Annotated in this window: 55 protein-coding genes and 3 pseudogenes (2 of these 58 cut by a window edge); 42 read left to right on the forward strand and 16 right to left on the reverse strand. The window is 41.8% G+C overall.

Features of this window, described 5'->3' with window-relative positions; translation table 11 throughout:
* Together AC4ME5_RS06245 and AC4ME5_RS06250 are read right to left on the reverse strand one after the other, a co-directional pair.
* Positions 1 to 46 carry the 5' portion of a metal ABC transporter permease gene (locus tag AC4ME5_RS06245; RefSeq protein WP_084937391.1) on the reverse strand. It extends 803 nt beyond the left edge of the window, so the window shows 46 of its 849 coding nt (coding positions 1–46); it begins with the start codon at positions 44 to 46; the stop codon falls past the left edge of the window.
* On the reverse strand, positions 43 to 765 hold the full coding sequence (locus AC4ME5_RS06250) for a metal ABC transporter ATP-binding protein (protein WP_491800361.1): 723 nt from the start codon (positions 763 to 765) through the stop codon (positions 43 to 45). Before AC4ME5_RS06250 ends, AC4ME5_RS06245 begins: the two co-directional genes overlap by 4 nt.
* 179 nt (positions 766 to 944) lie before the next feature.
* Between AC4ME5_RS06250 and AC4ME5_RS06255 the strand changes: the two genes are divergently transcribed.
* A complete protein-coding gene (locus tag AC4ME5_RS06255; protein ID WP_491800362.1) occupies positions 945 to 2,837 on the forward strand; it encodes a M13 family metallopeptidase in 1,893 nt (630 codons plus the stop codon).
* Positions 2,838 to 2,875: 38 nt separating this feature from the next.
* Here AC4ME5_RS06255 and AC4ME5_RS06260 read toward each other — a convergent pair whose 3' ends face one another.
* Entirely contained in the window at positions 2,876 to 3,505 is a 630-nt protein-coding gene (locus AC4ME5_RS06260; protein WP_000690839.1) for an MBL fold metallo-hydrolase, read from the reverse strand.
* 63 nt (positions 3,506 to 3,568) lie between these two features.
* Complete coding sequence (locus AC4ME5_RS06265) at positions 3,569 to 4,663, reverse strand: DUF2974 domain-containing protein (protein WP_491800363.1); 1,095 nt, start codon at positions 4,661 to 4,663, stop codon at positions 3,569 to 3,571.
* Positions 4,664 to 4,819: 156 nt separating this feature from the next.
* Here AC4ME5_RS06265 and AC4ME5_RS06270 point away from each other — a divergent pair, with 156 nt between their 5' ends.
* The 4 genes and pseudogenes from AC4ME5_RS06270 (at position 4,820) to AC4ME5_RS06285 (ending at position 8,010) form a co-directional block, all read left to right on the forward strand.
* Positions 4,820 to 5,497, forward strand: a complete 678-nt coding sequence (locus AC4ME5_RS06270) for a response regulator transcription factor (RefSeq protein WP_057488649.1) — start codon at positions 4,820 to 4,822, stop codon at positions 5,495 to 5,497.
* The gene (locus tag AC4ME5_RS06275) at positions 5,490 to 6,464 is read left to right on the forward strand and encodes a sensor histidine kinase (RefSeq protein ID WP_491800364.1); all 975 of its coding nucleotides are present in this window, start codon (positions 5,490 to 5,492) and stop codon (positions 6,462 to 6,464) included. Before AC4ME5_RS06270 ends, AC4ME5_RS06275 begins: the two co-directional genes overlap by 8 nt.
* A gap of 75 nt (positions 6,465 to 6,539) precedes the next feature.
* A pseudogene (locus AC4ME5_RS06280) lies at positions 6,540 to 6,818 on the forward strand (ABC transporter permease); the annotation flags it as partial.
* 142 nt (positions 6,819 to 6,960) lie between these two features.
* The gene (locus AC4ME5_RS06285) at positions 6,961 to 8,010 is read left to right on the forward strand and encodes a DUF389 domain-containing protein (protein ID WP_084872640.1); all 1,050 of its coding nucleotides are present in this window, start codon (positions 6,961 to 6,963) and stop codon (positions 8,008 to 8,010) included.
* Between the two features lie 153 nt (positions 8,011 to 8,163).
* Here the strand turns inward: AC4ME5_RS06285 and thrS are convergent, their stop codons facing one another.
* Complete coding sequence (gene thrS / locus AC4ME5_RS06290; protein WP_491800365.1) at positions 8,164 to 10,107, reverse strand: threonine--tRNA ligase; 1,944 nt, start codon at positions 10,105 to 10,107, stop codon at positions 8,164 to 8,166.
* Positions 10,108 to 10,439: 332 nt separating this feature from the next.
* A complete protein-coding gene (locus AC4ME5_RS06295) occupies positions 10,440 to 10,814 on the reverse strand; it encodes a hypothetical protein (protein WP_001233900.1) in 375 nt (124 codons plus the stop codon).
* 197 nt (positions 10,815 to 11,011) lie between these two features.
* Here AC4ME5_RS06295 and AC4ME5_RS06300 point away from each other — a divergent pair, with 197 nt between their 5' ends.
* From AC4ME5_RS06300 to AC4ME5_RS06310, 3 genes are all read left to right on the forward strand, one after another.
* Complete coding sequence (locus AC4ME5_RS06300) at positions 11,012 to 11,854, forward strand: metallophosphoesterase family protein (protein ID WP_491800366.1); 843 nt, start codon at positions 11,012 to 11,014, stop codon at positions 11,852 to 11,854.
* Between the two features lie 72 nt (positions 11,855 to 11,926).
* Positions 11,927 to 12,364, forward strand: coding sequence for an Rrf2 family transcriptional regulator (locus tag AC4ME5_RS06305; RefSeq protein WP_007517712.1), 438 nt, complete (start codon positions 11,927 to 11,929; stop codon positions 12,362 to 12,364).
* A gap of 67 nt (positions 12,365 to 12,431) precedes the next feature.
* Positions 12,432 to 13,454: a YdcF family protein gene (locus AC4ME5_RS06310; RefSeq protein ID WP_491800367.1), complete on the forward strand. Its 1,023-nt coding sequence runs from the start codon at positions 12,432 to 12,434 to the stop codon at positions 13,452 to 13,454.
* Between the two features lie 286 nt (positions 13,455 to 13,740).
* Here AC4ME5_RS06310 and AC4ME5_RS06315 read toward each other — a convergent pair.
* The 5 genes and pseudogenes from AC4ME5_RS06315 to AC4ME5_RS06335 form a co-directional block, all read right to left on the reverse strand.
* A pseudogene (locus AC4ME5_RS06315) lies at positions 13,741 to 14,513 on the reverse strand (DUF4037 domain-containing protein).
* Between the two features lie 130 nt (positions 14,514 to 14,643).
* Positions 14,644 to 15,303 (reverse strand): amino acid ABC transporter permease, encoded by a 660-nt coding sequence (locus AC4ME5_RS06320; protein ID WP_042902757.1) that lies wholly within the window; start codon positions 15,301 to 15,303, stop codon positions 14,644 to 14,646.
* Between the two features lie 9 nt (positions 15,304 to 15,312).
* On the reverse strand, positions 15,313 to 15,990 hold the full coding sequence (locus AC4ME5_RS06325; RefSeq protein WP_084939222.1) for an amino acid ABC transporter permease: 678 nt from the start codon (positions 15,988 to 15,990) through the stop codon (positions 15,313 to 15,315).
* A gap of 12 nt (positions 15,991 to 16,002) precedes the next feature.
* Entirely contained in the window at positions 16,003 to 16,797 is a 795-nt protein-coding gene (locus AC4ME5_RS06330; RefSeq protein WP_084939221.1) for a transporter substrate-binding domain-containing protein, read from the reverse strand.
* A 10-nt stretch (positions 16,798 to 16,807) separates the two neighbouring features.
* A complete protein-coding gene (locus AC4ME5_RS06335; RefSeq protein WP_045617531.1) occupies positions 16,808 to 17,566 on the reverse strand; it encodes an amino acid ABC transporter ATP-binding protein in 759 nt (252 codons plus the stop codon).
* Positions 17,567 to 17,743: 177 nt separating this feature from the next.
* Between AC4ME5_RS06335 and recJ the strand changes: the two genes are divergently transcribed.
* The 15 genes and pseudogenes from recJ to brnQ all read left to right on the forward strand — a co-directional run bounded on the left by recJ (position 17,744) and on the right by brnQ (position 34,622).
* Positions 17,744 to 19,966 carry a single-stranded-DNA-specific exonuclease RecJ gene (gene recJ / locus AC4ME5_RS06340; protein ID WP_491800433.1) on the forward strand — a complete coding sequence of 741 codons (2,223 nt, stop codon included), beginning with the start codon at positions 17,744 to 17,746 and terminating at the stop codon, positions 19,964 to 19,966.
* A gap of 173 nt (positions 19,967 to 20,139) precedes the next feature.
* Entirely contained in the window at positions 20,140 to 21,801 is a 1,662-nt protein-coding gene (locus tag AC4ME5_RS06345; protein ID WP_270747697.1) for a ribonuclease J, read from the forward strand.
* Between the two features lie 68 nt (positions 21,802 to 21,869).
* Positions 21,870 to 22,649 carry an alpha/beta hydrolase gene (locus AC4ME5_RS06350; protein WP_491800368.1) on the forward strand — a complete coding sequence of 260 codons (780 nt, stop codon included), beginning with the start codon at positions 21,870 to 21,872 and terminating at the stop codon, positions 22,647 to 22,649.
* Positions 22,650 to 22,753: 104 nt separating this feature from the next.
* Positions 22,754 to 23,467, forward strand: coding sequence for a M57 family metalloprotease (locus AC4ME5_RS06355; protein ID WP_491800369.1), 714 nt, complete (start codon positions 22,754 to 22,756; stop codon positions 23,465 to 23,467).
* Positions 23,468 to 23,692: 225 nt separating this feature from the next.
* Positions 23,693 to 24,907 (forward strand): aminoacyltransferase, encoded by a 1,215-nt coding sequence (locus AC4ME5_RS06360; protein WP_007520467.1) that lies wholly within the window; start codon positions 23,693 to 23,695, stop codon positions 24,905 to 24,907.
* A gap of 4 nt (positions 24,908 to 24,911) precedes the next feature.
* The gene (locus AC4ME5_RS06365) at positions 24,912 to 26,144 is read left to right on the forward strand and encodes an aminoacyltransferase (RefSeq protein WP_061588360.1); all 1,233 of its coding nucleotides are present in this window, start codon (positions 24,912 to 24,914) and stop codon (positions 26,142 to 26,144) included.
* A 184-nt stretch (positions 26,145 to 26,328) separates the two neighbouring features.
* Positions 26,329 to 26,430, forward strand: a pseudogene (locus tag AC4ME5_RS06370) (M57 family metalloprotease); the annotation flags it as partial.
* A gap of 101 nt (positions 26,431 to 26,531) precedes the next feature.
* Positions 26,532 to 28,379 (forward strand): excinuclease ABC subunit UvrC, encoded by a 1,848-nt coding sequence (gene uvrC / locus AC4ME5_RS06375; RefSeq protein WP_007520465.1) that lies wholly within the window; start codon positions 26,532 to 26,534, stop codon positions 28,377 to 28,379.
* Entirely contained in the window at positions 28,369 to 29,214 is an 846-nt protein-coding gene (locus tag AC4ME5_RS06380) for a metallophosphoesterase family protein (RefSeq protein WP_007520464.1), read from the forward strand. The genes uvrC and AC4ME5_RS06380 overlap by 11 nt, the downstream gene beginning before the upstream one ends.
* A gap of 152 nt (positions 29,215 to 29,366) precedes the next feature.
* A complete protein-coding gene (locus tag AC4ME5_RS06385) occupies positions 29,367 to 29,888 on the forward strand; it encodes a hypothetical protein (RefSeq protein ID WP_007520463.1) in 522 nt (173 codons plus the stop codon).
* Positions 29,889 to 30,072: 184 nt separating this feature from the next.
* Positions 30,073 to 30,678 (forward strand): nitroreductase family protein, encoded by a 606-nt coding sequence (locus tag AC4ME5_RS06390; RefSeq protein WP_491800370.1) that lies wholly within the window; start codon positions 30,073 to 30,075, stop codon positions 30,676 to 30,678.
* A gap of 12 nt (positions 30,679 to 30,690) precedes the next feature.
* Positions 30,691 to 32,091, forward strand: a complete 1,401-nt coding sequence (gene pepV, locus AC4ME5_RS06395; protein WP_414387637.1) for a dipeptidase PepV — start codon at positions 30,691 to 30,693, stop codon at positions 32,089 to 32,091.
* 53 nt (positions 32,092 to 32,144) lie between these two features.
* Positions 32,145 to 32,723, forward strand: coding sequence for a uracil-DNA glycosylase family protein (locus AC4ME5_RS06400; RefSeq protein ID WP_007520460.1), 579 nt, complete (start codon positions 32,145 to 32,147; stop codon positions 32,721 to 32,723).
* Between the two features lie 174 nt (positions 32,724 to 32,897).
* Positions 32,898 to 33,125 (forward strand): rhodanese-like domain-containing protein, encoded by a 228-nt coding sequence (locus tag AC4ME5_RS06405; protein WP_231870005.1) that lies wholly within the window; start codon positions 32,898 to 32,900, stop codon positions 33,123 to 33,125.
* Between the two features lie 171 nt (positions 33,126 to 33,296).
* The gene (brnQ, locus tag AC4ME5_RS06410; protein ID WP_491800371.1) at positions 33,297 to 34,622 is read left to right on the forward strand and encodes a branched-chain amino acid transport system II carrier protein; all 1,326 of its coding nucleotides are present in this window, start codon (positions 33,297 to 33,299) and stop codon (positions 34,620 to 34,622) included.
* Between the two features lie 48 nt (positions 34,623 to 34,670).
* Here the strand turns inward: brnQ and AC4ME5_RS06415 are convergent, their stop codons facing one another.
* Entirely contained in the window at positions 34,671 to 35,222 is a 552-nt protein-coding gene (locus AC4ME5_RS06415; protein WP_033605963.1) for a DUF1307 domain-containing protein, read from the reverse strand.
* Between the two features lie 139 nt (positions 35,223 to 35,361).
* Here AC4ME5_RS06415 and AC4ME5_RS06420 point away from each other — a divergent pair, with 139 nt between their 5' ends.
* The 18 genes from AC4ME5_RS06420 to AC4ME5_RS06505 all read left to right on the forward strand — a co-directional run bounded on the left by AC4ME5_RS06420 (position 35,362) and on the right by AC4ME5_RS06505 (position 51,260).
* Positions 35,362 to 36,399, forward strand: a complete 1,038-nt coding sequence (locus AC4ME5_RS06420; protein ID WP_096421848.1) for a M42 family metallopeptidase — start codon at positions 35,362 to 35,364, stop codon at positions 36,397 to 36,399.
* 1 nt (position 36,400) lies between these two features.
* Positions 36,401 to 36,862, forward strand: a complete 462-nt coding sequence (locus tag AC4ME5_RS06425) for an HIT family protein (RefSeq protein WP_096421850.1) — start codon at positions 36,401 to 36,403, stop codon at positions 36,860 to 36,862.
* Between the two features lie 15 nt (positions 36,863 to 36,877).
* On the forward strand, positions 36,878 to 37,594 hold the full coding sequence (gene ldcB, locus AC4ME5_RS06430; protein WP_096421852.1) for an LD-carboxypeptidase LdcB/DacB: 717 nt from the start codon (positions 36,878 to 36,880) through the stop codon (positions 37,592 to 37,594).
* Positions 37,595 to 37,716: 122 nt separating this feature from the next.
* Positions 37,717 to 38,142, forward strand: coding sequence for a 50S ribosomal protein L11 (gene rplK / locus AC4ME5_RS06435; RefSeq protein ID WP_173257650.1), 426 nt, complete (start codon positions 37,717 to 37,719; stop codon positions 38,140 to 38,142).
* Positions 38,143 to 38,349: 207 nt separating this feature from the next.
* Positions 38,350 to 39,039 (forward strand): 50S ribosomal protein L1, encoded by a 690-nt coding sequence (gene rplA / locus AC4ME5_RS06440; RefSeq protein ID WP_001085676.1) that lies wholly within the window; start codon positions 38,350 to 38,352, stop codon positions 39,037 to 39,039.
* A 174-nt stretch (positions 39,040 to 39,213) separates the two neighbouring features.
* A complete protein-coding gene (locus AC4ME5_RS06445) occupies positions 39,214 to 39,726 on the forward strand; it encodes an adenine phosphoribosyltransferase (protein WP_001049315.1) in 513 nt (170 codons plus the stop codon).
* A 186-nt stretch (positions 39,727 to 39,912) separates the two neighbouring features.
* Positions 39,913 to 40,857 carry a homoserine O-acetyltransferase MetA gene (gene metA / locus AC4ME5_RS06450; protein ID WP_084853721.1) on the forward strand — a complete coding sequence of 315 codons (945 nt, stop codon included), beginning with the start codon at positions 39,913 to 39,915 and terminating at the stop codon, positions 40,855 to 40,857.
* An 8-nt stretch (positions 40,858 to 40,865) separates the two neighbouring features.
* A complete protein-coding gene (locus tag AC4ME5_RS06455; protein WP_084853724.1) occupies positions 40,866 to 41,543 on the forward strand; it encodes a DnaD domain-containing protein in 678 nt (225 codons plus the stop codon).
* A gap of 96 nt (positions 41,544 to 41,639) precedes the next feature.
* Positions 41,640 to 42,398, forward strand: a complete 759-nt coding sequence (tpiA, locus tag AC4ME5_RS06460; protein ID WP_000087900.1) for a triose-phosphate isomerase — start codon at positions 41,640 to 41,642, stop codon at positions 42,396 to 42,398.
* Between the two features lie 179 nt (positions 42,399 to 42,577).
* Complete coding sequence (locus tag AC4ME5_RS06465) at positions 42,578 to 44,314, forward strand: ABC transporter ATP-binding protein (protein WP_491800372.1); 1,737 nt, start codon at positions 42,578 to 42,580, stop codon at positions 44,312 to 44,314.
* Between the two features lie 8 nt (positions 44,315 to 44,322).
* On the forward strand, positions 44,323 to 46,104 hold the full coding sequence (locus AC4ME5_RS06470) for an ABC transporter ATP-binding protein (protein ID WP_491800373.1): 1,782 nt from the start codon (positions 44,323 to 44,325) through the stop codon (positions 46,102 to 46,104).
* 149 nt (positions 46,105 to 46,253) lie between these two features.
* A complete protein-coding gene (locus AC4ME5_RS06475) occupies positions 46,254 to 46,772 on the forward strand; it encodes a Dps family protein (protein ID WP_491800374.1) in 519 nt (172 codons plus the stop codon).
* A 208-nt stretch (positions 46,773 to 46,980) separates the two neighbouring features.
* Entirely contained in the window at positions 46,981 to 47,319 is a 339-nt protein-coding gene (locus tag AC4ME5_RS06480) for a zinc ribbon domain-containing protein YjdM (RefSeq protein WP_001061600.1), read from the forward strand.
* Positions 47,320 to 47,321: 2 nt separating this feature from the next.
* Entirely contained in the window at positions 47,322 to 47,945 is a 624-nt protein-coding gene (locus tag AC4ME5_RS06485; protein WP_000775204.1) for a Pr6Pr family membrane protein, read from the forward strand.
* 112 nt (positions 47,946 to 48,057) lie between these two features.
* On the forward strand, positions 48,058 to 49,209 hold the full coding sequence (locus tag AC4ME5_RS06490; protein ID WP_084849478.1) for an MFS transporter: 1,152 nt from the start codon (positions 48,058 to 48,060) through the stop codon (positions 49,207 to 49,209).
* Positions 49,210 to 49,308: 99 nt separating this feature from the next.
* Entirely contained in the window at positions 49,309 to 50,058 is a 750-nt protein-coding gene (gene truA / locus AC4ME5_RS06495; protein WP_084849477.1) for a tRNA pseudouridine(38-40) synthase TruA, read from the forward strand.
* Positions 50,048 to 50,821 (forward strand): bifunctional hydroxymethylpyrimidine kinase/phosphomethylpyrimidine kinase, encoded by a 774-nt coding sequence (locus AC4ME5_RS06500; RefSeq protein ID WP_491800375.1) that lies wholly within the window; start codon positions 50,048 to 50,050, stop codon positions 50,819 to 50,821. The genes truA and AC4ME5_RS06500 overlap by 11 nt, the downstream gene beginning before the upstream one ends.
* Positions 50,799 to 51,260, forward strand: coding sequence for an ECF transporter S component (locus tag AC4ME5_RS06505; protein ID WP_061588343.1), 462 nt, complete (start codon positions 50,799 to 50,801; stop codon positions 51,258 to 51,260). The genes AC4ME5_RS06500 and AC4ME5_RS06505 overlap by 23 nt, the downstream gene beginning before the upstream one ends.
* Positions 51,261 to 51,468: 208 nt before the next feature.
* On the opposite strand, the gene AC4ME5_RS06510 is transcribed toward AC4ME5_RS06505, so the two are convergent.
* The 4 genes from AC4ME5_RS06510 to AC4ME5_RS06525 form a co-directional block, all read right to left on the reverse strand.
* On the reverse strand, positions 51,469 to 52,551 hold the full coding sequence (locus AC4ME5_RS06510) for a M24 family metallopeptidase (RefSeq protein ID WP_061588342.1): 1,083 nt from the start codon (positions 52,549 to 52,551) through the stop codon (positions 51,469 to 51,471).
* Positions 52,552 to 52,678: 127 nt separating this feature from the next.
* Entirely contained in the window at positions 52,679 to 53,461 is a 783-nt protein-coding gene (gatD, locus tag AC4ME5_RS06515; RefSeq protein ID WP_057488621.1) for a lipid II isoglutaminyl synthase subunit GatD, read from the reverse strand.
* Positions 53,461 to 54,804 carry a lipid II isoglutaminyl synthase subunit MurT gene (gene murT / locus AC4ME5_RS06520; RefSeq protein ID WP_491800376.1) on the reverse strand — a complete coding sequence of 448 codons (1,344 nt, stop codon included), beginning with the start codon at positions 54,802 to 54,804 and terminating at the stop codon, positions 53,461 to 53,463. The genes gatD and murT overlap by 1 nt, the downstream gene beginning before the upstream one ends.
* Before the next feature lie 98 nt (positions 54,805 to 54,902).
* Complete coding sequence (locus tag AC4ME5_RS06525) at positions 54,903 to 56,219, reverse strand: FAD-containing oxidoreductase (RefSeq protein ID WP_000958903.1); 1,317 nt, start codon at positions 56,217 to 56,219, stop codon at positions 54,903 to 54,905.
* 340 nt (positions 56,220 to 56,559) lie between these two features.
* On the opposite strand from AC4ME5_RS06525, the gene cshA reads away from it, so the two are divergent.
* On the forward strand, positions 56,560 to 57,671 hold the 5' portion of the coding sequence (gene cshA, locus AC4ME5_RS06530) for a degradosome RNA helicase CshA (protein WP_000671071.1). 445 nt of this gene lie beyond the right edge of the window; 1,112 of the gene's 1,557 nt are visible here — the first part of the coding sequence; it begins with the start codon at positions 56,560 to 56,562; its stop codon lies beyond the right edge, outside the window.

Here is a 57,671-nt window from a genome sequence, read left to right on the forward strand (position 1 = left end):
GTAGGAAATGGAAATGTTGCAATCCATCGATAAATTCTGCTATCATAGGTCACCTCCATTGAAAAAGAGTTTGCTACCGTAGGCCTTCTTAAGATTGACTTCGGTAAAGGTTTCTTTAGTCGGACCAAGGTCTATTAATTCTCGATTGAGAAGCAAAACTTGGTCGAAGTAATGGGGGACTTTGCTGAGGTCATGATGGACGATGAGAACTGTTTTACCAGCTTTTTTAAGGTCTCTCAGCGTGTTCATGATAATCTCTTCACTAACCGAGTCAATCCCGACAAATGGCTCATCTAGAAAGATGTAGTCAGCTTCCTGCACTAAACAGCGGGCAATCAACACACGTTGGAATTGTCCGCCTGAGAGCTGGCTGATTTGGCGATTAGCATAGTCTGAGAGTCCAACGATTTCAAGTGCATCTGCCACTTTTTTCCAGTGACTAGCCTTTAAGGTGTGAAAGAGTGGGATGGATGGATAGAGTCCCAGAGAGACGCATTCCTTGACCTTGATAGGGAAATTGTAGTCGATATGGATCTTTTGCTCGACATAGGCAACTCGATGTAAAGATTTCTTGAATTCTTTGTCATCGAGAAAGGCCTGACCTTCATGTGGGATAATTCCCAACATACTTTTTAATAAAGTTGATTTTCCAGCACCGTTTGGACCAATAATTCCGGTAATAGTTGGTCCTTGGAGCACTAGTGAAATATCCTTTAGTGCCAACGTTTCTTTGTAGGAGACACTGAGGTTTTCGATACGTATCATACAGTTGTATTCCTCCTGTCTTTTAATATACCTTAAAAAAAAAATTAAGTCAAGTTAATTTTTGAAAAATTTAAAATAATAACTGAAAAATGAAGTGAAAAGAGAAACCATTTTTAATTGCATTCCCAAGTGTTTTTTGCTAAGCTAAGAATAAGTGAAAAAATGAAAGCGAGAACAAGATGACACGTTATCAAGACGATTTTTATGATGCAATCAATGGCGAATGGGAAAAAACAGCTGTTATTCCAGCTGACAAATCTCGAACAGGTGGTTTTATTGACCTTGATGAGGAAATTGAAGAGTTGATGCTGGCGAATACGGACAAGTGGTTGGCAGGTGAAAAAGTCCCAGAGGATGCCATCCTCGCAAACTTTGTTAAGTACCATCGTATGGTACGTGATTTTGACAAGAGAGAAGCAGATGGGATTAATCCTGTTTTGCCAATGCTCAAGGAATACCAAGATTTGGAGAGCTTTGCAGATTTCACCAGCAAACTGGCAGAGTTTGAACTAGCAGGGAAGCCAAACTTCCTTCCATTTGGAGTATCACCAGACTTTATGGATGCCAGAACCAATGTTCTCTGGGCCAGTGCTCCAGGAACTATCTTGCCAGATACAACCTACTACGCTGAAGACCATCCTCAGCGTGAGGAGTTGTTAGGTTTGTGGAAGGAAAGTACTACGAATCTTCTCAAAGCCTATGATTTTTCAGATGAGGAAATCGCAGATTTACTAGAGAAACGATTGGAATTGGACCGTCGCACTGCGGCTGTAGTGCTTTCTAACGAAGAAAGTTCAGAATATGCCAAACTCTACCATCCATACGCTTATGAAGATTTCAAGAAATTTGCCCCTGCACTTCCATTGGATGATTTCTTCCAAACAGTTCTTGGACAAACTCCAGATAAGGTTATCGTAGACGAGGAACGTTTCTGGCAAGCAGCAGATCAATTTTATAGTGAAGAAGCGTGGCCTTTACTCAAAGCAACCTTGATTTTGGGTGTGGTCAATCTCTCAACCAGCTACCTCACAGACGAGATTCGTGTCTTATCAGGTGCTTACGGACGTGCCCTTTCAGGTGTGCCAGAAGCACAGGACAAGGTCAAGGCAGCTTATCACTTAGCCCAAGGTCCTTTCAAGCAGGCTCTTGGTCTCTGGTATGCGCATGAAAAATTCTCCCCAGAAGCTAAGGCTGACGTAGAGAAAAAAGTAGCGACTATGATTGACGTTTATAAGGAACGCTTGGCTAAGAACGACTGGCTCACGCCTGAAACGCGAGACAAGGCCATTGTCAAACTCAATGTCATCAAGCCTTATATCGGTTATCCAGAGGAATTGCCAGAACGCTACAAGGACAAAGTAGTGGATGAAACTGCTAGTCTCTTTGAGAATGCCCTAGCCTTTGCGCGTGTGGAAATCAAGCACAGCTGGAGCAAGTGGAACCAACCGGTTGACTACAAGGAGTGGGGGATGCCAGCTCATATGGTCAATGCCTACTACAATCCTCAGAAGAACTTGATTGTCTTCCCAGCGGCTATTTTACAGGCTCCATTCTATGACTTGCATCAATCGTCTTCTGCCAACTACGGTGGGATTGGTGCTGTTATTGCTCACGAGATTTCTCATGCCTTTGACACAAATGGTGCTTCTTTTGATGAAAATGGTAGTCTCAAGGATTGGTGGACAGAGAGTGACTATGCTGCCTTTAAAGAAAAAACGCAGAAAGTTATCGACCAGTTTGATGGGCAAGAATCTTACGGCGCAAGAATCAACGGAAAACTAACTGTATCAGAAAATGTTGCCGACCTAGGAGGAATTGCTGCAGCCCTTGAAGCTGCTAAGAGAGAACCAGACTTCTCTGCTGAAGAATTCTTCCACAACTTTGCTCGTATCTGGCGCATGAAAGGTCGTCCTGAGTTGATGAAACTCATGGCCAGTGTCGACGTGCACGCGCCTGCCAAACTCCGTGTCAATGTGCAAGTGCCAAACTTCGATGACTTCTTTACAACTTACGATGTCAAAGAAGGCGATGGTATGTGGCGTTCACCAGAGGATCGTGTGATTATTTGGTAAGATAAAAACCAAGGATAGCATCCTTGGTTTTTTGCTTGCTAGAAAAAGGGATTAAAAGTCTTTTCGTGAGCGATAGTCGTAGCTGGACCATGCCCGGGATAGACATCGTAGTTAGGAAGAGTGAAGAGTTGCGTCTGAATGCTATGGAGAAGTTGTTCCGTACTACCTGTAGGAAGGTCTGTCCGTCCGATGGTTTCTCGGAATAGAGCATCTCCGGTCAAGACTAGATGAGCATCAGGAAAGACGATAGAAACGCCGCCGATAGAGTGCCCTGGGGTTGGTAGAACTGTAAAACGAAATTCCTTAAGCTGGTATTCTTCATGAAAGGCAAAGGTGTGTTCTGCTGGTTTTGCGACCACATCTGCCATATCGTCGTGACGAGGGAGACCAGAGAGATTATCTACAGGTGTATAAAGCCAGCTAGCTTCACTCTCTGCTACATAAACTGGAGGATTTCCAAAAGTCTCGCGAACTAAGTCCAGACTCATAATATGGTCGTAGTGGGTATGGGTCAGGAGAATCGCGCAGACTGGTTTGTTGATTTTCTCAATAGTCTTGCGAATAGATTCCCAATGGCTACCTGGGTCCACCACAATTAGGTGTTGATCCCCTTCCAGGTAATAAGTGTTTTCATAGGCAACGGGATTCACGGTTTTATGGATTTTCATACTGGCTCCAATCTCAAAGAATGTACTAAACTAAGTATAGCATAGAAGAGGATACTTAGGGTATCAAAAAGTCTTTTTCGTGCCTTGACGATTTTTCCAAGCTTGATAGCGGGTGTCAATCAAGAGTTGGGTTAAGCGCCCCATGGTTTCTCTTTCTTCGGGAGTGAGGGATTGAGCTTGTACAAAGAGTTGATGAATGTGTTCAATGGCATTGAAGGAAGAAAGATCGTTGATAGAGGAGATGCCCGCATCGAGAATGATTCCAAAAAAGAGGTCAAAGTAGAGCTGCAGTTCTTCGTCAGGAACTGTTTCAACCCATTCCTTGAAGGTTGTATCGACTTGCTGACTATCACTATTGGTCTCGTCTAGTTGGACAAAGTGTTTGTCTTCAATCTGCCAACTAAAGGTGTCGTGCTGGGCAAGGCCACCTAAGGCGGTGCTTCGAACGACGATTTTTTTATCCGGAATTTCCAGCATCATCCCGATGATAGACCCTTGTGGGATAAATACTTTCGTTCTTTCCATCATGTTTTGATAGCCAGGTGTTTCGGTTAGTTCCTTGTGAAGTCCAGGGGCATCAAAAGTGTAGACAGCGACAATGTTTTTCTGCAAGTTTGGATCAAGTTGACTGGCAGCATAGACAGCTAGATTGCCCCCTTTTGAATGCCCTGCTAGGATGATCTTTTGATTGGGATGTTGGGCAAAAAAGTCCTCTAAATATTGGAGGGCATGTTTTTGAGCTGGGATTTCCTTCATATAGGTCATATGGAAATCTTCTTTCCAACCGATGATACTATCATCCGTCCCACGAAAAACAAGCAAATAGGTATCGAGACTGATACGATAAGTCATAGCCGCAAACTGTTTTTGCAATTCAGGATCGATATCGTTGATAAAGTCTGAGAGCTTGCAATTTTTAAAGCGTTTGTGTTGAGAGAGTTGATCCAACAACTGGAGACGGTTTTTATTGGTCAACATCGTCGTGTCTCTAGGAATTTGAGGTGCTAGATCTATGAGACGCTTTGGTTCTTGGGTGATTACATTATCAAAAGCAAGGTAGGTTAATTCAGTCAAGGCAAGAACATCTAACTCATTCACGGGGAGGTCATAAAAGGAATCGTATGCTACATCATTGAGGTAGTCAAAAATATTGGCCATAAAAGCTCCTTTCTCTATGTTTATCCTATCACATTTACCAAGAATTAGCTAGTAGGCTTACTAGATTTTGCTATATTGCTAGCGAGCTGGTTTAAATACAGGTTTGCATTTTATCCATGGGGAAAATCTGTTATAATAAGAGCAAAGGAGGAGCGCATGCACAAGATTTTACTAGTAGAAGATGACCAAGTTATTCGGCAACAAGTGGGGAAACTGCTCTCTGAGTGGGGCTTTGAGGTCATTTTGGTAGAAGATTTTATGGAAGTATTGAGCTTATTTGTCCAGTCTGAGCCTCATTTGGTCCTCATGGATATTGGTCTGCCTCTTTTTAATGGTTACCACTGGTGCCAGGAGATTCGTAAGATTTCTCAGGTACCTATCATGTTTCTGTCTTCGAGAGATCAGGCGATGGATATTGTCATGGCGATCAATATGGGAGCAGATGATTTTGTGACCAAGCCTTTTGATCAGCAGGTGCTCCTTGCCAAGGTTCAGGGCTTGTTGCGCCGTTCTTACGAATTTGGGCGTGATGAAAGTCTGCTGGAGTATGCGGGTGTGATCCTCAATACCAAGTCTATGGACCTGCACTATCAGGGGGGAGTCCTGAGTTTGACCAAGAATGAATTTCAAATTTTGCGAGTGCTGTTTGAACATGCTGGCAATATCGTGGCGCGTGATGACTTGATGAGAGAACTCTGGAATAGCGACTTTTTCATCGATGATAACACCTTGTCTGTCAACGTTGCTCGCTTGCGTAAAAAGTTGGAGGAGCAAGGTTTAGCAGGGTTTATCGAAACCAAGAAAGGGATAGGATACGGACTGAAACATGCTTGATTGGAAATCATTTTTTCTAGCCTATCTGCGTTCTCGCAGTCGCATCTTTGTCTATATTTTTTCATTAGGCTTTCTCATCCTTCTCTTTCAGTTTTTATTTGCTAGTCTAGGAACTTATTTTCTTTATTTCTTTCTGCTCAGTAGTTTTTTGACTTTCTTATTTTTGGCTTGGGATATATTTGCAGAAGCTCAGGTTTACCGTCAGGAAGTACTCTATGCTGAGAGAGACCCAAAGTCTCCTTTGGAGTGTGTGCTAGCGGAAAAACTCGAAGAGCGTGAGTCTGAATTGTATCAAAGGAAGTCAGAAGCCCAAAGTAAACTGACAGATTTGCTTGATTACTATACCTTGTGGGTTCATCAGATAAAGACTCCCATTGCAGCTAGTCGACTTTTAGTGGCAGAAGTCTCTGATCGTGAGGTCAAGCAGCAACTGGAACAGGAAATCTTTAAGATTGACTCCTATACCAATCTGGTACTGCAGTATCTTCGTTTGGAGAGTTTCCACGATGACTTGGTATTTGAGAAGGTTCAAGTGGAAGATCTGGTGAAGGAAGTGGTTCGTAAGTATGCCCTTTTCTTTATCCAAAAAGGACTGACGCTCAATCTCCATGACCTTGACAAAATCATCGTGACCGATAAGAAGTGGCTGTTGGTCGTCATTGAACAAATCCTCTCAAACAGCCTCAAATACACCAAGAAAGGTGGACTAGAGATTTATATGGAAGGCCAGGAGCTCTGTATCAAGGATACGGGAATCGGGATTAAAAACAGTGATGTGCTCCGAGTCTTTGAACGTGGCTTTTCAGGATATAATGGTCGCCTAACCCAGCAGTCATCTGGACTTGGCCTCTACCTATCCAAGAAAATTTCTGAAGAACTTGGTCATCAAATTCGTATCGAGTCTGAGGTTGGGACAGGAACGATAGTGCGGATTCAGTTTGCTCAAGTGAACTTAGTCCTTGAGTGAGAAGAGTAGATAAGAGCCCAGGATAAGACAACTGGGCTTTTCTATCTTTAACTGTGTATCCTAGTAAATTATTTTATCTACTATAAACAACTCTCTGAGGGATATGAAGACCACGAACGAAAAGGTAGGTCTAGATCAAAAGCAGATTAAGCAAACCATTAACAAGCAAGTCTTGACAGTTTTCTTCCTTCCTGTAATTTTTGCATTTCTCCATTGGCCTTTGCTTATCATATGCTTAGTTTAGTTCTCAAGGTCATTGAAGTAGTCGATGATACCATGAGGTTGACGATAACTTTCTCTATCTGTTTAATTGATAGATTTCTTTGGAGAAAGACTGTAAAATTTTTGATATAATGTTAAGGATGGACTGACGGATATTTAAAGGATAATTTTCAAAAGAATAACAGGTGAGAAGAAAAATATGTAAGATTGGACAGAAGTCTCTCTACCATCATCCAAGCAGAAACAAGATTATATGAAATAAAAGGAGTAACCAATGACCGGAAACTATTCAACACTTGAATACCGTGAGAAATTATATGATGATCTTCATGTTCGATTGAGAGATACAGTGATTTTGATGTGTGCGATTTTTATTGCCTCTATCGGACTAAATATGAATTCAACTGCTGTCATTATTGGAGCCATGCTGATTTCGCCTCTTATGACACCGATTGTTGGACTCGGATTTGGTTTAGCTATTTTTGATACGCGTTTAATCAAGCAATCTCTAGAGGTTTTATTTACTCAAGTATTGGTCAGCTTGCTTGTCTCGACTCTATATTTCTGGATTTCTCCCTTATCTTATGAAAGTAGCGAATTGATTGCACGAACCTCTCCAACCATTTGGGATGTTCTCATTGCTATTGCTGGTGGGATAGCAGGCGTAATTGGTTCAAGGAAAAAAGAAGCAAACAATATCGTGCCAGGAGTAGCCATTGCAACAGCTCTGATGCCACCTATCTGTACTGCAGGCTATGGTTTAGCTAATGGGAATGTACGATTTTTATTTGGGGCTCTCTATCTTTTCTTGATCAACTGTGTCTTTATCATGCTAGCCAACATTGTTGGAACAAGAATTTTGATGAGAAAATCTCCCTTAAGTTCATTTAAAGAGCTAAACATTAAAATGAAAATTGGCTTGACATCCTTGATTGTATTATTGGTTCTTCCAGCCAGTTATTCAGCAGTCACTCTGACGATAGATCAAGCGCGAAAAGAAGGAATCAAACAGTTTGTAGGAAAAGAGTTCGCCAATCACACGGTCATTAATCAAGTCTACAAGTCAAGGAACAATGAATTGGTCTTGACGGTTGTTGGAGATCCGATTTCAGACGAAGAATTAGAAACGCTCCATCAAAAACAAGCCTCTTACGGTATTGAATCTGTTCAATTGAAAGTCAATCAAGTCAATAATTCGCAAAAATTAGATAGTGAGATGACCAAGGAATTTTATGAAACCATTGATAAGTATATTGATCAAAAACTCTCTGAAAAGGATTCACAAAAAGAGCTCGTAAAAGAAAATGAAGCAGATAAGGATTGAGGATATTGACCTTATCTAACTCATGAAAGCAAATCTTGTGTGGTGGTTTGACCAATCACTACTAGCTCAGATTAAATAAAATATAAAAAGCAACAGCTGAAATAGTTGTTGCTTTTTCTGGCTCTGAAAAATGTTTCTCAGACTGTGATTGTTTTATTTCTCAACGCGTGATTTGTTGGCGATATCAGCTAGGATAGCTTGAACAAAGTCATCAACTGAGACAGTTTGTGTTTCTTTTTGGCCATAGCGACGAACGTTGACTGTTCCGTCTTCCATTTCCTTGTCCCCAACGATCAATTGGTAAGGAATCTTGCTTGTTTGTGAAGCACGGATCTTGAACTGCATTTTTTCATTGCGCTCATCTACGTCGGCACGGACACCACGGTCACGGAGTTTCTTCGCCACTTCCCATGCGTAGTCTACGTGTTTTTCGTTAGAAACGGGGATGAGGGTTACTTGATGTGGTGCAAGCCATGTTGGGAAGGCACCCTTGTAGTTCTCAATCAAGATAGCTGTAAAGCGTTCCATGGTTGAAATAACACCACGGTGGATCATAACAGGACGGTGTTCTTCACCATCAGCCCCAATGTATTTGAGGTCGAAGCGTTCTGGAAGCAAGAAGTCCAACTGGATGGTAGAAAGAGTTTCTTCCTTACCAAGAGCTGTTTTCACTTGGATATCCAATTTTGGTCCATAAAAGGCTGCTTCACCTTCAGCTTCGTAGTATTCAACACCCATGTCATCAACAGCTGCTTTCAACATGCGTTGTGCATTTTCCCACATCTCATCGTTGTCAAAGTATTTGTGTTTATCTTCTGGGTCACGATAAGACAAGCGGAAACGGTAATCTGTCAAATTAAAGTCTTCATACACGTCGATAATCAATTGAAGAATTTTCTTGAATTCTTCCTCAATTTGTTCTGGAGCTACAAAAGTATGGCCATCATTGAGGGACATTTCACGTACACGTTGAAGACCTGTAAGGGCGCCAGATTTTTCATATCGGTGCATCATGCCAATCTCAGCGATACGGATTGGTAATTCACGGTATGAGTGTACATGGTGTTTATAAACTTCGATATGGTGAGGACAGTTCATTGGGCGGAGGACAAACTCTTCACCGTCTCCCATGTCCATAGTTGGGAACATATCTTCACGGTAGTGATCCCAGTGACCAGAAGTTTTATAGAGTTCCACTGAGGCAATTGGTGGAGTGTAAACATGTTGGTAGCCTGCAGCGATTTCCTTGTCAACAATGTAGCGTTCCAATTCACGACGGATAGTTGCTCCGTTTGGTAACCAGAATGGTAAACCTTGTCCGACTTCTTGTGAAATCATGAAGAGGTCAAGCTCTTTACCGAGTTTACGGTGGTCACGTTCCTTGGCTTCTTCACGCATTTGAAGGTAGTTCTTCAAGTCTTTCTTGTCAAACCAAGCTGTACCGTAGATTCGTTGCATCATCGCGTTGTCGCTATTTCCACGCCAGTAGGCACCAGCTACGTTGAGCAGGTGGAAGATTTGGATACGACCTGTTGATGGGACGTGAGGACCACGGCAGAGGTCTACGTATTCGCCCTGACGGTAGATAGTCAAACCACCTTCGTCTTCTGAGTGTTCTTCAATCAATTCCAACTTGTAAGGGTCATTTTTAAAGATTTCACGGGCCTCGTCTTTGGTAACTTCTTCACGGATTGATGGGAAGTTTTCTTTAACGATTTTCTTCATTTCTTCTTCGATACGAGGAAGGTCCTCGTTAGAGATTTGGCCAGCAGTATTGTCTGTATCGTAGTAGAAGCCGTCTTCGATAGCTGGACCGACACCCAAATGAATGTCTGTGAAAAGGCGACGAGCTGCTTGGGCGAATAAGTGAGCCGCTGAGTGGCGCAAGATTGGAAGGGCATCTTCGTGATCAGGTGTCACGATTTCGATGCTTCCATCTTCAGTGATAGCACGAGTCGTGTCGATGAGTTTGCCGTTGAATTTACCAGCGAGAGCTTTTTTAGCTAGGGAATTGCTGATAGATTGGGCAATTTCAAAAGTTGTCACGCCAGATTCGAATTCACGAACAGCGCCATCTGGGAAAGTAATCTTAATCATGGTTTTCTCCTTATAAAGTTTTTATTAGCCTAGTTATAGTGAAGGTGCCCTTGAAATATAAATAGAAATTCCTTTTGATTTTTCGTTAATAAATCAAAAAGCGACATCCATAAAAGGACGTCGCAACGTGGTTCCACCTTCATTTATGTTCCTCAAAAAGAGGGACACCTCAGATTGGCTTTAACGTAGCCACCGTTTTATGTTTGCATAAAAGTCAGTAGAGTAGTATCAGTTTAGGCTTTCTATGCGTTTCCAGCAACCACGCACTCTCTAGTAGAAAGGGACTAAGTGACTTGTCTCTATGCATTATTATAGCATGATTGCGAGAATTTTCAAGGTTTTTGTATAATTTTTTTGTTTTTCTCTCTTTGGAAGACATGCTTGATACCCATGCCAGCAGCCAAGCCAAGTAGGGCAAAGAGTTCATAGGCTAGGAAGTAAAGCAGGATGAACTCACCAAAAGTGATGATGGTAAAGCAAAAGACCAGACCAATACCGAGTAGCCACCAAAGTGAGAAACGAAATCGATAGCTATAAAGTAGCGATACGATAAAGGTTACTAGGGGAGAAAAGAGGAGGATGTTATAAATGTAAAGTCCCTTCAGCGTATAAGAATCAGATATCAACAGTAAAAGCAGCTCATAGAGGGGCCAGTAAAAGAAGAAAATGACAAGGTAGTATGGAATATACTTAAGATATTTCCGCATGGCAATAGTCCTCCAATCTACAAAAATTGAGAGATGTTGAAGACCACATAATCCTAAATGAAGGGGAACTCTCTGCTTATATTATAGCACGTCTTGGAAGCCTTTACAAGTTAATCCAGTGAGTAGTGATAGTGCTCTTTTTGAGTGTTTTCTGCTATAATACTAACAAAAGAAGTAAGAGGAAATGAGGAGAAAGAATGACCAAAATAGCAGTTCTTTCAGACATACATGGGAATACGACAGCCCTGGAAGCTGTGCTGGCTGATGCTAAAGCTGCAGAGGTAGACCAATACTGGCTTTTAGGGGATATTCTGATGCCAGGAACAGGACGTAGAAGGATCTTGGATCTTTTAGCAAGTTTGCCTATTACAGTAAGAGTTCTGGGAAATTGGGAAAATAGTCTCTGGAGAGGCTTGCATCGTAAGCTAGATTTGACAAAAGCTAGTCATCGCTACCTCCTACGTCAATGCCAGTATATATTAGAAGAAATCAGCCCTGAAGAAATCGAAGACCTCCACAATCAACCCATGCAAGTTCATCGTCAGTTTGGTGATTTGATGGTGGGAATCACTCACCATCTCCCTGATAAAAACTGGGGTAGGGAGTTGATTCATACGGGAAAACAAGAAGATTTTGATAGATTAGTGACGGAACCGCATGCCTCCATCGCAGTATATGGTCATATCCACCAACAGTTGCTTCGTTATGGAAGTGATGGACAGTTGATTCTTAATCCAGGGTCCATTGGACAACCCTTCTTTCTAGATGCGAAGTTGCGTAAGGACCTGCGGGCCCAGTATATGATCTTAGAGTTTGATGAAGCAGGTTTGGCTGATGTTGATTTTCGTCGAGTGGATTATGATGTAGAAGCCGAATTGCAGTTGGCTAAAGATTTAAAGCTCCCCTATTTCCAGGTCTATTATGAAAGTTTGGTAAATGGGATTCACCACACTCATAACCAGGAACTTCTGTATGAGATTGCTCAAAAACAGGGGCATGATATTGAGTTGGATGCATGGTTAGATAGTAGTAATGATTGACATGACATCAAAAAGGGGTATAATGAGTATGAGAAGAGAGACGATGAGAATCTCAGGTGAAAGGGGAACAAAATGCAAATTTCAAGTCGATTTACCATTGCGACCCATATGCTAATTATCATTGCTATCAAGGGCCAGGAAAGTAAGGTGACCAGTGATTTTCTCGCAGCTAGCGTTGGAGTTAATCCAGTCATTATCCGTAAGACTTTGTCGCAACTCAAAAAAGCAGGATTGATTTCAGTTGCGCGTGGGACGGGCGGAACTGAGATAATAAAAGACCTCCAAGATATTAGCCTTTTTGATGTGTATCAGGCTGTCGAATGTCTAGGAAAATCTGGCAAACTCTTTAGTTTCCATGACAATCCCAATCCTAACTGTCCAGTAGGGGCTAATATTCATAAGGTCTTGGATCAGAAATTGCTGGATATCCAAGTAGCTATGGAAAATCAACTTCGTCAGATGAGTCTGGCTCAGGTTGTGGCAGATGCAGAAGCAAGAATAGCAAAATAAGAGGGCTAGGCTCCTCTTTTTCTATTGCCATAATTATGGTACAATGTAGACATTAAAGGAGGAGACTATGTACTTTATCACAGGATTTTTTGTCCTACTTTTTCTCGTTTCGTTTTTAAGGGACAATCGCAGTCTCTGGAATCCAGCTCTCTTGCTTTTGTCTCTGCTCTTTTCTTATATGTCCATTGCCAATCTTTTTTACGAAGCTGGGCAGAAAGAAGTGCACATGGTTTTCTTTGCAGGGATTTTTCTCCTGCTGCCTCTTTTAGTTTTTCTAAGTAGTTTTTTCCTTATTTATAATGGATTCGTGTTATTGAAAAAAGAAGGAAAATCCAAGGCAAATTATTTGTCTCTAGGATTAGGTTGTGTGATTCTATTCTTTTTTGTGATCATGGCGATTCGAGTGAGCGATACCAAGGGCTTGTTTTACACCAATCATCTAGTGAATATTATCTTTTTCTTTTTGATTTATTCGTATTTGATTTTTGGTTTTGCCTTTGCAGGATTTCTGCTTTATTCTATCCTGTATCTTTTTATTCCTAAGAAAAAATATTATGATTTTATCATCATTCACGGAGCAGGTTTGTTGAATGGAGAAAAAGTGACTCCCTTACTAAAGAGTCGCATTGATAAGGCAGTAGAAGCCTATCGCCAGTCTCTTAATCCCAATGTTAAAATCATCGCGAGTGGTGGTCAAGGTGGAGATGAAAAGATATCCGAAGCTCAGGCGATTTGTAATTATTTGTTGGAAGAGACAGATATTCCGAGAGAAGCGATTCTCCTAGAGGAAGACTCAACGACGACCTATGAGAATCTTCTCTTCTCAAAAGAAATGGGAGAGAAGCTGGTGACCAGTCCACGTTTTCTCTTTGTGACCAATGATTACCATGTTTTTCGTACCAGTACCTATGCTCGCCGTATTGGGATGAAGGGAGATGGCCTTGGTTGCCGTACAGCCGCCTACTATATCCCATCGGCCTTTATCAGAGAATATATTGCTCTATGTGTGAAGATGAGATGGCTTTTTATCGCCCTCTATGTTTTGTTGATTTTAGCTCTGATTTTCTCCTATAGAGGTGTTCTATGGTAATATGTAAAATTCATATTGTAATTCTTGTTAGAATCTCTAAAAAATCTTGTAGTAACCCTAAGGGAAAAATTGTCACTAGTAATGAAAGAGCAGGGTAAGTGATTGTGAGTGCGGTTTTTGGAACGGCTTCATGATTGCTCGTCAATCAATTGAACAATTTCTAACCTAGTTGCAGATTTTCAGAGAGAGTCAAAAATAGGCAACTGAATATGAGTAGACTAGAATTTTACAGTCAACGACAAATAAAAATGTGAACAGCAACAGAGGTTCACATTTTCTTTTTGGTCTATGGCAAAATGGCTTTTAGTTCCTTCAGGATAGTTTGCAAGGTTACGATCGCTTGTTCTCCTTGTTGTGGTTGATAGAGTAGTTGGAAATACTTGCGAATAGTTTCTTCAAATTGCTTAGGGAGGAGAGTACAATGGGCCTTTGCGTACCCCAGCATCCGTTTTTCACCAGGATGGGTTTGCTCATTGAGCGCAAACAACAAGTCAAAGTAGGAAGCAAAAAATTCACTTGAGCGGTGATTCATACTGAGAAGATCTTGGCGTTTGATAGCTTTTTCTATTTGGTGAGAGAAGGCAGGCATGGCTTGTTCTAGCAAAAGGAGTTGCCTTTCAATGATATGCTTTTTGAGTTCCTGTGGATAGGGAATCTGGTAGGTTCTTTGGAGCGAAGCATAGATTCCATTCGGATCGTATAGAATCTTGCTGTGGAGTAGATTATGCCACATGCAAGTTGTATAAGCATTTTGAGCTTTGTGTTGAAAAATGGTTGAGTTCAATTCTTGTTCAAACGACTCCAGCGAACGATAAATCAGCTCGATTTGGATACCGTTGTTTAGTACACAGTCGTCCTCTAATTCCCAAAACTGGTTTCCAATGTCCATATAAGAACAATACTTACTCAAGATATCTCGTCGAATCGCCTCATCAATAGAAGAGTATAAACGTCATAGTCAGAATTTTGATCGTAGGCTTGCCCTGCACGAGAACCACCAAGAGCAATAGCTTCTACTTGTTCCAGTTGAGAGAATTCTTTGCAAAGGTCTTGAATCATTGTTTTTCTCCTTGCGTTATGGTTTTAAAGTTATTTTACCAAAAAGTAAAACGCTTGCATAGCATTGAGTTGCCCTTTTTCATTTATAGCAAAAAATATGAACCCTTGTTTTGAGTTCACATTTCTTTTTTTATTCTGCGGCTTGTTGCCAACGTTTTGCTAGCTTATGAGACAGGCTAGAAATGGCAAAGTTAAAGATAAAGTAAATCAAGGCAATCAGGATATAAAGACTGAAGACTTGCTCTGGTTCGAAATAACGACCCATGAGAATTTGGCTGGCGCCAAAGAGTTCTTGTAGGGCGATAACAGAGTAGAGAAGACTGGTATCCTTAATCACAGTTACAAACTGAGAAATGATAGCTGGCAGCATTTTACGGATCGCTTGTGGGAGAATGATGTAGTAGAGGATTTGCGCAGAGGTGAATCCTTGCGACATTCCTGCTTCATACTGGCCCTTGTCCACGGCATTAAGACCGCCCCGGATAATCTCAGCCAATGCTGCTGAGGTAAAGAGAGTAAAGGCAGTGATACCAGCTGGTGTGGACTTCATCTTAAACACTAAAAAGATGGTGAAAATCCAGAGAAGGTTGGGAACGTTACGTACAAACTCGATATAAATGCTGGAGATGATCCGTAAGACAGGATTTTTCCCATTTCTCATGACGGCTAGTACTGTTCCGATAAGGGTCGAGAGGACGATAGCAATTAGAGAAATGTAGAGGGTCAAGCCAAATCCTTTAAAGATAAAGGCTAGGTTATCTGGGGTCAAAACTTCTAAAATAGATTCCATAGTAACCTCCTAAAGTGAATAGGCTTTTTTATTGGCTTGCTCCATCTTGCGACCAAATTGGGCGACAGGGAAGCATAGGGCAAAGTAGAGTAAGGCAGCACCTAGAAAGGCTGGGATGTAGTTTCCGTTGAGAGCTGACCAAGACTTGGTCACAAACATCAAGTCCACCCCAGAGATGACAGCAACCGTTGAAGTATTCTTGATAAGGTTGACGATTTGGTTGGTCAAAGGAGGGAGAATGATACGGAAGGCCTGAGGCAAGATAATCAATCGCATGGCACTGATATAGGTGAAACCTTGTGATAAGGCGGCCTCCATCTGACCATTAGGGATGGACTGAATCCCTGAACGAATAACCTCAGCAATATAGGCACCGTGATAAAGTCCGACGCAGAGAACAGCTGTCCAATAAATCGGAATCATGATGGTATGGTCACTGATAAGAGGCAAACCATAGAAGACGATGACAAACTGCACCAAGAGGGGAGTATTTTGGTAAAATTCGACAAAGATGCGAGCTAAAATGCGCAAAATTGGGCGCTTGCTAGTTGACATGGCTCCAAAGAAGATACCCAAGACCATGGCGAGGATAAAGGATCCGATTGCTAGGGCAAGAGTAAAGAGGAAGCCATTGAAAAATTGTCCAAGATCCTGAAAATAGGCTGTCCAAGATGATAAATCTGTCATGGGGTGTCCTCCTTAATCTGCAGTATGGCTAGATGGTTTGAGCTTGTAACGGTCATAAAGTTTTTGCAAACTGCCATCCTTGCTCCATTTGGTAACCAAGTTATCGAGATAGTCGTTTAGCTCGGTATTTGATTTCTTGGTAACGATACCGTAGTCAGATGGCTTGAAACTATCATCTAGCAATTCTGTTCGTTTACTGATGTAACCTGATAGGATAGAGCGATCCACGGAAAAGGCATCAATACGGTGAGCGTGAAGGGAAGTAATCAATTCTGGGTAGGAACCAAGTTCGACAAATTTAAAGGTTAGACCTTTCTTTTTACCCAGTTCGGTAATCAAGCGTTGGGTGATGGATCCTTGGGCAACCCCAATGGTTTTTCCGTTTAGGCCCTCAATGCTTTTAATGTTGGCAGATTTGTTGACCAAAAAGCCAGAAGCGTCCGTATAGTAGGGACTGGTAAAGTTGTAGAGTTTTTTACGTTCTTCTGTGATGGTGAAGGTTGCGATATCCATGTCGACCTGTTCATTGTCTAATAGTGGTCCGCGGGTTTGAGCGGTAACTGGAACGTAGCGAATCTTGACCTTGAGTTCGTCTGCAATCATCTTGGCAAGGTCAGTTTCGATACCAGAATAAGTCCCTGTCTTGGGATCCTTGTAGCCAAAATTGGGAACGTCTTGTTTGACACCGACAACGAGCTCGCCTCTTTTTTGAATGTCTGCGATACTGGTATCGGCTTGGACTGGTTTGGCAGCAGCAAGGCCGAAAAGGCTAATCACTATTGCTGATAAAAAGAATTTCTTTTTCATAGAGACCTCCTTATTTTACTTTGTCACTTTCGTGGTTGATGATTTTGCTGAGGAATTGTTGTGCACGAGGTTCGCTTGGATTGTCGAAAAAGTCATCGACATCTGTCGTATCTACTAAAACTTCCCCGTCAGCCATAAAGATGATGCGGTCCGCAACTTCACGGGCAAAGCCCATTTCGTGGGTAACGATGATCATGTTCATCCCATCATGCGCCAGTTTTTGCATAACTGCTAGAACATCTCCGATGGTTTCAGGGTCAAGAGCAGATGTTGGCTCATCAAAGAGGAGGAGCTCCGGATGCATGGCAAGACCACGAGCAATGGCGATCCGCTGTTTTTGACCACCAGATAGCATGGCGGGATAGGAATCTTTCTTGTCCCACATATTTACAAATTCCAGATATTTTTGGGCTGTTTTTTCAGCTTCTTTTTTATCAATTCCTAGAACTTTTACGGGTGCGAGTGTTACATTTTCTAACACTGTTTTGTGTGGATAAAGATTAAAATGTTGAAAAACCATGCCGACTTCCTTACGAAGAGGAACTAAATCTTTCTGACTAGCACCTGCTACTTGGTGTCCATTGACCAGGAGACTTCCTTTGTCAACAGCCTCTAAACCATTGATCGTACGGATAAGAGTGGACTTCCCAGAGCCGGAAGGTCCAAGCAGGACAACAACTTGTCCTTTTTCAAAACGGAGATTGATGTCGCGGAGTGCGTGGTAGTCTCCGTAATATTTTTCGACGTTTTTAAATTCTACTAAAGCCATGAGAGATCTCCTTTGTGTTAGATTTTATAACATGATTCTACAACAAAAGAGTGTTCTTGTCAAATCATATCTGAAAAAAATTCACTAAAATGTTATAAAAAAGCAATCTGAATAGAGAAAATGCCTAAATCATGTTATAATGAAACGATAGAATTCTTAGAAAGAGTGGATGTTTTTTTGATAACTCCTACTTATGAATGGCAGTTTGCCCCGCAGGTTGAAGACGCGGATTTTACAAAGATAGCCAAGAAGGCTGGACTGGGTCCCGAGGTAGCACGGTTATTATTTGAAAGAGGGATTCAGGACGAAGAAAGCCTGAAAAAGTTTTTAGAACCTTCCTTGGAGGACTTGCATGACCCCTATCTGCTCCATGATATGGACAAGGCAGTGGAACGGATTCGTCAGGCCATTGAAGAAGGGGAAGACATTCTCATCTATGGAGACTACGATGCGGACGGTATGACTTCAGCTTCGATTGTGAAGGAAAGTTTGGAACAGCTTGGCGCCGAGTGTCGAGTTTATTTGCCCAATCGTTTTACAGATGGCTATGGTCCCAATGCCAGTGTCTATAAATACTTTATCGAGCAAGAGGGAATTTCCTTGATTGTGACGGTGGACAATGGGGTTGCTGGCCATGAAGCCATTGAATTGGCCCAGTCTATGGGAGTGGATGTCATTGTGACCGACCACCATTCCATGCCGGAAACTCTTCCTGATGCCTATGCGATTGTTCACCCTGAGCATCCAGATGCGGACTATCCCTTCAAACAGTTAGCTGGTTGTGGAGTGGCTTTCAAGCTGGCTTGCGCTCTTTTAGAAGAAGTGCAAGTGGAATTGCTTGATTTGGTTGCTATCGGAACTATTGCAGATATGGTGAGCTTGACGGATGAAAACCGCATCATGGTTCAATATGGTCTGGAAATGTTGGGACATACTCAGCGTATTGGCCTACAAGAAATGCTAGACATGGCTGGGATTGCTGCTAATGAAGTGACAGAAGAAACGGTTGGTTTCCAGATTGCTCCTCGTTTAAATGCCTTGGGGCGCTTGGACGATCCCAATCCCGCCATTGATTTGCTGACTGGCTTTGACGACGAGGAAGCGCATGAGATCGCCCTCATGATTCATCAGAAAAACGAAGAGCGCAAGGAAATTGTTCAGTCTATCTATGAAGAAGCTAAGACCATGGTGGATCCTGAGAAGAAGGTCCAGGTCTTGGCCAAGGAAGGCTGGAATCCTGGCGTTCTGGGTATCGTTGCTGGTCGTTTGCTGGAAGAACTAGGGCAGACAGTCATCGTTCTTAATATAGAGGAGGGTCGTGCTAAGGGTAGCGCTCGTAGTGTGGAAGCAGTCGATATTTTTGAAGCCCTAGACCCCCATCGCGACCTCTTCATAGCCTTTGGTGGCCATGCTGGTGCAGCAGGAATGACGCTGGAAGTTGAGAAACTTTCAGATTTATCTCAGGTTTTGGAAGACTATGTCCGTGAAAAAGGCGCAGATGCTGCTGGCAAGAACAAGTTAAATCTAGATGAAGAGCTGGATTTGGAGACTCTTAGTTTAGAAACGGTTAAAAGCTTTGAACGCTTGGCACCTTTTGGAATGGATAATCAGAAACCTGTCTTTTATATCAAGGATTTTCATGTCGAAAGTGCCAGAACCATGGGAGCAGGCAATGCCCACCTCAAACTAAAAATTTCCAAGGATGAGGCGAGTTTTGAAGTGGTGGCCTTCGGACAAGGGAGATGGGCAACAGAGTTTGCTCAAACAAAAAACTTAGAATTAGCAGTCACCCTATCTGTCAACCAATGGAATGGCCAAACTGCCCTCCAGTTGATGATGGTGGATGCGCGTGTGGAAGGTGTTCAACTCTTTAACATTCGTGGGAAGAATGCAGTCTTGCCAGAGGGAATTCCAGTCTTGGATTTCTCTGGAGAGGTGCCAGATTTAGCGACTAGTGATGCTGTGGTTGTGAAAAACATTCCTGAGGATATTACCTTGCTGAAGGCCATTTTTCAGGAACAGCATTTCTCTGCTGTCTATTTCAAAAATGACATTGACAAGGCCTACTATCTGACAGGTTATGGAACTAGAGAGCAGTTTGCAAAATTGTACAAGACCATTTACCAGTTCCCAGAGTTTGATATTCGCTACAAGCTCAAAGATTTGGCGGTTTATCTCAATATCCAACAAATCTTGCTGGTCAAGATGATCCAAGTATTTGAGGAGCTGGGCTTTGTGACGATCAAAGATGGTGTCATGACAGTCAATAAAGAAGCGCCGAAAAGGGAAATTGCTGAAAGTCAGATTTACCAAAATCTCAAACAAACTGTCAAAGACCAAGAAATGATGGCGCTGGGTACGGTGCAAGATATCTATGACTTTTTAATGGAAAAAGAATAGAAGTTAGGAAAGAGTTGGGCAACCAGCTCTTTTTTGGAAACAAATCTTCATTTTGAAAATCATCAAAAAAATGGTATAATGGTAGGAAAAGATTCGGCTGAAAGTTTTAGAACTTTTAGAATAAGAGGGTAAACCTACCCTATAATCAAGATGAATTAAGTTTCGGAGGGAAAATGAGTAATATCAGTTTAACAACGCTAGGTGGTGTACGAGAAAATGGGAAAAATATGTACATCGCTGAAATCGATGAATCTATCTTTGTTTTGGATGCAGGGCTTAAATACCCTGAAAATGAACAACTTGGGGTCGACGTCGTCATACCAAATATGGACTACCTTTTTGAAAATAGCGACCGTATCGCTGGGGTCTTCTTGACCCATGGACATGCGGATGCCATTGGAGCTTTGCCTTACCTTTTGGCAGAAGCGAAGGTGCCTGTGTTTGGCTCTGAGTTGACCATTGAGTTGGCCAAACTCTTTGTCAAAGGAAATGATACGGTTAAGAAATTCAATGACTTCCATGTTATCGATGAGGATACGGAGATTGACTTTGGGGGAACGGTGGTTTCCTTCTTCCGTACGACTCACTCTATCCCAGAAAGTCTGGGAGTTGTGTTAAAAACACCAAAAGGGAACATTGTTTACACAGGCGACTTCAAATTTGACCAGACGGCTAGTGAATCCTATGCGACGGATTTTGCGCGTTTAGCCGAAATCGGCCGTGATGGTGTCTTGGCACTTCTCAGTGATTCTGCAAATGCAGACAGCAATATCCAGGTGGCGAGCGAGAGTGAAGTTGGGGATGAAATTACCCAAACTATCGCTGACTGGGACGGTCGTATCATCGTTGCAGCGGTTGCCAGCAACCTTTCTCGTATCCAGCAGGTTTTTGATGCGGCTGCGGAGACTGGTCGCCGAGTCGTTTTGACTGGATTTGATGTTGAAAATATCGTCCGTACAGCGATTCGTCTCAAAAAATTATCTCTAGCTAATGAAAGTCTCTTGATCAAACCAAAAGAAATGTCTCGTTTCGAAGACCATGAGTTGATTATCTTAGAGACTGGTCGTATGGGTGAACCCATCAATGGACTTCGCAAGATGTCCGTTGGGCGCCACCGTTATGTAGAAATCAAGGATGGGGACTTGGTTTATATTGTAACAACTCCATCCACCGCCAAAGAAGCAGTTGTGGCTCGCGTTGAAAATATGATTTACCAAGCTGGTGGTGTGGTAAAACTCATTACCCAGAGTTTGCGAGTATCAGGACACGGAAATGCGCGTGATTTGCAGTTGATGATCAATCTTTTGCAACCGAAATATCTCTTCCCTGTCCAAGGGGAGTACCGTGAGTTGGATGCGCATGCCAAGGCTGCCATGGCAGTTGGAATGTTGCCAGAGCGCATTTTCATCCCTAAAAAGGGAACGATCATGTCCTATGAACATGGAGATTTCGTCCCAGCTGGAGCAGTTTCTGCAGGCGATGTCATGATTGATGGAAATGCCATTGGTGATGTTGGGAATGTCGTTCTTCGCGACCGTAAGGTCTTGTCAGAGGATGGAATCTTTATCGTGGCTATTACTGTTAACCGTCGTGAGAAGAAGATTGTGGCTAAGGCTCGTGTTCATACGCGTGGATTTATCTACCTTAAGAAAAGTCGTGACATTCTCCGTGAAAGTTCAGAATTGATTAACCAAACGGTAGAAGAGTATCTTCAAGGGGATGACTTTGACTGGGCAGATCTCAAAGGCAAAGTTCGTGACAATTTGACCAAGTACCTCTTTGATCAAACCAAGCGTCGCCCAGCAATCTTGCCAGTCGTGATGGAGGCAAAATAATAAGCAGAATACCTACAGAAAAAGTCGAAATTCGGCTTTTTCTTATAGAATAGTAAAAGGAGACAACCATGGCAGTTATGAATATTGAGTATTACTCTGAAGTTTTGGATATGGAGTGGGGCGTTACCGTACTCTATCCAGATGCTAGTCGGGTGACTGAACCAGATTGCACAGATATTCCTGTCCTTTATCTTTTGCACGGAATGTCAGGAAACCAAAATAGCTGGCTCAAACGTACCAATGTCGAACGCTTGTTGCGTGGAACCAATCTCATTGTTATCATGCCCAATACAAATAATGGCTGGTACACAGATACTCAGTATGGCTATAACTACTATACTGCTCTAGCAGAAGAACTCCCCCAAGTCATGAAACGTTTCTTCCCCAATATGACCAGCAAACGAGAAAAGACTTTTATAGCAGGCCTCTCCATGGGAGGTTATGGTTCCTTCAAACTCGCTCTATCGACGAATCGTTTTTCTCATGCGGCTAGTTTTTCTGGTGCGCTCAGTTTTCAGGATTTTTCTCCTGAAAGTCAGGATCTGGGATCTCTTGCCTACTGGCGAGGAGTTTTTGGAGAGATTAAAGACTGGACAGCTAGCCCTCATTCGCTTGAAAGTATTGCTAGGAAATCGGATAAAAAAACCAAACTTTGGGCTTGGTGTGGCGAGCAAGACTATCTCTACTCTGCCAATAATCTCGCTGTGAAAAACCTCAAAAAGCTTGGTTTTGAAGTGACCTATAGTCATAGTGCTGGCACTCATGAGTGGTACTACTGGGAAAAACAATTGGAGCATTTTTTAGCTACTCTACCAATTAACTTTGTCTTGGAAGAACGTTTATCTTAGTTTTAGGTTTCTTTCAGCTTTCTTCAGTAAAATAGGGAATCTATCTTGATCAAGTAGAATGTGATTTCAAGATAGGTTCTTATTTTTATGAAAGGTGGAGCGTCATGTTCTGGATTATTCGATTATTTTTCCGATTTCTTTTGGGAATTTGGCGTTTCTTTTGGCGTCTGGTCTGGACCTTGGTCATCATTGTTCTTCTTGCTTTTGGAGTGCTATGGTATCTGACAGGTGATTTTCATTCTGCGGTCAATCAAGTTGAAAAAATGAGTAAGATTGGTCAAGGTGGCTGGAAACAATGGCAGGAAACGGGAACGCTGGAAGTCTTGTCTCAGACAGACAGTCACCAACATGCAGAAGGCAAGTGGGCTCAGGCCTCAGCTCGCATCTATATTGAGCCTCAAATGGATGAAACCTTCCAAGGTGCCTATGCAGAAGCTATAAAAAACTGGAATCAAACGGGAGCCTTTACCTTTGAGGTGGTTGCGGATCCTAGCCAGGCAGATATTGTGGCAAGTGAGATGAATGATGGATCGACCGCTGTAGCTGGTCAAGCCGAGAGTCAAACCAATTTGTTAACCAAACAATTTATATCTGTAACGGTTCGCCTGAATCACTATTATCTATCCAATCCAAACTATGGTTATTCTTATGAACGGATTGTGCACACGGCGGAGCACGAGCTGGGGCATGCCATCGGATTGGATCATACCAACGAGACTTCTGTCATGCAGCCGGCAGGTTCCTACTATGGAATTCAGCCTCGAGATGTGATTGAAGTCAGAGAATTGTATGTAAATAATTATGGACGAGTGATTTAATTTGCTTTTTCAAAAGCTAAAACAACAATTTTTATACTACAAATTTAGTTGAGAAAGATTATCTTAATGACATACTTCCTATTATTTCTTTTAACTATTTATAGGAAAAGTTACTGATATTAACTCCATATACTAGGTGATGTGTGAAGATTATTTTTTCTTTACTTTTAAAAAAAAAAATAGTAAAATAGGACTAAGATTAATAGAAAATGGAAAGTACATGTCATGTATTATTATCGAGTTGGTATTTCTGCTGAAGAACATGATCGTTTTGTTAGACGAAGTTCTTTAGTGAATCTCTTGCAAAGTAGTGCTTGGGCAAGTGTAAAAAGTGAATGGGAAAATGAAAGAGTTGGGTTTTATAGTGATAATCAAATAGTGGCGGTAGCTAGTTTACTTTATAGATCTTTACCCTTTGGTTTTACAATGTGCTACATTGCCAGAGGTCCAATTTTGGATTATACTGACCAATCTTTGATGGATTTTGTATTTTCTTCGCTTAAAAAGATTGCGCAGAAAAAACGAGCTCTTTTTATTAAGATAGACCCTGCGCTTTGTTTGAATAAAACTTATATTGATGGTCAATTTTATGATTACTCAGAGGAAACTCTAAAAACGCTAAATTATCTACAAAAACTAGGATTCATTTGGTCTGGTAAGACTAGTGGAATGATTGATACTATTCAGCCTCGTATACAGGCGAAAGTGTACAAAGAAAATTTTGATGAGAAATATCTACCGAAATCAGCAAGACAAGCTATTAGGACTGCACAAAATAAAGGAATAACTATTCAGTTTGGTGGGATTGAATTATTAGAATCATTTTCTTTTCTAATGAAGAAGACGGAGGCAAGAAAAAGTATTCATTTGCGTAATGAAGCCTACTATCGAAATTTACTATTGTCTTTTCCAGACCATGCTTATATAACATTATCTACACTTGATTTGCCAAATCGGTTGAATATTTTAGAAGAACAAAGAAATCAGAATCAAAAAATTCTAGAATCTTTATCAGCTACTGTTAAGTCTTCGAAATATCAAAGTAGGTTGCAAGAAAGCGAAAGGTTGAATGAAGAAATTCTATTTTTGGAGAAATATATTTCTTCAGGTGTTCAAGTTGCTCCTTTATCAGCCACTTTGACCTTGGAATTTGGGCAGACATCTGTAAATTTATATGCAGGAATGGATGTAGAATTTAGACGCTATAATGCTCCAATTTTAACATGGTATCGAACACTACAGCATGCATTCGAAAGAGGTTCTATCTGGCAAAATCTAGGAGGCATTGAACATACAAGAGATGGCGGGCTTTATCGCTTTAAGGCTAATTTTAATCCAACTATTGAAGAATATTTAGGCGAGTTTACGCTACCTATTCATCCTTTGTATCCTTTAATAAATCTCCTATTTAATCTTCGAAAAAAATATCATAGAAAGTAAATGTATGACACTAACTGTACTTACTAAAGAAGACTTTCGCATTTATTCAGAATCAATTACCTCCCGCTCGTTTTTACAATCAATCCAGATGGGAGAATTATTAGAGAAGCGAGGAGCAACAGTGACCTACCTTGCTCTAAAGCATACAGAGACCATTCAGGTTGCCGCGTTGGTTTATAGTTTGCCAATGACAGGTGGACTGCACATGGAAATCAATTCTGGTCCAATTTATAGCGATGCAACTTACCTAAAGGAATTTTACAAAGATCTCCAAGTGTATGCTAAACAACATGGGGCTCTGGAGTTGATTGTCAAACCTTACGATACTTTTCAAAGTTTTGATACTAATGGGAATCCAGTGACGGAGGAGCAACAAGAAATTATTCAGTGTTTGACGAATCTAGGATATTGTCATGATGGTTTACAGATTGGTTACCCAGGTGGGGAACCTGATTGGTTATATGTCAAGGATTTAGAAGGAATCACAGAGGAGAATTTAATTAGATCTTTTAGTAAAAAGGGAAAACCCTTGGTTAAGAAAGCTAGAAGCTTTGGCATTCAATTGAGACGATTAAAACGTGATGAATTATCTATTTTTAAAGATATTACTGCTACGACATCAAAAAGAAGAGAATATAGTGATAAAAGTTTAGAATATTACGAACATTTTTATGATGCATTTGGAGACCGAGCTGAATTTATGGTTGCAACTTTAAATTTTCAAGATTATCTTTCTCAACTGGAGAAAACTCAAGAAAACTTATCCAAAAAAATAGCAGATTTTGACGCAGCGTTAAGAAAATCACCTGATTCAGCTCAGAAGAAAAAAGAGCATAAAGAATTGCTACATCAATTTGAAACTTTTGAGGTTCGTAAATCGGAAGCACATAAATTGATAGCAAAGTATGGGGAACAAAAGGTTGTATTGGCTGGTAGTCTTTTTATCTATATGCCTCAAGAGAGCACCTATCTTTTTAGTGGCTCTTACACAGAATTTAATAAGTTCTATGCACCAGCGTTGCTTCAAGAGTATGTTATGTTAGAGAGTATAAAGCGTGGAATTCCTGTTTATAATTTTTTAGGGATTCAAGGAATATTTGATGGAAGTGATGGTGTGCTTCGCTTTAAGCAAAACTTTAATGGCTATATTGTAAGGAAGGCGGGAACTTTCCGTTATTATCCTTCTCCTCTCAAGTATAGAATTATTTCTCTAATAAAAAGGATATTGGGTCGATAATTACGTTACCTATGTACTACCCCAAAAAGTTATTTTTTGTATAACTTTTGTAGTATAGTTTAGTGCTTCTTTTTTCTATGTTCTATTTGAGTCAAAAATATTTTGATGTGCATAAGAGGGGAAAACCAGGAAGTAATATGGAAATTTCACTTATATAAATTAGGGTATCAGATAAATCTATAGCTATACCAACGAGACTTCTGTTATGCAACCCGCAGGCTCTTACTATGGGATTCAGCCTCGGGATGTGAAAGCTGTTCAAGAACTCTATACTAGTAGCGACTAGATGAAGTCGGTGCAATCCGAAAAGAAATCAAAGCTCCTCCATCAAGTGATTGGTGGGGCTTTTTGTTCGTCCTGTTACGGCCTTTTTGCTATAATGGAACTATGAATAACTTGATCAAATCAAAACTGGAGCTCTTGCCGACCAGCCCCGGTTGCTACATTCATAAAGATAAAAACGGCACCATTATCTATGTAGGAAAGGCTAAAAATCTGCGCAATCGCGTGCGCTCTTACTTCCGTGGCAGTCACGATACCAAGACAGAGGCTCTGGTATCTGAAATTGTGGATTTCGAATTTATCGTTACCGAGTCCAATATTGAGGCCCTCCTTCTGGAAATCAACCTCATCAAGGAAAATAAGCCCAAGTACAATATCATGCTCAAGGATGATAAGTCTTATCCATTTATCAAAATTACCAATGAGCGCTATCCTCGTTTGATTATCACCCGTCAGGTCAAGAAGGATGGAGGTCTTTATTTTGGACCTTATCCCGATGTGAGCGCAGCCAATGAAATCAAACGACTACTGGATCGGATTTTCCCTTTTCGGAAATGTACCAATCCGCCGTCTAAGGTTTGTTTCTATTACCATATCGGCCAGTGTATGGCCCACACCATCTGTAAAAAAGATGAGGCCTATTTCAAGTCCATGGCTCAGGAGGTTTCTGACTTCTTAAAAGGGCAGGATGACAAAATCATCGACGAACTCAAGGGTAAAATGGCAGTAGCAGCACAAAGTATGGAGTTTGAACGGGCAGCGGAATACCGTGACCTGATTCAGGCGATTGGCACTCTGCGGACTAAGCAACGGGTCATGGCTAAAGACCTCCAAAACCGTGATGTCTTTGGCTACTATGTGGACAAGGGCTGGATGTGTGTGCAGGTTTTCTTTGTCCGTCAGGGTAAGTTAATTGAGCGTGACGTCAATCTATTCCCTTATTACAACGATCCTGATGAAGATTTTCTGACCTACGTAGGACAATTTTATCAAGAAAAATCTCACCTGGTTCCTAATGAAGTATTGATTCCGCAGGATATTGACCAAGAAGCCGTCAAGGCCTTGGTGGATACTAAGATTGTCAAACCCCAGCGTGGAGAGAAAAAACAGCTGGTCAATCTAGCTATAAAAAATGCCCGTGTTAGTCTGGAGCAGAAGTTCAATCTTCTAGAAAAATCTGTCGAAAAGACACAAGGAGCTATTGAAAATCTGGGGCGTTTGCTCCAAATACCGACACCGGTTCGCATTGAGTCCTTTGACAACTCCAATATTATGGGGACCAGCCCTGTTTCGGCCATGGTGGTCTTTGTCAATGGTAAACCGAGTAAGAAGGATTACCGTAAGTACAAGATAAAAACGGTTGTGGGTCCAGATGACTACGCCAGTATGCGAGAGGTCATTCGCAGACGCTATGGACGAGTTCAACGAGACGGTTTGACTTCCCCAGATTTGATTGTGATTGATGGAGGACAAGGTCAAGTCAATATCGCTAAGCAGGTCATCCAAGAGGAACTGGGCTTGGATATTCCAATTGCAGGTCTGCAAAAGAATGACAAGCACCAAACCCATGAACTGCTCTTTGGAGATCCACTGGAAGTGGTAGAGTTATCTCGCAATTCTCAGGAATTTTTCCTCCTCCAACGCATTCAAGATGAGGTACACCGCTTTGCTATCACTTTCCACCGTCAACTGCGCTCCAAAAATTCCTTTTCATCCCAATTGGATGGGATTGACGGTCTAGGACCTAAACGCAAGCAAAATCTCATGAAGCATTTCAAGTCTCTGACTAAAATCAAGGAAGCTAGTGTGGATGAGATTGTTGAAGTTGGAGTACCAAGAGCTGTCGCAGAAGCTGTTCAGAGAAAGTTGAACCCGCAGGAAGAAGTGGAGTTGGCTCAAGTAGCGGAAGAGAGAGTAGATTACCAAACAGAAGGAGACCATCATGAACCATAAAATCGCAATTTTATCAGATATTCATGGCAATGTGACTGCACTAGAAGCAGTGATTGCAGATGCTAAAACTCAAGGAGCCAGTGAATATTGGCTCCTGGGAGATATTTTTCTACCTGGTCCAGGTGCAAATGACTTAATCGCTCTGTTAAAGGAACTTCCTATCACAGCAAGTGTTCGAGGCAATTGGGATGATTGTGTCTTAGAGGCTTTAGATGGGCAATATGGCTTAGAAGACCCACAGGAAATCCAGCTCATGCGATTGACCCAGTTTTTGATGGAGCGAATGGACCCTGCAACGATTGTCTGGCTACGAAGTTTACCTATGCTAGAAAAGAAAGAAGTTGATGGACTGCGCTTTTCTCTCTCTCATAATTTGCCAAATAAGAACTATGGTGGCGACTTGTCTGTTGGGAATAACACAGATAAATTTGACCAACTCCTAGACGAGGAAACGGATGTGGCAATCTATGGTCATGTCCACAAGCAGTTGCTTCGTTATGGAAGTCAAGGACAACAAATTATCAATCCAGGTACGATTGGCATGCCCTATTTTGATTGGGAGGCGTTAAAAAATCACCGTGCCCAGTATGCTGTGATAGAAGTGGAAGATGGGGAATTGGTAAATATTCTATTCCGAAAAGTTTCCTATGATTATGAAGCGGAGTTAGAATTGGCCAAGTCCAAGGGACTTCCCTTTATCGAAATGTATGAAGAACTACGCCGAGATGACAACTATCGAGGGCACAATCTGGAACTCTTAGCTAGTTTAATTGAAAAGCATGGGTATGTAGAGGATGTGAAGGATTATTTTGATTTTTTGCAAAGTGAGAAATAAAGCGGGCAGTCCTTATTTTGGAGTGAGGTTTGTAGTCGAATTGCTTAGAAAAGAGTTAGACGATGAGCAAGAAAGGATGGCTTAGCTAAAGTTTGACATTGAAACTATTTTGTTATAAAATGGACTTAATTCTTAATAAAAAGGAGAAAATTATGAAGAAAATTATTACAGCCAGTATGGCTCTTTTATCTGTTGTTGTTTTAGCAGCATGTTCAGGGAAAACAACGTCTGATTCTTCGACTAAGACCTCAAGCTCTGTAGAGAAAACTTCTTCAGAAACCTCATCAACAACGTCTAGTTCAAAGACAGAAAATAATGAGGTTGTTTTGATCACCGATGAAGAAATTGACAATGCTAAAACTGTTGGAGATGTGAAGAAAGTCTTTGGCAAATTAGTTGACAATTATAAAAAGCATGCAGTTGAAATTGGAGAAAAAATTCCAGAGAGTGGAAAAGAAGCATATAATGCCCAAGTCGAACCAGCGCTTAAGTCTATGGAGACTGTAAGAGAGTCATTTAACGAAAGCCTTTCAAGTATTGGTTCTGATGATACAGTAGTGCCAGAACAAACTCGTACTCTATTTGTTCAACAGTTGAAAACTGGACGTGACACAATGAAGAAAGCGCTGGAGTCAGCGTATAAAGCAGTTGCTCCATACACATCTGGTCAATAATATGAGAAAGTAGGTGTTTGATCACCTGCTTTTTGCTTGCTCAAATCTAAAGCGATACCTACTTAAATAGCTCCAAATTAATAGCAGAGAGTTTGAAAGAAGTACTAACTCTATGAAAAATCTCTGCAAGCTCTTTCAAAATATGGTAGAATGGAAGCAGTAGAATTAGAAAAGGAAATCGATTATGAAATTTCTTGAATTAAATAAAAAACGTCATGCAACCAAGCATTTCACTGATAAGCCGGTGGATCCCAAAGATGTACGTACGGCTATTGAAATCGCAACCTTAGCCCCAAGTGCCCATAACAGCCAGCCATGGAAGTTTGTAGTCGTTCGTGAGAAAAATGCTGAATTGGCAAAATTGGCATACGGTTCGAACTTTGAGCAGGTGTCATCAGCACCTGTAACCATTGCCTTGTTTACAGATACAGACCTTGCTAAACGTGCCCGCAAGATTGCCCGTGTCGGTGGAGCAAAGAACTTCTCAGAAGAGCAACTTCAATACTTTATGAAAAATTTGCCTGCTGAATATGCACGTTACAGTGAGCAACAGATTAGTGACTACCTAGCCCTCAATGCTGGTTTGGTTGCCATGAACTTGGTTCTGGCTCTGACAGACCAGGGAATCGGTTCCAATATTATCCTTGGTTTTGACAAATCAAAAGCCAATGAGGTTTTGGACATCGAAGACCGCTTCCGCCCTGAGCTTTTGATCACAGTGGATTATACAGACGAAAAATTGGAACCAAGCTACCGCTTGCCAGTAGATGAAATCATCGAGAAAAGATAGAAGGAAGAAAAAATGACAGCAATTGATTTTACAGCAGAAGTAAAAAAACGCAAAGAAGACCTCTTGGCTGACTTGTTTAGCCTTTTGGAAATTAACTCTGAACGTGATGATAGCAAGGCTGATGCCCGGCATCCATTTGGACCTGGTCCAGTAAAAGCCTTGGAAAAATTCCTTGAAATCGCAGACCGTGACGGCTATCCAACTAAGAATGTCGATAACTACGCAGGACATTTTGAGTTTGGTGAAGGAGAAGAAGTTCTCGGAATATTTGCTCACATGGACGTGGTGCCAGCTGGTAGTGGTTGGGACACAGATCCTTACACACCAACTATCAAAGACGGTCGTCTTTATGCGCGTGGAGCTTCAGATGACAAGGGGCCTACAACAGCTTGTTACTATGGTTTAAAAATTATCAAAGAATTGGGCCTTCCAACTTCTAAGAAAGTTCGCTTCATCGTCGGAACAGACGAAGAATCAGGCTGGGCAGACATGGACTACTACTTTGAGCACGTAGGACTTGCGAAACCAGACTTTGGTTTCTCACCAGATGCTGAATTCCCTATCATTAATGGTGAAAAAGGAAATATCACAGAATACCTCCACTTTGCAGGTGAAAATACAGGTGCTGCCCATCTTCACAGTTTCACAGGTGGTTTGCGTGAAAACATGGTACCTGAATCAGCGACAGCAGTTGTTTCAGGTGACTTGGCTGACTTGCAAGCTAAACTAGATGTCTTTGTTGCGGAGCACAAACTCAGAGGAGAAATCAAAGAAGAAAACGGTCAGTACAAGGTGACTGTGATTGGTAAATCAGCTCATGGTGCTATGCCTGCTTCAGGTGTCAATGGAGCCACTTACCTAGCACTCTTCCTCAGCCAATTTGACTTTGCTGGACCAGCCAAAGACTACCTCGACATCGCTGGTAAGATTCTTTTGAATGACCATGAGGGTGAAAATCTCAAGGTTGCTCATGTTGATGAAAAGATGGGTGCCCTTTCTATGAATGCGGGTGTTTTCCGCTTTGACGAAGCAAGTACTGATAATACCATTGCCCTCAACTTCCGTTATCCAAAAGGAACAAGTCCAGAGCAAATCAAATCAGTTCTTGAAAACTTGCCAGTTGCTTCTGTTAGTCTTTCTGAACACGGTCACACCCCTCACTATGTGCCAATGGAAGATCCACTCGTTCAAACCTTGTTGAATGTCTATGAAAAACAAACTGGTCTTAAAGGTCACGAGCAAGTCATTGGTGGTGGAACCTTCGGTCGTTTGCTAGAACGTGGTGTTGCCTACGGTGCTATGTTCCCAGATTCTATTGATACCATGCACCAAGCCAATGAATTCATCGCCTTAGACGATCTCTTCCGAGCAGCAGCAATCTATGCAGAAGCTATCTATGAATTAATCAAATAAAATGATAGAAGTCTGAGATTTTATGCTTAGACTTCTTTTTGGAGGGAAAACAGATGTCTCAAATCGAAAGAATCAAGCAAGCCATTATGGCGGATCCACAGAATACCAGCTATACGGAACGCGGAATCGAACCTCTCTTTGCAGCGCCAACAACTGCTCGTATCAATATTGTCGGTCAAGCTCCGGGCTTTAAAACGCAAGAAGCTGGAATTTATTGGAAGGATAAGAGTGGTGATCGTCTGCGTGAGTGGCTAGGTGTTGATGAAGACACCTTTTACAATTCAGGGTTGTTTGCAGTTATTCCTATGGACTTTTATTTCCCAGGACATGGAAAATCAGGCGACCTTCCACCCCGTAAAGGCTTTGCCGAAAAATGGCACCCACAACTCCTAAAGGAATGTCCAAATATTGAATTGACCCTTTTGATTGGACAATATGCCCAAGCCTATTATTTACAGGAGAAAATCAGTGGCAAGGTGACAGAAAGGGTAAAACATTACCAGAACTACTTGCCTGAGTATTTCCCCCTAGTTCACCCTTCTCCTCGTAATCAAATCTGGATGGCTAAGAATCCTTGGTTTGAGTCTGAAGTGGTTCCAGAGTTGCAAAGAAGAATTAAAACGATTTTATAGTCAATGAAAATCAAAGAGCAAACTAGGAAGCTAGCCGCAGGCTGTACTTGAGTACGGTAAGGCGACTCTGACGTGGTTTGAATTTGATTTTCGAAGAGTATTAGGAGAAAAAGAATGAAAGAAATAGCCTTCGATGAATTTTATCAGTTTTACTAAAATGGTCAGCTTTCTCTAGTGGACGTGAGAGAAATAGAAGAGTTCAAGATGCTTCATTTAGAAGGTGCACACAACTTACCGCTTAGTCAACTGGCTGATACTTATGAGCAGTTGGAAAAGGAGCAGTTACATTATGTTATTTGTAAATCTGGGATGAGATCAGCTCGTGCTTGCCAGTTTTTAGAGGAGCATGGATATAAGGTCATCAATGTTCAAGGTGGCATGACGGCCTTTGAAAATCTTTAAAATTTTGCATTTCTCCTACTTGGTGTGTACTAGGTAGGAGAATTTTGTTTTTAGATAATTCTTATTTTTAAAAATATTGAAAACATTCAATATTTACTTCGTGATGCTTTTTTCATACTCTTATTCGTGATATACTAGGTCAGTATTTTAGAAATATGAAGGAGATTCTTTATGGCTAAAAAAGGTGCCCTAACAGGTTTGCTCCTGTTTGGAATATTTTTTGGTGCGGGGAACTTGATTTTTCCGCCTTCTCTAGGTGCCCTATCTGGAGAACATTTTCTTCCTGCCATTGCAGGTTTTGTCTTTTCAGGCGTCGGTATCGCCGTTTTGACTCTCATTATTGGAACTCTCAATCCTAAGGGATACATTTATGAGATTTCTAAGAAAATCTCACCTTGGTTTGCGACGCTTTATCTCGCAGTCCTCTATTTATCAATTGGTCCCTTCTTTGCCATTCCACGTACAGCCACAACAGCTTACGAAGTCGGGATTAGCCCCCTTTTATCAGATGCGAATAAAGGACTTGGATTGATTGTCTTTACCGTACTATATTTTGTAGCGGCTTATTTGATTTCACTCAATCCATCAAAGATTTTGGATCGGATCGGACGTATCTTGACACCAGTCTTTGCTTTGTTGATCGTTATCTTGGTTGTACTAGGTGCCTTCAAGTATGGTGGAACAAGTCCTCAAGCGGCCTCAGAAGCCTATCAATCCTCTGCTTTTGGAACAGGTTTCCTAGAAGGGTATAATACCTTGGATGCTCTTGCTTCAGTCGCCTTTAGTGTGATTGCTGTTCAAACCTTGAAACAACTTGGATTCTCAAGTAAGAAAGAGTACATTTCAACTATTTGGGTGGTTGGTATCGTTGTAGCTCTTGCCTTTAGCGCTCTTTACATCGGTTTAGGATTCCTTGGAAATCACTTCCCGGTACCAGCAGAAACAATGAAGGGTGGAACACCAGGTGTTTATATCTTGTCGCAAGCTACTCAGGAAATCTTTGGTTCAACAGCTCAACTCTTCCTTGCTGTTATGGTAACTGTAACCTGCTTCACAACGACAGTTGGCTTGATTGTGTCTACAGCTGAATTCTTTAATGGACGTTTCCCACAAATCAGCTACAAGGTCTATGCAACTGCCTTTACCTTGATTGGATTTGCTATTGCAAACCTTGGTCTTGATGCAATCATTAAGTATTCAGTTCCAGTACTGGTAATCTTGTACCCAATCACCATCGCCATTGTGATGATTGTGATTGTTAATAAGTTTGTCGCTCTATCAAAACCAGGTATGCAGTTAACTATTGGGCTTGTTACAGCGATTGCTCTTGCAAGCGTCCTTGGAAGTTCTTTTAAGATTGAGTTTCTAGCAAATCTCGTTAATGCTCTTCCGTTTGCAGCTGCCTCTCTACCATGGTTGGTGCCAGCAATTATTGGAATCTTGCTTTCACTGGTTCTACCAAACAAACAAGAGAGTGACGTTTTTGAGATGGAATAAAAAAATTCTTGGTCATCGACCAAGAATTTTTTGTATGAGCACGACTCATTAGTTGGTTTGTTCAGTATAACCAGCTTCTTTAAGCATTTTTTTCGAGGCAGCAAAGCTTACACGGTTTCCAATACCAGAATATTCGTTCGGCATTGCTTTTTTCAATTCGTCAAGACTCGCGACAGTCATGTCAACCTCGATGTTTTGGATAACTTTTTCGTCTTGAATTTCAACTTTTTGTGTAACCCCTTTGACCCCTTCATAACCTTTATAAGTATCATCAACAATTTCCTTAACACCTTCCGCGGTATTATTAAGTTTTTCAGGGTCAAGTACATTATGAACAGTTTGTTTTACAACGTCATCTCCCTTCACAGTATAAGTCAAGGTAGAATGAATTCCAGGTTTGCTATTGTGGACAAATGTGTGGGTTTCTGTCTCATCTTTCTTTTCAGATGATTGCTGACTGCTTTGTTTGGTCTCGCTTGACTGAGTTGTTGTGTCTTCTTTGCTACTGCTGTTAGTAGGTGTTGATGCTTGTTTGGAACATCCGAGTAGGAGGACAAGTGAAGCCACTAGGGCTAGTGATACTTTAAAGTATGATTTCATATTTTTTACTTTCCTTTTATAATCAAAGTATTTGTATTATAACATGGATCGATAGTGAAAGCAACTAAACACAGTTTTTCTCCTTTTGAGAAGGAGTCTGACTAGAAAAATGTTATAATGGTAGGAAAGAGGTGAAGAAATGAATCAGACTGTAAACTATATCAAAGAACTAACCGCAATTGCATCTCCGACGGGCTTTACGCGTGAGATTTCAGACTACCTAGTCCATACTTTAGAAGAGCTTGGTTACCAGCCTATTCGAACAGCTAAGGGGGGTGTCAATGTGACCATTAAAGGTCAAAACGATGAGCAACAACGCTATGTGACTGCCCACGTGGATACGCTGGGTGCTATTGTTCGTGCAGTCAAACCGGATGGTCGTCTCAAATTAGATCGTATCGGTGGTTTTCCTTGGAACATGATTGAAGGGGAAAACTGTACGGTGCATGTGGCTAGCACTGGTCAAAAGGTATCTGGAACCATCCTCATCCACCAAACTTCATGCCATGTCTACAAGGATGCAGGAACTGCAGAACGCACACAGGACAATATGGAAGTGCGTTTGGACGCAAAAGTGACCAATGAAAAAGAAACTCGCGCCTTGGGCATCGAGGTCGGTGATTTTATCAGCTTTGACCCACGAACTATCGTGACAGAGGCTGGTTTTATCAAGTCCCGTCACTTGGATGACAAGGTCAGCGCAGCAATTTTGCTCAATCTCCTTCGAGTTTATAAAGAAGAGCGAATTGACTTGCCGATGACGACACATTTTGCCTTTTCAGTATTTGAAGAAGTGGGTCATGGTGCTAACTCAAGTATCCCAAGTCAAGTTGTCGAATATCTAGCTGTAGATATGGGAGCTATGGGCGATGACCAACAGACAGATGAGTACACAGTATCTATCTGTGTCAAGGATGCTTCAGGACCTTATCACTATGACTTCCGTCAACACTTAGTAGCTTTGGCGAAAGAGCAGGATATTCCATTTAAGCTGGATATCTATCCATTTTATGGTTCGGATGCTTCAGCAGCTATGTCAGCAGGTGCAGAGGTCAAGCATGCCCTCCTTGGTGCGGGAATCGAGTCCAGTCACTCTTATGAGCGCACCCACATTGATTCAGTAGTAGCGACTGAGCGTATGGTTGATGCCTATCTCAAGAGCGAGGGGGTATCATAGAATGTGCTTAATCTGTCAGAGAATTGAACTCATCAAAGCTGGACAAAATCCCTACTTTGTAAAAGAACTAGAAACAGGCTATGTTGTCATTGGAGACCACCAATACTTTAAGGGCTATACCTTATTTCTGGCAAAAGAGCATGTCACAGAACTTCATCAGATGGAAACCTCTGTAAAACTTCGTTTTCTAGAGGAAATGAGTCTGGTCCAAGAAGCAGTCGCAAAAGCGTTTAAAGCTGAAAAGATGAACATCGAACTTCTAGGAAATGGAGATGCCCATGTTCACTGGCACCTCTTTCCAAGACGATCAGGTGATATGAGGGGTCGTGGATTGAATGGCCGTGGTCCAGTCTGGTGGGTGCCCTGGGAAGAAATGGCGGCAGAAGATTGCCAAGTGCAATTCCATGAGTTGGAACAAATGATTAAAACCTTATCCGATGAATTAGAGAAGCATGTGATTTAAGAGAGGAAGAAAAAAATGAAAAAAAGATACATCGTTTTATCCGGTTTGCTAGCAGTAACCCTAGCAGCATGTTCTCAAGAAACACCTAAAAATGAAGAAAATACTCAAAAAACGGAACAGACTAGCCAATCTGAAGGGACTGTAGGAAGCAAATCTCAAGCTTCTAGTCAGAAAAAGGCAGAAGTTGTCAATAAGGGAGACCACTATAGTATACAAGGAAAATACGATGAAATCGTCGTAGCTAATAAGCACTATCCTTTGTCAAAAGACTACAATCCAGGAGAAAATCCAACAGCTAAGGCAGAGTTGGTCAAACTCATTGCAGCAATGCAAGCAGCTGGCTACCCAATCAGCGATCACTACAGTGGTTTTAGAAGTTATGAAACTCAAACCAAACTTTATCAAGACTATGTGAATCAAGACGGTAAGGAAGCAGCAGATCGCTATTCAGCTCGCCCAGGTTATAGTGAACACCAAACAGGTCTTGCTTTTGATTTGATTGGGACTAATGGAGAATTAGTGACAGAGGAGAAGGCAGCTCAGTGGCTCTTGGATCATGCGGCTGACTATGGCTTTGTTGTTCGCTATCTCAAAGGAAAGGAAAAAGAGACTGGCTACATGGCGGAAGAATGGCATCTTCGCTACGTCGGAAAAGAAGCCAAAGAAATTGCTGCAAGTGGCCTTAGTTTGGAAGAATACTATGGCTTTGAAGGCGGAGATTACGTCGATTAAAAAAAAAATTTTTCTCTTGCATTTTTAGATAAATAGTGTATAATAGATGAGTATGTGTAAAGCATACTTGTGGGAGGTAAAAATCTTACATTACCGCCAAAACCACAAAGGAGGATTTAAAAATGGCTAAAAAAGTCGAAAAACTTGTAAAATTGCAAATCCCTGCTGGTAAAGCTACACCAGCTCCACCAGTTGGACCTGCTCTTGGTCAAGCTGGTATCAACATCATGGGATTCACAAAAGAGTTCAACGCTCGTACAGTTGATCAAGCTGGTATGATCATTCCAGTTGTTATCTCAGTATACGAAGACAAATCATTTACTTTCGTTACAAAAACACCACCAGCTGCTGTTCTTTTGAAAAAGGCTGCAGGTGTTGAAAAAGGATCAGGTACACCTAACAAAACTAAAGTTGCTACAGTTACTCGTGCACAAGTACAAGAAATTGCAGAAACTAAGATGCCAGATTTGAACGCAGCAAACATTGAGTCTGCAATGCGTATGATCGAAGGTACTGCTCGTTCTATGGGATTCACTGTTGTTGACTAATCAATAACACAGTAGAAAATCTCACAGCAGTCTATTAGTTGCTTTTCATACTAGGCAAGTGACTGAGGCTTGTACTTAGGTACAGTAAAGGAACTGAACGAAGTAGGAAAAGGAAAATAATAGGCTGAAAACCCGCAAGACTTCATCATTTCGAGAAGTGACGTGGGAGATGAAAATCGATTGAACCACTTACAAGGAGAATAGAAAATGGCTAAAAAAAGCAAACAACTTCGTGCTGCTCTTGAGAAAATTGACAGCACAAAAGCATACAGTGTAGAAGAAGCTGTAGCACTTGCAAAAGAAACTAACTTTGCAAAATTTGACGCAACTGTAGAAGTTGCTTACAACTTGAACATCGACGTTAAAAAAGCTGACCAACAAATCCGTGGAGCAATGGTATTGCCAAACGGAACTGGTAAAACTTCACGCGTTCTTGTTTTCGCACGTGGTGCAAAAGCTGAAGAAGCAAAAGCTGCTGGTGCAGACTTTGTTGGTGAAGATGACCTTGTTGCGAAAATCAACGACGGTTGGTTGGACTTCGACGTAGTTATCGCTACACCTGATATGATGGCTCTTGTTGGACGTCTTGGACGTGTCCTTGGACCACGTAACTTGATGCCAAACCCTAAAACTGGTACTGTAACAATGGATGTTGCTAAAGCAGTTGAAGAGTCTAAAGGTGGTAAAATTACTTACCGTGCTGACCGTGCAGGTAACGTTCAAGCAATCATCGGTAAAGTATCATTTGAAGCTGAAAAATTGGTTGAAAACTTCAAAGCTTTCAACGAAACAATCCAAAAATCAAAACCAGCTACAGCTAAAGGAACTTACGTAACAAACTTGACAATCACAACTACTCAAGGTGTTGGTATCAAAGTTGACGTAAACTCACTTTAATCAGTAGTTTATAAAAGAGAAGACGAGTACGAAAGTGCTCGTTTTTTTGATGAGTATGACCTTTTAGAAAAATCAGTTCATTGATCAGGTTTGTAGCAATAGTGCGTTTCCTCTTCTTCTTTCACAGAAAATATGGTATAATAGAGAGTAAAAAACTTTGAAAGAAAGAAAAAGATGAATTTAAAAGATTATATCGCAACGATTGAAAATTATCCTAAGGAAGGCATTACCTTCCGTGATATCAGCCCTTTGATGGCAGATGGAAATGCTTATAGCTATGCTGTTCGTGAAATTGTTCAGTATGCAACAGACAAGAAGATCGACATGATTGTGGGTCCAGAGGCTCGTGGATTTATTGTTGGTTGCCCCGTTGCCTTTGAGTTGGGGATTGGCTTTGCGCCTGTTCGTAAGCCAGGTAAATTGCCACGCGAAGTCATTTCTGCTGACTATGAAAAAGAGTACGGTATTGATACCTTGACCATGCACGCTGATGCCATCAAACCAGGTCAACGCGTTCTCATCGTAGATGATCTCTTAGCAACAGGCGGGACTGTCAAGGCAACAATTGAGATGATTGAAAGACTTGGTGGAATTGTAGCCGGTTGTGCTTTCTTGATTGAGTTGGATGAGCTTAAAGGCCGTGAAAAAATCGGAGATTACGATTACAAGGTACTTATGCATTATTAATAAAAAACAGTCCTTGGGGCTGTTTTCTCTTCATCCGCTATATAAATTAACTATAGCTAGTTAGAGAAAAACTATAATTGAAAACTATATCTTCATACAGTATAATATAGGGAAGAAGTATTTGGAGGTTTTTGCTTTCAAACAGACAAGATCATTCCCAAAATAGAGAACTGTTAGGAGGGTATTATGCCGATTCGACTTGATAAAAAATTACCAGCTGTGGAGATTTTAAGGACAGAAAATATCTTTGTGATGGACGACCAACGGGCCGCTCATCAGGATATTCGCCCCTTGAAGATTTTGATTTTAAATCTCATGCCCCAAAAGATGGTGACAGAAACGCAACTCTTGCGGCATTTGGCTAATACACCGTTGCAATTAGATATTGATTTCTTATATATGGAAACGCATCATTCCAAGACAACCCGTGCCGAACATATGGAAACCTTCTATAAGACCTTTCCAGAGGTCAAGAATGACTTCTTTGATGGAATGATTATCACGGGAGCACCAGTGGAGCATTTGCCTTTTGAGGAGGTGGATTATTGGGAGGAATTCAAGCAGGTCATCGAATGGTCCAAGACGCATGTTTTTTCAACCCTGCATATCTGTTGGGGTGCACAAGCAGGTCTTTATGTTCGCTATGGCGTTGAAAAGCACCAGATGGATCGGAAACTATCAGGTATTTACCCACAGGATACCTTAAAAGAGGGGCACCTTCTTTTTAGAGGTTTTGATGATCGCTATGTAGCTCCTCATTCTCGTCATACTGAGATTTTAAAAGAAGAAATCTTAAACAAGACCAATCTTGAGATTCTGTCAGAAGGTCCTGAGGTTGGGGTTTCTATCTTAGCTAGTCGAGATTTGCGTGAGATTTATAGTTTTGGCCATTTGGAGTATGATCGTGACACTTTGGCAAGAGAGTATTTTCGTGATTATGAGGCGGGGCTCGACCCTCATATCCCAGAGAACTACTTTAAAAATGATGATGTAAATGAGACGCCCTGTCTCTGTTGGTCTTCATCAGCTGCCCTCTTTTTCAGCAATTGGGTAAACTATGCAGTTTATCAAGAAACCCCTTTTGACTGGAGAAAGGTAGAGGATGATGCGGCTGCATTTGGATATTTATAAGAGGAATTATGACATATTTTGACGCTTTTAAATCAGGGAACTTGGTTTTACCAAGTGCCCTGCTCTTGCATTTTAAGGAACTCTTTCCTTCCAGCGAAGATTTTCTCGTCTGGCAATTTTTCTATTTACAAAATACCACAGCCTTAGGAGATGTTTCGCCTAGCCAAATAGCTGAAATCATTGGGAAAGAGGTGGCAGATGTCAACCAATCCATTTCGAATTTGACTGAAAATGGTTTGCTACAATATCGGACCATTGAACTAAATGGGGAAATTGAGCTGATTTTTGATGCTAGTCTGGCTTTTGAACGCTTGGATAGCTTGTTAGATAGCCAAACTCCAGCTACAACTGCCCCAAACTCCAAAAATCAATTGAAGGATCTGGTTGAAACTTTTCAGCAGGAATTGGGGCGCTTGTTAACACCATTTGAAATCGAAGATCTTTCCAAGACTGTCAAAGAAGATGGAATCAAGGCGGATTTGATCAAGGAAGCTCTCCGAGAGGCGGTTTTTAATGGCAAACCAAACTGGAAGTACATTCAGGCAATCCTTCGTAACTGGCGCCATGAAGGTATCCAGTCTGTGGCTCAGGTGGAGGCCAAACGAGCAGAGCGAGAAGCGAACAATCCCAAACAAGTTCAGGCTTCGGCTGATTTCCTCGATGCCATGAATTTGTGGCAAGATTAGTCGCTTGAAAAATCTTGAAAATTAGAGTAAGGTTTGCAAGCTCGTTATAAATATGATAGAATAATAGTGAATAAAATGAAAAAAGAGGTATGTGAAATGTCACGTAAACCATTTATCGCTGGTAACTGGAAAATGAACAAAAATCCAGAAGAAGCAAAAGCATTTGTTGAAGCCGTTGCATCAAAACTTCCTTCATCAGACCTTGTTGAAGCAGGTATCGCAGCTCCTGCAGTTGATTTGACAGCTGTTCTTGCTGCTGCTAAAGGTTCAAACCTTAAAGTTGCTGCTCAAAACTGCTACTTTGAAAATGCAGGTGCGTTCACTGGTGAAACTAGCCCACAAGTTTTGAAAGAAATCGGTACAGACTACGTTGTGATCGGTCACTCAGAACGTCGTGACTACTTCCATGAAACTGACGAAGATATCAACAAAAAAGCAAAAGCAATCTTTGCAAACGGTATGCTTCCAATCATCTGTTGTGGTGAGTCACTTGAAACTTACGAAGCTGGTAAAGCGGCTGAATTCGTAGGTGCTCAAGTATCTGCTGCATTGGCTGGCTTGACAGCTGAACAAGTTGCTTCAACAGTTATCGCTTACGAGCCAATCTGGGCTATCGGTACTGGTAAATCAGCTTCACAAGACGATGCACAAAAAATGTGTAAAGTTGTTCGTGACGTCGTAGCAGCTGACTTTGGTCAAGAAGTTGCGGACAAAGTTCGTGTTCAATACGGTGGTTCTGTTAAACCTGAAAACGTTGCTTCATACATGGCTTGCCCAGACGTTGACGGTGCCCTTGTTGGTGGTGCGTCACTTGAAGCTGAAAGCTTCTTGGCATTGCTTGATTTTGTAAAATAATCTAGTTTATTCCAGACAGACAGTTAAAAGTACTAAGTGACTTTGACTGCCTGTCTTATTTTTACTTGGAGCATTCTTGTGAAAGAGGGATTTTTCTAGACTAGGAAAGTTCCTTAGGGAAAGAAAGGCGTGCAGATGCGCGCTCTTTTCTATATCAAAAAGTTATGAAAGGGAGAGTTATGCTCTATATTTGGTCTTATTTGAAAAAATACCCCAAGTGGTTATTCTTGGATTTCTTTGGAGCGGTTTTCTTTGTTGTCGTCAATCTTGGACTGCCAACTGTTCTAGCTCGGATGATTGATGAAGGTGTGAATAAAGGGAATGAACAGCAATTGTATGTTTGGGCCGCAATCATGCTGGTGATTATCCTATGTGGAACCTTGGGGCGTATAGTCTTAGCTTACGCTGCTAGTAAGCTGACGACCAATATGGTCAAAGATATGAGGGATGATCTCTATGCCAAATTACAAGAGTATTCTCATCATGAATATGAAAAGATTGGAGTGTCTTCACTGGTTACTCGTATTACCAGTGATGCCTTTGTTCTCATGCAGTTTGCAGAACAGACCTTAAAACTGGGTGTCATCACTCCCATGATGATGCTGTCTAGTATCTTAATGATCTTCCTGACCAGTCCGTCATTAGCCTGGATAGTGGCCTTTGCAGTACCTTTCTTAGTCGTGGTGGTCATTTATGTAGCGGTCAAGACTCGACCATTATCAGAGAAACAGCAGGCTACCTTAGATAAGATAAACCAATATGCCAGGGAAAATCTAATGGGACTCCGTGTCATTCGTGCCTTTGCTCGTGAGGAATTTCAAGAGGAACGTTTTGCAGGACAAAATGCAGTCTATGCAGCCAATTCCAATCGTCTGTTTAAACTAACCGGTTTGACGGAACCCTTGTTTGTTCAGATTATCATTGCCATGATTGTAGCTATTGTCTGGTTTGCTCTGGACCCTATCAAACAAGGAAGCTTGCAAATTGGGGATCTGGTGGCCTTTATCGAATATAGCTTCCACGCCCTCTTGTCCTTCCTTTTCCTATCCAATCTCTTCACCATGTACCCCCGTACAGCCGTTTCGAGTGAACGGTTGAAAGAAGTCATGGATATGCCGATTTCTATTGATCCCAATGAAGGAGGCGTCAGAGAGACAGCAACTCACGGCTATTTGGAATTTGAAAATGTCACCTTTGCTTATCCTGGTGAGACGGAGAATCCTGTTTTGCACAATATTTCGTTCTGTGCCAAACCAGGAGAAACCATTGCCTTTATCGGTTCGACCGGATCTGGTAAGTCCTCTCTTGTGCAATTGATTCCTCGTTTTTACGATGTCACGCTTGGGAAAATCAAAGTTGATGGTGTCGATGTGAGGGATTATCGACTTAAGTCTCTTCGTCAAAAGATTGGTTTTATCCCACAAAAGGCCTTACTCTTTACTGGAACTATCGCTGAAAATATCCGCTATGGGAAGGAAGATGCCAGTCACAAGGACCTACATCAGGCAGCAGACGTGGCGCAAGCCAAAGATTTTATTGAAAGTCGAGAAGAAGGCTTTGCGACTCATCTAGCTGAAGGCGGAAGCAATCTTTCTGGAGGACAGAAACAACGCCTATCAATTGCCAGAGCGGTTATAAAGAATCCTGATATCTATATTTTTGATGATTCCTTCTCAGCCTTGGATTATCGCACAGATGCCATTTTACGCCGTCGCCTCAAGGAAGTAACGCAGAATGCTACGGTTCTAATTGTCGCTCAACGTGTCGGAACCATCATGGATGCGGATCAGATCATCGTTCTTGATAAGGGAGAGATCGTGGGTCGCGGTCGACATGAGGAATTGATGGAGACCAATGACATCTATCGTGAAATTGCTGAGTCGCAGTTGAAAAATGCATCTCTAACAGAAGAATAGGAGGAAATATGAAAACACAATATAGTTTGGCTCGTTTGTGGAGCTATTTGAAAGCCTACCGTTTTTCTGTCTTCTTTGCAGTCTTTCTAAAAATTTTGAGTGTGGTCATGAGTGTCTTGGAGCCTTTTGTCTTGGGGCTAGCTATTACGGAGTTGACAAAAAATCTCTTAGATATGGCTAATGGTCTTGCAGGCGCTCGTATCAATACTGGCTACATCGGAACTGTTTTAATCATTTACCTCTTTAGAGGTTTCTTGTATGAACTTGGTTCTTATTATTCCAACTATTTCATGACCAATGCGGTCCAGTCTATGACCCAGGATCTGCGAAATGAAATGACTGAAAAGATCAATCGTATCCCTGTGTCTTTCTTTGACAAACACCAGTTCGGTGATTTGTTGGGGCGCTTTACTAGTGACGTTGAGACAGTGTCCAACGCTCTTCAACAGTCTTTCCTCCAAATTGTCAATGGCGTTCTGACGATTGTCCTCGTGATGGGAATGGTATTATACTTGAATTTTCACTTGGCTATAGTGGTGATTCTATCCATTCCAGTGACCTATTTTGGTGCCAGAAGCATCCTGAAACGTTCTCAGCCTTATTTTAAAGAGCAGGCGGCTATTTTAGGACGGATGAATGGCTATGTGCAGGAAAATCTTACAGGTTTTAATGTTTTGAAACTCTACGGTCGTGAGGAATCCTCTCATAAAGAATTTTCTAAGATTACAGATGACCTCCAACGTGTTGGCTTTAAAGCCAGCTTTATCTCTGGGATCATGATGCCAGCCCTTCATGTCGTATCAGACCTGACCTATCTGATCGTTGCAGTTCTTGGTGGTTTGCAGGTTATTGCAGGTCGTTTGACAGTAGGGAATATGCAGGCTTTTGTTCAGTATGTCTGGCAGGTTAGCCAGCCTATCCAAAACATTACACAACTTGCGGGTCAAATGCAAAGTGCCAAGTCTTCGTTAGACCGCATCTTTGATATCTTGGATGAGGCAGAGGAAGTCAAGGGAGAAGAACTCGAAATCCTTGAACCCTTAACAGGTCAGGTGACCTTCCAACATGTTGACTTCCAGTATGTTGAAAACAAACCATTGATTCGAGACTTTAATCTAGAAGTTCAACCAGGAGAGATGGTAGCGATTGTTGGTCCGACCGGAGCTGGTAAGACAACCCTAATCAATCTACTCATGCGTTTTTATGATGTTACAGCAGGTGCAATCTTGGTTGACGGGCAGGATATTCGCCAGTTGTCACGTAAAGACTACCGCCGTCAATTTGGGATGGTCTTGCAGGATGCTTGGCTTTATGAAGGGACAATCAAAGAAAACCTACGTTTTGGAAATCTTGACGCTAGTGACGAGGAAATTGTAGAAGCTGCCAAAGCAGCAAATGTAGACCACTTTATCCGAACGCTTCCTGGTGGTTACAACATGGAGATGAACCAAGAGTCAAGCAATATTTCCCTCGGGCAAAAACAACTCTTGACCATAGCGCGTTCTCTCCTAGCCAATCCTAAAATTCTCATTTTAGATGAAGCGACTTCCTCTGTTGACACCCGTTTGGAACTCTTGATTCAAAAAGCTATGAAACGCTTGATGAAAGAAAGAACCAGCTTTGTCATCGCCCACCGTCTCTCTACCATTCAAGAAGCAGATAAGATTCTCGTTCTTAAGGATGGGCAGATTATTGAGCAGGGAAATCATGAACGCTTGCTCCAAGAAAAAGGCTTTTATTATGACTTGTACCAAAGCCAATTTTCAAGTAAGTCTGGGGAATCCAGCTAATCAAAACTATCTAGACTATTCTTAAATTATCAGTCTATTACAACTTTTCTCAGATAGTACATTTTCCTTGCTATCGTTTTTTGGTAGTAGTATACTTATATTGTAACCACTAAGAAGATGGTTACAAAAAAATGAAAGAGGTAATAAATATGGTTGAATTGAAAAAAGAAGCAGTAAAAGACGTTACAACATTATCTAAAACAGCGCCAGTAGCATTGGTAAAAACAAAGGAAGTATTGAACCAAGCAGTAGCGGACTTGTATGTGGCTCACATTGCCCTTCACCAAGTACACTGGTATATGCGTGGTCGTGGTTTCCTCGTATGGCATCCAAAAATGGATGAATACATGGACAGCCTTGATGGCTATCTTGACGAAATCAGCGAACGTTTGATCACCCTTGGTGGCAAACCTTACTCAACTTTGACAGAATTCCTTCAACACAGTGAAATCGAAGAAGAAGAAGGGGAATTCCGTAACGTTGAAGAAAGTTTGGAACGTGTTCTAGCGATTTATCGCTACCTCATCACGCTTTTCCAAAAAGCTTTGGATGTGACTGATGAAGAAGGCGATGATGTTACAAACGATATCTTTGTTGGTGCTAAGGCTGAACTTGAGAAAACAGTTTGGATGCTTGCAGCAGAACTTGGACAAGCTCCTGGTTTGTAAAATATAGTTGCTACCCCTTTTATCATGAGGCGCTTGATAAGCGCCCATGAGCAATCATCTTTTAAAAGTCATGTAACTGTAAACAGTTGCATGATTTTTTGTCTGCTGGACTTAGGACACATTGTCAAAAGTAGGATTTTACGGTATAATAGTTGCTGTTCAATAACATATGAATTTTAAAGAATAATTGTTAGTTTAAGGAGGACTTATGAACAACTTACCAAATTGCCCGAAATGTAATTCAGAATATGTCTACGAAGACGGAAGTCTCTTGGTCTGCCCAGAGTGTGCCTATGAGTGGAATCCTGCAGAAGTTGCAGAAGTAGAAGAAGGTGTTGTTGCTATCGATGCCAATGGAAATAAATTGGCTGACGGCGATACTGTAACCTTAATCAAGGACTTGAAAGTAAAAGGTGCGCCAAAGGATTTGAAACAAGGAACTCGTGTTAAAAATATCCGTATCGTAGAAGGTGACCACAACATCGATTGTAAGATTGATGGTTTTGGAGCTATGAAACTCAAGTCAGAATTTGTTAAGAAAATCTAGCCATGAAACTGAATTATAAATTTATTTTTTATAGTCGTGTCCTCTTGTTCTTAGCGGCATTTACAGGAGTTTATTTAGAGATCACCAAGCATGGTGGTTTTGGTATGCTCCTTTACTACACAGTATTGTCCAATCTTTTGGTAACGATTTTCACGGGCTATCTGCTCCGTGTGATGAGCCGTTCAGGTGAAAATTGGCAAAGTCCGACCTTGCTTCGTCTCAAGGGTGGCGTTACCATGAGTATCATGATTACCTGTGTGATTTACCATTTTATGCTTGCTCCGATCGCGACAGACTTTTACCGTGTGGAAAATTTCCTTTGCCACTATATCGTTCCACTCTGGTTTTTAGCCGACACCCTCTTCTTTGATAAACGGGGTCAATACAAGATCTGGGATCCAGTCTTGTGGACCATCTTGCCCTTAGTTTATATGATTTTTGCCTTGTTTAACGGCCTGGTCTTAAAACTCAATATTCCGAATTCCAAGGACAATCCCTTCCCTTATTTCTTTTTAAATGTGAACAAGGGTTGGGACGTGGTCATCAAATGGTGTTTGATCATTTTTGCAGCGTATATGGTTGCAGGCTTCATCTTCTATCTGATCAAGCAAATCAAGCGAAAATAGTCTTCCTATTAGGAAAGTTAGGACGGAGTCTTTAGTTCAATCGGGCTCCTTCTTTTCTTGCCATCTTCCTTCTAAAAGGATCAACAGTGAGAAATATACAGAAAGAAAATTCATGAAACAATTTTTAGAACGGGCTAGTATTTTGGCCCTCTCCCTCGTTTTGATTACCTCCTTCTCCATCTCAAGTGCTCTGCCAGCCATGTTTGACTACTATCAAGGCTACCCTAAAGAACAAATCGAGCTCCTGGTCAGTCTCCCTTCTTTTGGAATCATGATTATGCTGGTTTTAAATGGTTTTTTGGAGCGTTTGTTTCCTGAGCGACTTCAGATTAGTCTGGGCCTTCTCATCCTCTCTATCGGTGGAACAGCTCCCTTCTGGTATCAGGAGTACAACTTTGTCTTTGCGATGCGGATTTTATTTGGCTTGGGTGTTGGGATGATCAATGCCAAGGCCATTTCCATCATTAGCGAACGCTATCATGGAAAGACACGGATCCAGATGTTGGGTCTTCGCGGATCAGCAGAAGTTGTCGGGGCATCGATTTTGACTCTAGTGGTCGGTCAACTCTTATCCTTGGGATGGACAGTGACCTTCTTGGCCTACAGTGCGGGATTTTTAGTATTGATCCTTTATCTGCTCTTTGTCCCTTATGGGAAAGAAAAGAAAGAAACAAAGAAAAAAGAGACTGAAACGACTCGTTTGACAGGACAGATGAAAGGCTTGATTTTTCTATTGGCTGTCGAAGCAGCAGTTGTTGTCTGCACCAACACAGCTATCACCATCCGTATTCCTAGTCTGATGGTGGAAAGAGGTCTAGGGGATGCCCAGTTATCGAGCTTGGTTTTAAGTATCATGCAGTTGATTGGTATCTTGGCTGGTGTGAGTTTTTCTTTCTTTATCTCTCTGTTTAAAGAAAGATTGCTCCTTTGGTCAGGTATCACCTTTGGATTGGGGCAGATTGTGATTGCCTTGTCTCCGTCATTGGGTGTGATGGTAGTTGGAAGTATTGTGGCAGGTTTTTCTTACAGTGTGGCCTTGACCACTGTCTTTCAGCTTCTTTCTGAAAGAATCCCAGCCAAGCTTCTTAATCAGGCAACATCTTTTGCAGTGCTAGGATGTAGCTTTGGAGCCTTTACGACACCGTTTATTCTTGGGGCGATTGGCTTGGTGACTCAAAACGGTATGTTGGTCTTCACCATTCTAGGATGCTGGTTGATTGTCACTTCTATCTTTGTTATGTACGCACTTCAAAAGAGAGCTTAGGATTGGTTTCCTAAGTTTTTCTTTTTTGGAATTTTGTACCCAGACAATTATTGGTTTTTAAACTTGTTTACACTTTTATTTCCTGATAAAATAGAAGTTATGACAAGATATAAAGCAATCATTTCCTATGATGGTTATGCCTTTGCTGGTTTTCAGCGCCAGCCTCATGCGCGGAGCGTTCAAGAGGAAATCGAAAAAACTTTAACGAGACTCAATAAGGGGCAAGCCATCACTGTACACGGTGCTGGTAGGACGGATAGTGGGGTTCATGCTCTTGGTCAGGTTATTCATTTTGATCTGCCCTATCAGATGGATGAGGAAAAACTCCGTTTTGCTCTGGATACCCAGTCACCAGAAGATATCGATGTGATTTCAATTGAGCTTGTGGTGGATGATTTTCATTGCCGTTATGCAAAACATAGCAAGACCTATGAGTTTATAGTAGATAGGGGGCGTCCTAAAAATCCGATGCGCCGTCACTATGCTACTCACTTTCCCTATCCCCTCGATGTAGAGCGGATGCAGGAGGCTGTCAAGAAATTAGAAGGAACCCATGATTTCACCGGTTTTACAGCATCTGGAACGAGTGTAGAGGACAAGGTTCGGACCATTACAGAAGCTAGTCTTAGTGTTGATGAGACAGGGCAGTTTTTAATCTTTACCTTCTCAGGAAATGGCTTCTTGTATAAGCAGATTCGTAATATGGTGGGGACTCTTCTCAAAATCGGCAATAACCGCATGCCAGTTGAGCAGATTGACTTGATTTTGGAGAAGAAAGATAGAAAACTTGCGGGTCCAACGGCGGCACCAAATGGCTTGTATTTAAAGGAGATTCGTTATGAAGAATAATCGTATTTTAGCCCTTTCTGGGAATGATATTTTTAGTGGTGGTGGTTTGTCAGCTGATTTGGCCACTTATACCTTGAACGGCTTGCATGGCTTTGTAGCTGTCACTTGTTTGACGGCCTTGACCGAAAAGGGCTTTGAAGTCTTCCCTACGGATGATACTATTTTCCAACATGAGTTGAATAGCTTACGTGATGTCGAGTTTGCAGGGATTAAGATTGGTCTTCTTCCTACTGTCAGTGTGGCTGAGAAAGCCTTGAACTTTATCAAGCAACGTCCAGGAGTGCCTGTTGTATTGGATCCCGTCTTGGTCTGCAAGGAAACGCACGATGTGGCTGTCAGTGAACTCTGTAAAGAGTTGATTCTCTTTTTCCCTCATGTCAGTGTGATTACGCCAAATCTTCCTGAAGCAGAATTGTTGGCGGGTCAGGAAATCAAAACTTTGGAAGATATGAAAGCTGCAGCGCAGAAATTGCATGATTTAGGAGCGCCAGCAGTCATTATCAAGGGAGGCAATCGCCTTAGTCAGTCCAAGGCTGTAGATGTCTTTTATGATGGACAAAGTTTTACTGTCCTAGAAAATCCTGTTATCCAAGGACAAAATGCTGGTGCAGGTTGTACCTTTGCCTCAAGCATCGCCAGTCACTTGGTTAAAGGGGATGAACTTTTACCAGCAGTAGAAAGCTCTAAGGCTTTCGTTTACCGTGCTATTGCACAAGCAGATCAATATGGAGTAAGACAATATGAAGCAAACCAAAACAACTAAAATCGCCCTTGTATCCCTCTTAACCGCCCTTTCTGTGGTTCTAGGTTATTTCTTAAAGATTCCAACACCAACAGGCATTCTAACTCTCTTAGATGCGGGTATCTTCTTTGCAGCCTTCTACTTTGGTAGTCGTGAAGGGGCTGTAGTCGGAGGTCTAGCAGGTTTCTTGATTGACCTCTTATCAGGCTATCCACAGTGGATGTTCTTTAGCTTGATCAACCATGGCTTGCAGGGATTTTTCGCAGGATTTAAAGGAAGATGGCAATGGCTAGGCCTTATCTTAGCTACTATTGCGATGGTAGGAGGCTACGCCTTGGGTTCAACTTTGATGAATGGCTGGGCAGCAGCCCTACCAGAAATCCTACCAAACTTCCTGCAAAATATCGTGGGAATGGTTGTAGGGTTTGTGCTTAGTCAAAGTATTAAGAAAATTAAGTAAAGCGGCTGGAGAAAAGTTCTAAAAATCAGAAAAACGCATAATATCAAGTGTTGAAAAACCTTGATACTATGCGTTTTATTGTGGGAAGATTTTATACTCTTCGAAAATCAAATTTAAACCGCGTCAACGTCGCCTTGCCGTACTCAAGTACAGCCTGCGGCTAGTTTCCTAGTTTGTTCTTTGATTTTCATTGAGTATTAGATGAATATTAATCAAAATAAAGCAAGTCTTTGCTTGTGCTTGTAAAGAGGTCAAAGCCATCCTTGGTAACAACACCACAGTCTTCGATACGAACGCCGACTTTACCAGGGATATAGATACCTGGTTCAACAGAGAAGCACATGCCTTCTTCAATGACCATGTCATTTCCTTCCATGATAGATGGGAATTCGTGGACATCCATACCGATACCGTGACCGAGACGGTGGTTAAAGTACTCACCGTAACCAGCTTTTTCGATGACTTCACGGGCAGCGCGGTCTACTTCATGAGCAGTCACACCAGGTTTGATAAAGTCAAGAGCAGCTTGTTGGGCTTCAAGGGTCAAGTTGTAAATATCTTTCTTGAATTGGTCTGGTTTGCCGACAGCGACTGTACGAGTCATATCTGATGCGTAGCCATTGACCATAACACCCAGGTCAAAGAGGAGAAGGGCGTCTTTTTCGACCTTGTTTGCACCAGGAATTCCGTGTGGATTTGCAGCATTATCACCAGTCAATACCATGGTATCAAAACTCATTTCATAGCCTTCACGTTTTAAGGCGAAGTCGATTTGGGCAATGATATCTGTCTCTGTTTTATCAAGAGAGATATTGTCAAAACCAACTTTTACAGCCTTATCAGCATAGAGCCCTGCAACCATCATTTTTTGCACTTCATCAGTTGATTTGATGAGGCGCATGCGTTGGATGCGAGGAGTGAGGTTTTCAAACTCAGCAGTTTCAAAAACTGTTTTCAAACCATGGTATTTTGTCAAGATGAGATTGTCAAACTCAACAGCGACACGTTTGAAGTCGTGCTGTGGCAAGGCATTTTTGATTTTTTGCCATGGATTTTCAGAATCCACATAGCCCACTACTGGGAAAGAAACAGTGCTGCTTGCACGCTCCACTTCAAGGGCTGGGACAAAAAGGAGAGGTTCCCGGTCCGCTAGGACAAAGAGGAACATTTGGCGTTCATGGGGATCACTGTAAAAACCAGTGAGGTAATTAATAGTGACGGGGTCAGATACGACAGCGACGTCTAGTTTTTCTGATTCAAGATATGTTACGATTTGTTGTAATTTAGACATATGCTACCTTCTTTCTACCTCTCTATTTTGGCAAAAAAAGAGAGAAAATGCAAGAGAGAAGGGTAAAAGAACAGGCAAAAAGAACTCCGACAAGATAGTGGAGTTCTTTTATCTAATTTTCCTTAGTTTAAGAAAAGTCAGCCTTGCTTTTCACGTCGCTGTATTCTTCAGCGATTTCTTGACTGAGAATATCCTCATAGGCAGGGAGTTGGATGTCCTGACCGTATTTTTTCTTGAGAGCAGTAGTGACTAAGCGATAAGCTAGATTGGCATTACGAGAGAGGATAGGCCCGTGGAAGTAAGAACCAAAGACATTCTTATAATGAACCCCTTCGCCGACCTTTTCTTCGTTATTTCCATTTCCATAGACTACCTGTCCCAGTGGTTTTTGGTCATCTGAGAGGAAGGTACGGCCCTGATGATTTTCAAATCCATAGTAGGTTTCATCGAATTCGTCATTGTGAATCTTGATGTCGCCGATAAAGCGGTTATTGGTCTGGTTGAGGGTGTAGTGACCCATGACTCCTAGACCTTGGATGCGCTTGCCTGAGGCTTCAACATAATATTGCCCCAATAGTTGGAAACCACCGCAGATAGCCAGAACTACACCGTCGTTTTGAATGTAGTTGTCAATGCTCTCTTTTTTAGCAGGTAGGTCTCCTGCGATAATACTTTGTTCAAAGTCTTGACCGCCACCGAAAAAGGCGATATCGTAGTGATTTTCGTCAAAGTCATCATGGAGAGAAACGATGTCAACCGTTACATGAGCCCCCAGCTTTTCAGCCACATACTTGAGCATAAGGATGTTTCCATTGTCTCCATAGGTATTCATGAGGTTCCCATAGAGGTGGGCGATGTTGAGCTGATAAGGGTAGTTGCCAGCTTTTGAGGAAAGTGAAGTATAAACCATTAGTTCATCTCCTTTCTAACAATCTGACGACTAGCCAGCAGTTCGCGGAATTCCAGCATGGCAGTATAGGTAGCCAGGATATAAGCATGCTTGCAGTCTTGCTTCTCAATGGTTTTGAGAACTTGCTCCAGATTACTTGTCTCAGTGATTTTATCAGCTGGATAGCCAGTCACCCGAAGACGACGAGCAATTTCAGAATGCCGAACACCGCCAGCGTTGATTTCAGGGATATCCATGTCAGTGATTTGTTCAAAGTCCGCATCCCAGATCCAGCTAGTGTCAATTCCATCTGCATAGTTGGCATTAAGGAGGACAGATAGGCTAAATGGGTAAGGAGCTAGTTTGATCATCTCGATAGCCTGAGTTGCACCGACTGGATTTTTAATCAAGACAAGGGTGCATTCCTTGTCACCGATATGGAAGGTCTCCTGGCGTCCAAAGACAGCACGGCTCTTGTCAAATCCTTGCTTAATCCGTTGCGAATCAGCCCCGAGAAAACGAGCGATGGCAACCGCAGCAAGAGCATTGTAAATATTGTAGAGTCCACCGATTTGAATACCGTATTCTTGTCCGTCGATGACAAAGCGAGAGCGATTGTTGGTCAACTCAACCAGTTCTGTCAGACGGTAGTCCAAGTCAGGACGTTTGCAACCACAATTTTCACAGATATAGGCCCCCAAGTTGGCATAAGTATTGAGTTCATATTTTAGGATGCCTTGACAGTCAGGGCAGAGAATCCCTTCGGTATTATAGTGAGCCAGTTTGGCAGGTCCTTTTTCCAAGTCAAAACCAAAATACTCTACAGGATTTGGAATAGCTGGCTTGTAGAAAAGTGGACTGTCACCATTGAGGAGAACAGTAGCCGTAGGCACCTTACGAATGGCATCCAAAATCATCTTATAAGTCGTGTAAATCTCACCATAGCGGTCCATCTGGTCACGGAAGATATTAGTGATGACAAAAAGGCTAGGATGGATATAGTCACAGATACGAGAAAGACTGGCTTCGTCAATTTCAAGGACTGCAATATTTTTTCCAGTTTTAGAGGATTTGGCCGTCAAGAAGGTTGTCGTAATCCCTGTAATCATATTGGCACCGCTTTGATTAGTCAGAACCCGACCATAAACCTCTTTTAAAATGCCGACAGTGAGGGCAGTTGTCAGGGTTTTCCCGTTGGTTCCAGTGACCACGACAATCTCGTAGTTCTTAGCTAGGTTTTGTAAAATATCTTTATCGAATTGAAGGGCGAGTTTTCCTGGGAGCGTACTTCCTCGGCCAAGACGGCTCAAGATGAAGTGAGAAGAACGCCCAGCTAGGAGGCCCAAAGTAGTTTTTAATTTCATGTTTCTATTATATCATAAAAGAGAGAAAAGATAGATTTGAGATTTCGCAGAAACAAAAACAGCCCAAAGAGGGCTGTGAGATAAGATAAGACTTCAACTTAAATCGCAAACAAGTCATTCAAGTTCTCAGCCAAGGTTGGGTGAGTGAAGATTTGTTTTGTGAAGTAAGTGTAAGGGATCTTGTTGTCCATAGCAACAGTGATGATGTTGATGATTTCTTGAGAACCTTCTGAGAAGATAGTTGCACCGAGAATCTCTTTTGTTTCAGTATTGACAACAGCTTTGAAGGCTCCGCGAAGGTCTCCATTTACGTGACCACGAGGCATAGTAGCAACAGGGATTTCCTTAACAGCGTAAGGGAGTTTCAAATCAGCTGCTTGGCTTTCCGTCAAGCCAACTTGAGAAAGAGCTGGTGTGATGAACATGGTGTTTGGTACATTGAGACGGTCTTCAAGTGTGTAGCTGCCATCTCCAGCAAGGTAGCTGTAGACAACACGGAAGTCATCAAGTGAAATGTAGGTGAATTGAAGTCCACCATTGACGTCTCCAACTGCAAAGACACCAGGAACGTTTGTTTGGCAGTGTTTGTCGACCTTGATAGCACCACGCTCCGTTAGTTCAATATCTGTATTTTCAAGTTGAAGTGGTTCTACATTCGGTTTACGTCCAGTTGCGTAGAGAAGGGCATCGAAACGGTAAGTTTCCTTTTCAGTTACGACGAGGACTTGATCACCGTCGTTTTTGATTTCAGTAGTATGGATGTTTTGAAGCAATTCAATACCGTCTTCTTCCATGTATTGTTTAGCAAGAGCTGCGATGGAAGGTTCTGCACGAGGAAGGAATGTATCCAAGGCATCTAGGACTGTGACTTTGCTACCAAGTTTGTTGTAGAGTCCAGCAAATTCAAGACCGATGTTTCCACCACCAAGGACTCCAAGTTTTTCAGGCAATTTGTCCAAGTTTTGGATACCTGTTGAGTCAAAGACATTTTTACTTGTAGCAAGTCCAGGAATTGGCAAGACGTTTGAAACAGCGCCAGTGTTGATGACGATTGTTTCAGCAGTCATTTCTTGTTTTTCGTCACCAGCCTGGATCTCGATCACCTTATTTGACACGAAATGTGCCTCTGCATCAATGACATCAACGCCATTATCGGCCAACATTTTATAATTCTTAGCGTTAAGACGACCAGTCACCGCACCACGCTCTTTCATGGTATCGTCAAATGACCAACCCTTTTCAGCCGCTACAATCATAGTCTTGGTTGGGATACAAGCAATATTAATGCAAGTACCACCATACATCGCTTTACTGCGCTCGATGACAGCAACTTTTTTTCCAGCCGCATTCATCTTAGCAGCCAAAGTCTTACCAGCCTTACCAAATCCAATAACAATTAAATCGTATGTTAACATTTTTTAATCCTCCTGTTTGATTTCATTCTAGCACAAGAAAAAAACTTTTGCACAAATCTGCTACGGGAAAAAATATTGGACTAAAATAGTCTAACGAAAGCTTTCGGGAATCAAGTTCAAAAAATAGAAAAATCGTTTACATGATTTTCCTTAAAGATTCTACTATCTTTTACCCCGTTCTTGTGTTATACTAGATAGGTTGCAAAGAAACTAGTACTTTTCTTTCGTGGAAAAGAAGCAACACGGTATCTCGTTTTTGTAGAAGATACGTCATGAAAAGAAAAGTATGAACTAAAGCCCTATAGGGTGGCTTCGCACCACCTTTAGAAAGAAGAATAACGTGAAATTTAATGAATTTAACTTGTCTGCTGAATTGCTAGCAGAGATTGAAAAAGCTGGATTTGTAGAAGCAAGTCCTATTCAAGAGCAGACCATCCCCTTGGCTCTTGAGGGAAAAGACGTTATCGGTCAAGCACAGACTGGTACAGGAAAAACTGCAGCCTTTGGCTTGCCAACTCTTGAAAAAATCCGTACAGAAGAAGCGACCATCCAAGCCTTGGTCATCGCTCCAACTCGTGAACTCGCTGTTCAAAGCCAAGAAGAACTCTTCCGCTTTGGCCGTAGCAAGGGAGTGAAAGTTCGCTCAGTTTACGGTGGTTCCAGCATTGAAAAACAAATCAAGGCCCTCAAATCAGGTGCCCATATCGTTGTAGGAACACCAGGCCGTCTCTTGGACTTGATCAAACGCAAGGCTTTGAAATTGCACGATATTGAAACCCTCATCCTTGATGAAGCAGATGAAATGCTCAACATGGGCTTTCTTGAAGACATCGAAGCTATTATCTCGCGTGTCCCTGACAGTCGTCAAACCTTACTCTTTTCAGCAACCATGCCAGATGCTATCAAGCGTATCGGTGTTCAGTTTATGAAAGAGCCTGAGCATGTGAAGATTGCTGCCAAAGAATTGACAACAGAGCTGGTGGACCAGTACTATATCCGAGTTAAGGAGCAAGAAAAATTTGACACTATGACTCGTCTCATGGATGTGGAACAGCCTGAACTTGCTATCGTATTTGGTCGTACCAAACGTCGTGTGGATGAATTGACTCGTGGACTTAAAATCCGTGGCTTCCGTGCAGAAGGTATTCATGGTGATTTGGACCAAAACAAACGTCTTCGTGTCCTACGTGATTTTAAAAATGGGAATCTCGATGTTCTAGTTGCGACGGACGTTGCAGCGCGTGGTTTGGATATCTCAGGTGTGACCCATGTCTACAACTACGATATTCCACAAGATCCTGAAAGTTACGTTCACCGTATCGGTCGTACAGGTCGTGCTGGTAAGTCAGGTCAGTCTATTACTTTCGTAGCTCCAAACGAAATGGGCTACCTTCAAATTATTGAAAACTTGACTAAGAAACGCATGAAAGGTCTCAAACCTGCAAGTGCAGA

It is taken from the genome of Streptococcus sp. A69 (genome assembly GCF_058556195.1).

Coding starts and splice junctions, on each gene's coding strand:
- AC4ME5_RS06485 (WP_000775204.1), top strand. CDS start 47,322: ATGAAACTGAATTATAAATTTATTTTTTATAGTCGTGTCCTCTTGTTC.
- AC4ME5_RS06445 (WP_001049315.1), top strand. CDS start 39,214: ATGAATTTAAAAGATTATATCGCAACGATTGAAAATTATCCTAAGGAA.
- AC4ME5_RS06380 (WP_007520464.1), top strand. CDS start 28,369: ATGAACCATAAAATCGCAATTTTATCAGATATTCATGGCAATGTGACT.
- thrS (WP_491800365.1), bottom strand. CDS start 10,107: ATGATTAAGATTACTTTCCCAGATGGCGCTGTTCGTGAATTCGAATCT.
- uvrC (WP_007520465.1), top strand. CDS start 26,532: ATGAATAACTTGATCAAATCAAAACTGGAGCTCTTGCCGACCAGCCCC.
- AC4ME5_RS06335 (WP_045617531.1), bottom strand. CDS start 17,566: ATGGCTTTAGTAGAATTTAAAAACGTCGAAAAATATTACGGAGACTAC.
- AC4ME5_RS06465 (WP_491800372.1), top strand. CDS start 42,578: ATGCTCTATATTTGGTCTTATTTGAAAAAATACCCCAAGTGGTTATTC.
- AC4ME5_RS06270 (WP_057488649.1), top strand. CDS start 4,820: ATGCACAAGATTTTACTAGTAGAAGATGACCAAGTTATTCGGCAACAA.
- AC4ME5_RS06455 (WP_084853724.1), top strand. CDS start 40,866: ATGACATATTTTGACGCTTTTAAATCAGGGAACTTGGTTTTACCAAGT.
- AC4ME5_RS06300 (WP_491800366.1), top strand. CDS start 11,012: ATGACCAAAATAGCAGTTCTTTCAGACATACATGGGAATACGACAGCC.
- AC4ME5_RS06310 (WP_491800367.1), top strand. CDS start 12,432: ATGTACTTTATCACAGGATTTTTTGTCCTACTTTTTCTCGTTTCGTTT.
- AC4ME5_RS06390 (WP_491800370.1), top strand. CDS start 30,073: ATGAAATTTCTTGAATTAAATAAAAAACGTCATGCAACCAAGCATTTC.
- rplA (WP_001085676.1), top strand. CDS start 38,350: ATGGCTAAAAAAAGCAAACAACTTCGTGCTGCTCTTGAGAAAATTGAC.
- AC4ME5_RS06385 (WP_007520463.1), top strand. CDS start 29,367: ATGAAGAAAATTATTACAGCCAGTATGGCTCTTTTATCTGTTGTTGTT.
- AC4ME5_RS06275 (WP_491800364.1), top strand. CDS start 5,490: ATGCTTGATTGGAAATCATTTTTTCTAGCCTATCTGCGTTCTCGCAGT.
- AC4ME5_RS06475 (WP_491800374.1), top strand. CDS start 46,254: ATGGTTGAATTGAAAAAAGAAGCAGTAAAAGACGTTACAACATTATCT.
- AC4ME5_RS06510 (WP_061588342.1), bottom strand. CDS start 52,551: ATGTCTAAATTACAACAAATCGTAACATATCTTGAATCAGAAAAACTA.
- AC4ME5_RS06260 (WP_000690839.1), bottom strand. CDS start 3,505: ATGAAAATCCATAAAACCGTGAATCCCGTTGCCTATGAAAACACTTAT.
- AC4ME5_RS06365 (WP_061588360.1), top strand. CDS start 24,912: ATGACACTAACTGTACTTACTAAAGAAGACTTTCGCATTTATTCAGAA.
- AC4ME5_RS06325 (WP_084939222.1), bottom strand. CDS start 15,990: ATGACAGATTTATCATCTTGGACAGCCTATTTTCAGGATCTTGGACAA.
- AC4ME5_RS06505 (WP_061588343.1), top strand. CDS start 50,799: ATGAAGCAAACCAAAACAACTAAAATCGCCCTTGTATCCCTCTTAACC.
- AC4ME5_RS06250 (WP_491800361.1), bottom strand. CDS start 765: ATGATACGTATCGAAAACCTCAGTGTCTCCTACAAAGAAACGTTGGCA.
- AC4ME5_RS06255 (WP_491800362.1), top strand. CDS start 945: ATGACACGTTATCAAGACGATTTTTATGATGCAATCAATGGCGAATGG.
- AC4ME5_RS06295 (WP_001233900.1), bottom strand. CDS start 10,814: ATGCGGAAATATCTTAAGTATATTCCATACTACCTTGTCATTTTCTTC.
- pepV (WP_414387637.1), top strand. CDS start 30,691: ATGACAGCAATTGATTTTACAGCAGAAGTAAAAAAACGCAAAGAAGAC.
- murT (WP_491800376.1), bottom strand. CDS start 54,804: ATGAAATTAAAAACTACTTTGGGCCTCCTAGCTGGGCGTTCTTCTCAC.
- AC4ME5_RS06425 (WP_096421850.1), top strand. CDS start 36,401: ATGTGCTTAATCTGTCAGAGAATTGAACTCATCAAAGCTGGACAAAAT.
- AC4ME5_RS06355 (WP_491800369.1), top strand. CDS start 22,754: ATGTTCTGGATTATTCGATTATTTTTCCGATTTCTTTTGGGAATTTGG.
- AC4ME5_RS06285 (WP_084872640.1), top strand. CDS start 6,961: ATGACCGGAAACTATTCAACACTTGAATACCGTGAGAAATTATATGAT.
- AC4ME5_RS06470 (WP_491800373.1), top strand. CDS start 44,323: ATGAAAACACAATATAGTTTGGCTCGTTTGTGGAGCTATTTGAAAGCC.
- AC4ME5_RS06525 (WP_000958903.1), bottom strand. CDS start 56,219: ATGTTAACATACGATTTAATTGTTATTGGATTTGGTAAGGCTGGTAAG.
- ldcB (WP_096421852.1), top strand. CDS start 36,878: ATGAAAAAAAGATACATCGTTTTATCCGGTTTGCTAGCAGTAACCCTA.
- brnQ (WP_491800371.1), top strand. CDS start 33,297: ATGGCTAAAAAAGGTGCCCTAACAGGTTTGCTCCTGTTTGGAATATTT.
- gatD (WP_057488621.1), bottom strand. CDS start 53,461: ATGGTTTATACTTCACTTTCCTCAAAAGCTGGCAACTACCCTTATCAG.
- AC4ME5_RS06480 (WP_001061600.1), top strand. CDS start 46,981: ATGAACAACTTACCAAATTGCCCGAAATGTAATTCAGAATATGTCTAC.
- AC4ME5_RS06330 (WP_084939221.1), bottom strand. CDS start 16,797: ATGAAAAAGAAATTCTTTTTATCAGCAATAGTGATTAGCCTTTTCGGC.
- AC4ME5_RS06350 (WP_491800368.1), top strand. CDS start 21,870: ATGGCAGTTATGAATATTGAGTATTACTCTGAAGTTTTGGATATGGAG.
- AC4ME5_RS06500 (WP_491800375.1), top strand. CDS start 50,048: ATGAAGAATAATCGTATTTTAGCCCTTTCTGGGAATGATATTTTTAGT.
- AC4ME5_RS06305 (WP_007517712.1), top strand. CDS start 11,927: ATGCAAATTTCAAGTCGATTTACCATTGCGACCCATATGCTAATTATC.
- tpiA (WP_000087900.1), top strand. CDS start 41,640: ATGTCACGTAAACCATTTATCGCTGGTAACTGGAAAATGAACAAAAAT.
- metA (WP_084853721.1), top strand. CDS start 39,913: ATGCCGATTCGACTTGATAAAAAATTACCAGCTGTGGAGATTTTAAGG.
- AC4ME5_RS06420 (WP_096421848.1), top strand. CDS start 35,362: ATGAATCAGACTGTAAACTATATCAAAGAACTAACCGCAATTGCATCT.
- AC4ME5_RS06320 (WP_042902757.1), bottom strand. CDS start 15,303: ATGGAATCTATTTTAGAAGTTTTGACCCCAGATAACCTAGCCTTTATC.
- AC4ME5_RS06360 (WP_007520467.1), top strand. CDS start 23,693: ATGTATTATTATCGAGTTGGTATTTCTGCTGAAGAACATGATCGTTTT.
- AC4ME5_RS06415 (WP_033605963.1), bottom strand. CDS start 35,222: ATGAAATCATACTTTAAAGTATCACTAGCCCTAGTGGCTTCACTTGTC.
- AC4ME5_RS06345 (WP_270747697.1), top strand. CDS start 20,140: ATGAGTAATATCAGTTTAACAACGCTAGGTGGTGTACGAGAAAATGGG.
- AC4ME5_RS06400 (WP_007520460.1), top strand. CDS start 32,145: ATGTCTCAAATCGAAAGAATCAAGCAAGCCATTATGGCGGATCCACAG.
- rplK (WP_173257650.1), top strand. CDS start 37,717: ATGGCTAAAAAAGTCGAAAAACTTGTAAAATTGCAAATCCCTGCTGGT.
- AC4ME5_RS06265 (WP_491800363.1), bottom strand. CDS start 4,663: ATGGCCAATATTTTTGACTACCTCAATGATGTAGCATACGATTCCTTT.
- AC4ME5_RS06490 (WP_084849478.1), top strand. CDS start 48,058: ATGAAACAATTTTTAGAACGGGCTAGTATTTTGGCCCTCTCCCTCGTT.
- truA (WP_084849477.1), top strand. CDS start 49,309: ATGACAAGATATAAAGCAATCATTTCCTATGATGGTTATGCCTTTGCT.